The organism is Mycobacterium scrofulaceum, from assembly GCF_001667885.1.
In the GTDB taxonomy this organism is placed as follows: domain Bacteria; phylum Actinomycetota; class Actinomycetes; order Mycobacteriales; family Mycobacteriaceae; genus Mycobacterium; species Mycobacterium scrofulaceum_C.
Genome location: NZ_LZJW01000109.1, coordinates 1 through 50323, shown reverse-complemented (window position 1 = coordinate 50323; position 50323 = coordinate 1). Strand labels below are relative to the sequence as shown.

48 protein-coding genes, 1 tRNA gene and 1 pseudogene are annotated in these 50323 nt (G+C 65.5%); 23 read left to right on the top strand and 27 right to left on the bottom strand.

All coding sequences use genetic code 11. The annotated features are described in order from the left end of the window. Nucleotides 1–1299: glucose-6-phosphate isomerase (gene pgi / locus A5681_RS17130; protein ID WP_067277372.1), on the top strand; the 1299-nt coding region annotated here is incomplete at its 5' end. Here the strand turns inward: pgi and A5681_RS17125 are convergent. Further along, nucleotides 1300–1875, bottom strand: a complete 576-nt coding sequence (locus A5681_RS17125) for a TetR/AcrR family transcriptional regulator (RefSeq protein WP_067277367.1) — start codon at nt 1873–1875, stop codon at nt 1300–1302. A 92-nt stretch (nt 1876–1967) separates the two neighbouring features. Between A5681_RS17125 and A5681_RS17120 the strand changes: the two genes are divergently transcribed. After that, nucleotides 1968–3287 (top strand): oxygenase MpaB family protein, encoded by a 1320-nt coding sequence (locus tag A5681_RS17120; protein WP_067277363.1) that lies wholly within the window; start codon nt 1968–1970, stop codon nt 3285–3287. Between the two features lies 1 nt (nt 3288). On the opposite strand, the gene A5681_RS17115 is transcribed toward A5681_RS17120, so the two are convergent. From A5681_RS17115 to cobF, 4 genes and pseudogenes are all read right to left on the bottom strand, one after another. After that, nucleotides 3289–4038, bottom strand: a complete 750-nt coding sequence (locus A5681_RS17115) for an SDR family oxidoreductase (protein WP_067277355.1) — start codon at nt 4036–4038, stop codon at nt 3289–3291. A gap of 41 nt (nt 4039–4079) precedes the next feature. After that, nucleotides 4080–4547, bottom strand: a complete 468-nt coding sequence (locus tag A5681_RS27800) for a zinc finger domain-containing protein (RefSeq protein WP_231996343.1) — start codon at nt 4545–4547, stop codon at nt 4080–4082. 153 nt (nt 4548–4700) lie between these two features. Continuing rightward, nucleotides 4701–4943, bottom strand: a pseudogene (locus tag A5681_RS27795) (DNA-formamidopyrimidine glycosylase family protein); the annotation flags it as partial. Between the two features lie 5 nt (nt 4944–4948). Beyond that, nucleotides 4949–5692 (bottom strand): precorrin-6A synthase (deacetylating), encoded by a 744-nt coding sequence (gene cobF, locus A5681_RS17105; RefSeq protein WP_067277343.1) that lies wholly within the window; start codon nt 5690–5692, stop codon nt 4949–4951. 119 nt (nt 5693–5811) lie between these two features. Here cobF and A5681_RS17100 point away from each other — a divergent pair, with 119 nt between their 5' ends. The 4 genes from A5681_RS17100 (at nt 5812) to A5681_RS17085 (ending at nt 10105) form a co-directional block, all read left to right on the top strand. After that, the gene (locus A5681_RS17100) at nt 5812–6720 is read left to right on the top strand and encodes an AurF N-oxygenase family protein (protein WP_067277340.1); all 909 of its coding nucleotides are present in this window, start codon (nt 5812–5814) and stop codon (nt 6718–6720) included. A gap of 209 nt (nt 6721–6929) precedes the next feature. Further along, nucleotides 6930–7949, top strand: a complete 1020-nt coding sequence (locus A5681_RS17095; RefSeq protein ID WP_231996342.1) for a DUF4873 domain-containing protein — start codon at nt 6930–6932, stop codon at nt 7947–7949. Nucleotides 7950–8384: 435 nt separating this feature from the next. After that, nucleotides 8385–9149 (top strand): STAS domain-containing protein, encoded by a 765-nt coding sequence (locus tag A5681_RS17090; RefSeq protein WP_067277386.1) that lies wholly within the window; start codon nt 8385–8387, stop codon nt 9147–9149. 89 nt (nt 9150–9238) lie between these two features. Continuing rightward, complete coding sequence (locus A5681_RS17085) at nt 9239–10105, top strand: LLM class flavin-dependent oxidoreductase (RefSeq protein WP_067277337.1); 867 nt, start codon at nt 9239–9241, stop codon at nt 10103–10105. A 178-nt stretch (nt 10106–10283) separates the two neighbouring features. Here the strand turns inward: A5681_RS17085 and A5681_RS17080 are convergent, their stop codons facing one another. After that, complete coding sequence (locus tag A5681_RS17080) at nt 10284–11081, bottom strand: enoyl-CoA hydratase/isomerase family protein (RefSeq protein WP_197498625.1); 798 nt, start codon at nt 11079–11081, stop codon at nt 10284–10286. Between the two features lie 85 nt (nt 11082–11166). Between A5681_RS17080 and A5681_RS17075 the strand changes: the two genes are divergently transcribed. Beyond that, nucleotides 11167–12084, top strand: coding sequence for an SAM-dependent methyltransferase (locus A5681_RS17075; protein WP_067277331.1), 918 nt, complete (start codon nt 11167–11169; stop codon nt 12082–12084). Here A5681_RS17075 and A5681_RS17070 read toward each other — a convergent pair. Together A5681_RS17070 and A5681_RS17065 are read right to left on the bottom strand one after the other, a co-directional pair. Further along, a complete protein-coding gene (locus A5681_RS17070; RefSeq protein WP_067277326.1) occupies nt 12081–14030 on the bottom strand; it encodes a fumarylacetoacetate hydrolase family protein in 1950 nt (649 codons plus the stop codon). The two genes, A5681_RS17075 and A5681_RS17070, sit on opposite strands and share 4 nt — an antisense overlap. After that, nucleotides 14027–16285, bottom strand: coding sequence for an ATP-dependent DNA ligase (locus tag A5681_RS17065; RefSeq protein WP_067277323.1), 2259 nt, complete (start codon nt 16283–16285; stop codon nt 14027–14029). Before A5681_RS17065 ends, A5681_RS17070 begins: the two co-directional genes overlap by 4 nt. 126 nt (nt 16286–16411) lie before the next feature. Between A5681_RS17065 and A5681_RS17060 the strand changes: the two genes are divergently transcribed. The 5 genes from A5681_RS17060 (at nt 16412) to A5681_RS17040 (ending at nt 22213) form a co-directional block, all read left to right on the top strand. Further along, nucleotides 16412–17929, top strand: a complete 1518-nt coding sequence (locus A5681_RS17060) for a mannitol dehydrogenase family protein (protein WP_067277319.1) — start codon at nt 16412–16414, stop codon at nt 17927–17929. Further along, nucleotides 17926–18783 (top strand): HAD family hydrolase, encoded by an 858-nt coding sequence (locus A5681_RS17055; protein ID WP_067277316.1) that lies wholly within the window; start codon nt 17926–17928, stop codon nt 18781–18783. Before A5681_RS17060 ends, A5681_RS17055 begins: the two co-directional genes overlap by 4 nt. 110 nt (nt 18784–18893) lie before the next feature. Next, the gene (locus A5681_RS17050; protein WP_067277313.1) at nt 18894–20306 is read left to right on the top strand and encodes a mannitol dehydrogenase family protein; all 1413 of its coding nucleotides are present in this window, start codon (nt 18894–18896) and stop codon (nt 20304–20306) included. Then, nucleotides 20303–21214, top strand: a complete 912-nt coding sequence (locus A5681_RS17045; protein ID WP_067277310.1) for a carbohydrate kinase family protein — start codon at nt 20303–20305, stop codon at nt 21212–21214. The genes A5681_RS17050 and A5681_RS17045 overlap by 4 nt, the downstream gene beginning before the upstream one ends. A gap of 90 nt (nt 21215–21304) precedes the next feature. After that, nucleotides 21305–22213, top strand: coding sequence for a Ku protein (locus tag A5681_RS17040; protein WP_067277383.1), 909 nt, complete (start codon nt 21305–21307; stop codon nt 22211–22213). An 18-nt stretch (nt 22214–22231) separates the two neighbouring features. On the opposite strand, the gene pstA is transcribed toward A5681_RS17040, so the two are convergent. The 4 genes from pstA to pstS (A5681_RS17020) all read right to left on the bottom strand — a co-directional run bounded on the left by pstA (nt 22232) and on the right by pstS (A5681_RS17020) (nt 26543). Further along, on the bottom strand, nt 22232–23134 hold the full coding sequence (gene pstA, locus A5681_RS17035) for a phosphate ABC transporter permease PstA (RefSeq protein ID WP_067277308.1): 903 nt from the start codon (nt 23132–23134) through the stop codon (nt 22232–22234). Further along, nucleotides 23131–24129, bottom strand: coding sequence for a phosphate ABC transporter permease subunit PstC (pstC, locus tag A5681_RS17030; RefSeq protein ID WP_067277306.1), 999 nt, complete (start codon nt 24127–24129; stop codon nt 23131–23133). Before pstC ends, pstA begins: the two co-directional genes overlap by 4 nt. A gap of 6 nt (nt 24130–24135) precedes the next feature. Continuing rightward, on the bottom strand, nt 24136–25251 hold the full coding sequence (gene pstS, locus A5681_RS17025; protein ID WP_067277304.1) for a phosphate ABC transporter substrate-binding protein PstS: 1116 nt from the start codon (nt 25249–25251) through the stop codon (nt 24136–24138). Nucleotides 25252–25436: 185 nt separating this feature from the next. Further along, a complete protein-coding gene (gene pstS, locus A5681_RS17020; RefSeq protein ID WP_067277303.1) occupies nt 25437–26543 on the bottom strand; it encodes a phosphate ABC transporter substrate-binding protein PstS in 1107 nt (368 codons plus the stop codon). Nucleotides 26544–26856: 313 nt separating this feature from the next. Here pstS (A5681_RS17020) and A5681_RS17015 point away from each other — a divergent pair, with 313 nt between their 5' ends. From A5681_RS17015 to A5681_RS16980, 10 genes are all read left to right on the top strand, one after another. Beyond that, complete coding sequence (locus tag A5681_RS17015) at nt 26857–27648, top strand: SDR family oxidoreductase (RefSeq protein ID WP_067277302.1); 792 nt, start codon at nt 26857–26859, stop codon at nt 27646–27648. A 21-nt stretch (nt 27649–27669) separates the two neighbouring features. Next, on the top strand, nt 27670–28746 hold the full coding sequence (locus A5681_RS17010) for a diacylglycerol kinase (protein ID WP_067277301.1): 1077 nt from the start codon (nt 27670–27672) through the stop codon (nt 28744–28746). Nucleotides 28747–28913: 167 nt separating this feature from the next. Beyond that, the gene (locus tag A5681_RS17005; protein ID WP_067277300.1) at nt 28914–30140 is read left to right on the top strand and encodes an Nramp family divalent metal transporter; all 1227 of its coding nucleotides are present in this window, start codon (nt 28914–28916) and stop codon (nt 30138–30140) included. Continuing rightward, entirely contained in the window at nt 30141–31196 is a 1056-nt protein-coding gene (locus A5681_RS17000; RefSeq protein WP_067277298.1) for a poly-gamma-glutamate hydrolase family protein, read from the top strand. A gap of 23 nt (nt 31197–31219) precedes the next feature. After that, on the top strand, nt 31220–32044 hold the full coding sequence (locus A5681_RS16995) for an LLM class F420-dependent oxidoreductase (protein ID WP_082968406.1): 825 nt from the start codon (nt 31220–31222) through the stop codon (nt 32042–32044). A 40-nt stretch (nt 32045–32084) separates the two neighbouring features. Continuing rightward, nucleotides 32085–32157, top strand: a tRNA-Arg gene (locus A5681_RS16990). A 280-nt stretch (nt 32158–32437) separates the two neighbouring features. Beyond that, complete coding sequence (locus tag A5681_RS27190) at nt 32438–33406, top strand: hypothetical protein (protein ID WP_231996341.1); 969 nt, start codon at nt 32438–32440, stop codon at nt 33404–33406. A 308-nt stretch (nt 33407–33714) separates the two neighbouring features. Continuing rightward, complete coding sequence (locus tag A5681_RS27185; protein WP_156738019.1) at nt 33715–35910, top strand: hypothetical protein; 2196 nt, start codon at nt 33715–33717, stop codon at nt 35908–35910. A gap of 215 nt (nt 35911–36125) precedes the next feature. Further along, on the top strand, nt 36126–36758 hold the full coding sequence (locus A5681_RS26650) for a DUF732 domain-containing protein (protein ID WP_082968405.1): 633 nt from the start codon (nt 36126–36128) through the stop codon (nt 36756–36758). A gap of 87 nt (nt 36759–36845) precedes the next feature. Beyond that, nucleotides 36846–37109 carry a hypothetical protein gene (locus A5681_RS16980; protein WP_067277293.1) on the top strand — a complete coding sequence of 88 codons (264 nt, stop codon included), beginning with the start codon at nt 36846–36848 and terminating at the stop codon, nt 37107–37109. A gap of 166 nt (nt 37110–37275) precedes the next feature. Here A5681_RS16980 and A5681_RS27180 read toward each other — a convergent pair whose 3' ends face one another. From A5681_RS27180 to A5681_RS16915, 15 genes are all read right to left on the bottom strand, one after another. After that, nucleotides 37276–37572 (bottom strand): hypothetical protein, encoded by a 297-nt coding sequence (locus tag A5681_RS27180; RefSeq protein ID WP_156738018.1) that lies wholly within the window; start codon nt 37570–37572, stop codon nt 37276–37278. After that, on the bottom strand, nt 37569–37934 hold the full coding sequence (locus A5681_RS16975) for a hypothetical protein (RefSeq protein WP_156738017.1): 366 nt from the start codon (nt 37932–37934) through the stop codon (nt 37569–37571). The genes A5681_RS27180 and A5681_RS16975 overlap by 4 nt, the downstream gene beginning before the upstream one ends. 45 nt (nt 37935–37979) lie before the next feature. Further along, nucleotides 37980–38348 carry a hypothetical protein gene (locus A5681_RS16970; protein WP_156738016.1) on the bottom strand — a complete coding sequence of 123 codons (369 nt, stop codon included), beginning with the start codon at nt 38346–38348 and terminating at the stop codon, nt 37980–37982. A gap of 331 nt (nt 38349–38679) precedes the next feature. Continuing rightward, a complete protein-coding gene (locus A5681_RS27475) occupies nt 38680–40152 on the bottom strand; it encodes a PIN domain-containing protein (protein ID WP_197498624.1) in 1473 nt (490 codons plus the stop codon). A gap of 1024 nt (nt 40153–41176) precedes the next feature. Beyond that, nucleotides 41177–41488: a hypothetical protein gene (locus A5681_RS16955; RefSeq protein WP_067277279.1), complete on the bottom strand. Its 312-nt coding sequence runs from the start codon at nt 41486–41488 to the stop codon at nt 41177–41179. Continuing rightward, entirely contained in the window at nt 41485–41859 is a 375-nt protein-coding gene (locus tag A5681_RS16950; RefSeq protein ID WP_067277277.1) for a hypothetical protein, read from the bottom strand. Before A5681_RS16950 ends, A5681_RS16955 begins: the two co-directional genes overlap by 4 nt. 1114 nt (nt 41860–42973) lie before the next feature. Beyond that, the gene (locus tag A5681_RS16945) at nt 42974–43213 is read right to left on the bottom strand and encodes a hypothetical protein (protein ID WP_067277264.1); all 240 of its coding nucleotides are present in this window, start codon (nt 43211–43213) and stop codon (nt 42974–42976) included. A gap of 225 nt (nt 43214–43438) precedes the next feature. Then, on the bottom strand, nt 43439–43957 hold the full coding sequence (locus A5681_RS26640) for a hypothetical protein (protein WP_156738015.1): 519 nt from the start codon (nt 43955–43957) through the stop codon (nt 43439–43441). Continuing rightward, a complete protein-coding gene (locus tag A5681_RS26635; RefSeq protein WP_082968403.1) occupies nt 43954–44379 on the bottom strand; it encodes a DUF2742 domain-containing protein in 426 nt (141 codons plus the stop codon). Before A5681_RS26635 ends, A5681_RS26640 begins: the two co-directional genes overlap by 4 nt. A gap of 94 nt (nt 44380–44473) precedes the next feature. Then, nucleotides 44474–44665: a helix-turn-helix domain-containing protein gene (locus A5681_RS26630; protein WP_082968402.1), complete on the bottom strand. Its 192-nt coding sequence runs from the start codon at nt 44663–44665 to the stop codon at nt 44474–44476. Between the two features lie 219 nt (nt 44666–44884). Continuing rightward, entirely contained in the window at nt 44885–45997 is a 1113-nt protein-coding gene (locus tag A5681_RS16935) for a tyrosine-type recombinase/integrase (protein ID WP_067277252.1), read from the bottom strand. Nucleotides 45998–46373: 376 nt separating this feature from the next. Beyond that, nucleotides 46374–47246, bottom strand: coding sequence for an NAD(P)-dependent oxidoreductase (locus A5681_RS16930; RefSeq protein WP_067277249.1), 873 nt, complete (start codon nt 47244–47246; stop codon nt 46374–46376). A 46-nt stretch (nt 47247–47292) separates the two neighbouring features. Next, nucleotides 47293–48468 carry a thiolase family protein gene (locus A5681_RS16925; protein WP_067277245.1) on the bottom strand — a complete coding sequence of 392 codons (1176 nt, stop codon included), beginning with the start codon at nt 48466–48468 and terminating at the stop codon, nt 47293–47295. Beyond that, entirely contained in the window at nt 48468–48893 is a 426-nt protein-coding gene (locus A5681_RS16920) for a Zn-ribbon domain-containing OB-fold protein (protein WP_067277242.1), read from the bottom strand. The genes A5681_RS16925 and A5681_RS16920 overlap by 1 nt, the downstream gene beginning before the upstream one ends. Before the next feature lie 19 nt (nt 48894–48912). Beyond that, nucleotides 48913–49710 carry an SDR family NAD(P)-dependent oxidoreductase gene (locus A5681_RS16915; RefSeq protein WP_067277377.1) on the bottom strand — a complete coding sequence of 266 codons (798 nt, stop codon included), beginning with the start codon at nt 49708–49710 and terminating at the stop codon, nt 48913–48915. A gap of 223 nt (nt 49711–49933) precedes the next feature. Here A5681_RS16915 and A5681_RS16910 point away from each other — a divergent pair. Next, nucleotides 49934–50323: TetR/AcrR family transcriptional regulator (locus tag A5681_RS16910; protein WP_156738014.1), on the top strand; the 390-nt coding region annotated here is incomplete at its 3' end.

Genomic DNA, 50323 nt, shown 5'->3' with positions numbered 1-50323 from the left:
GTGCACGCCGTACTGGACCGGATGGGCGACTTCACCGACCGGTTACGCAGCGGTGAATGGACCGGGGCCACCGGACAAAGGATCAGCACCGTGGTCAACATCGGCATCGGCGGGTCGGATCTGGGTCCGGTGATGGTGTATCAGGCGCTGCGCCACTACGCCGACGCGGGGATTTCGGCCCGCTTCGTCTCCAACGTCGACCCGGCCGACCTCGTCGCCACCCTGTCCGACTTAGACCCCGCCACAACGCTTTTCGTCGTCGCATCGAAAACCTTCTCCACGCTGGAGACCCTCACCAACGCGACCGCCGCGCGTCGCTGGCTGACCGACGCGCTCGGCGACGCCGCGGTGTCCAAGCATTTCGTGGCGGTCTCCACCAACAAGCGCCTGGTCGACGACTTCGGGATCAACACCGACAACATGTTCGGCTTCTGGGACTGGGTCGGCGGACGGTACTCGGTCGATTCGGCGATCGGTCTGTCGGTGATGGCGGCCATCGGCAAGGAGGCATTCGCCGACTTCCTGTCCGGATTCCACATCGTGGACCGGCATTTCAAGACCGCGCCGCTGGAATCGAACGCGCCGGCGCTGCTGGGGCTGATCGGGCTGTGGTACTCGAACTTCATGGGCGCGCAGTCACGCGTCGTGCTCCCGTATTCCAACGACCTGGCGCGCTTCCCGGCGTATCTGCAGCAGCTGACGATGGAGTCCAACGGCAAGTCGGTACGGGCCGACGGCACGCCGGTCACCACCGACACCGGCGAAATCTTCTGGGGCGAACCGGGAACGAACGGCCAGCACGCCTTCTACCAATTGCTGCATCAGGGCACCCGGCTGGTGCCGGCCGACTTCATCGGCTTCAGCCAGCCCACCGACGACCTGCCGACCGCCGACGGCACCGGCAGCATGCACGACTTGCTGATGAGTAACTTCTTCGCCCAGACCCAGGTGCTGGCCTTCGGCAAGACCGCCGAGGAGATTGCGGCCGAGGGCACCCCGGCGGACGTCGTGCCGCACAAGGTAATGCCCGGCAACCGGCCGTCGACCTCGATCCTGGCCGACCGGCTCACGCCGTCGGTGCTGGGGCAGCTGATCGCGCTTTACGAGCATCAGGTCTTCACCGAGGGCGTCATCTGGGGCATCGACTCGTTCGACCAGTGGGGGGTGGAGCTGGGCAAGACGCAGGCCAAGGCGCTGCTTCCGGTGATCACGTCGGACAGCTCGCCGGCGCCGCAGTCCGACAGCTCGACCGATGCGCTGGTGCGCCGCTACCGGACCGAGCGCGGCCGCACCAGCTGATCAGCCCGTGCGGCTCATGACGTCGGAGCCCAGCCGCCGCACGAAGGTGCGCAAGCGTTCCACGGTCGCGGTCTGTGGCTCGCTGAGGTGCAGCTGCAGCAGTTCGCGTCCGGCGGCGTGCAGGATCCGCGCGGTGTATTCGGGGTCATGCACGTGGGGGTTGATGCGCAGCAATTCGGTGACGAAGAACTCCAACACGACGGCCTGCGACTGAGCCAGCCGCGCGTACAGCTCCGGTGGCGCACCCTGCGGCGGGAACAGGAACAGTCGCCACGATGCCGGGTGGGCGTCGACCGCGGCCAGCACGCCGTCGAACGCGACGATGAGCGACTGGTCGTCGGCGACGGCATCCAATCCCGAGACCGCCTCGGCGAACTGGGCGCCGGCTCGGGCCGCCTCACGGTCGATCAGAGCCACGAAGAGTCCCGCCGGGTCGCCGAACAGCTGATAGATCAATGACCGATTGATGCCCGCCGCCCCGGCGATGCGGTTCGGTGTGGCCGCGTGGAACCCCTCGGCGTCGACGATCGCGTGCGTGACGTCGAGGATCTGCTCGCGCCGGCCTTCGGCGGTCATGCGCCGCCTCGGGTTGCCCGCTCTCATGCTTGACAGCATAACTAACAACTTGTGAGTATTGCTCACGAACTGTTAGTTATTGGGAGGCAGCGATGGTCACGTACTACCCCGAGCTCGCCGAGCGAGTCCGCCGCCAGCGCGAGTTGCTGCCCAACCTGTACGGAGACTTCGACTTCGACCGGCAGCCGGATCGCCTGGCCACGGAGCCGGACGTGGACTCGGCCCTGCCCGCCTGGATCGCCGACCGCGCACCGATCCTCGAAGACCACCGCGTGGTCGAGCTGATGAGCACCGCCACCCTGCTGGGTGACGTCGTCGCCGATCCCTATGCGGCACTGATGGATTCGCACAGCGTCGCCCAGTTGATCGACATGCTCAAGACGGCTTGCCGAGAGGGAATCGAGGCGGTGCGCGACGCACCCCACGAGCTGGTTTCGTTCATCGCCGCGATGGAGGCCACGCCGGAGTGGATCGACTTCGATCTGGTCCGCGAGGGCGCCCGCCAAGAGCGGATCCCCGCGGCGCTGCTGGCGCCCTTCATCACGCGAGGGGCCTTCATCGCGACCTTCACCAACACCTACGCCGCGCTGCCGATGGCGCTGACCGGCGCGCTCTCGGGGAAGCGGGCCGCCCGCCGGGTAAACGAGACCGCCAGTTTCTTCGCGGTCACCACCCTGCCCGGTGCGCTGGACCGTTTCGGGCCGGGTTTCGAGGCGGCCGCCATGGTCCGGCTGATGCACTCGATGGTCCGCTACAACGCGCTGAAGAAATCCGACAAGTGGGATGCCGCCGTGTACGGCATGCCCGTGCCCCAGGTGGACCAGATGCCGGCCGGAATGATCGGCCAGTACCTGCTGGCCCGCAAGGCGCGCCAGCAGGGCCGGACGAAGTTCACCGCCGAGGAGCGCGCCGTCGTCGAATTCGCCAGGTATCGCTGCTTTTTGCTCGGCCTGCCGGAAGAACTGCTGCCCGCGGAACCGGCCGACATCATCCACGTGATGCACGCGCGCTCGGCGCTGCTGCGCGACGGATTCGACAGCATCTGCCAAGAACTCGTCCGCGGCACGATGGCGGCCTACCTGCGGCCCGACACCACCCTGTTCGACCGTTGCGCCGAAGCGGTCGAAAAGAGTTTCAGCAAGCTCACTTTCGTTCGGACCTTCTGCAATGGCAATCGCGAGATTGCCGAGGCCATGGGCGTCTCGATGGGGCCGACGGACCTCGTGCGCGTCGCCCTCACCGCACCCTTCATCATCGGACGTTTCACCGCGGTGAGCCACGCCAGCCGCATGCCCGTGCTTCGGGACATCACCGACGCCTACGTGATCGGGCTGCTCAAGCTACGGCTGGCAACCTACGGCAAGCCCGAATTCACCAGCGACGCGGCGCATTACACGCCGGTGCCGCACTGATTCACGCGAACCACTTGGTGAGCGGGGGCGGCAGCACCCGCATCACCTGCACCAGCGGCGCCCACGGCCACCACGGCACCGCCGCGCGGCCGGGCTCGCGTTCCATGGCGGCGACGAGCGCGTTGACGCCAGTCTCGTTGTCCACCATCAACATCGTGCTGTTGGACTTGGCCGTCATCTCCGACTCGATGTAACCGGGCTCGATGACCGAAACCTTGATCGGCCCCTTGGCGTATTCGGCGCGCAGCGATTCACCCAGCGAGCTCAACCCGGCCTTGCTCGCGGCGTAGGCGGCCTTGACGCCCGGCACGCCCTTGTTGCCGAGCACCGAGGAGATGAGCACCAGATGGCCCGACCCGGCGTGGTTGAACATCTCCAGCGCTGTCTCGATCTGCACCAGCGCGGCCACCAGGTTGGTCTCGAGGGTCGCCTTGTTGGCCCACAGCTTGCCCGAGCCGAGCTTCGCGCCCTTGCCGATGCCGGCGTTGACGATGACCCGATCGATGCCGCCCAGCTCGTCACTGAGTTCGCCGAAGACCTTCGGCACCTGCTCGTGGTCGTTGACGTCCAGCGCCGCGACGGCGATCTTGATGCCCGGATACTTTTGGGCCAGTTCGGCTTTCAGCTCGTCGAGCCGGTCGGTGCGCCGGGCGCACAACGCCAGGTCGCGGCCCTTGGCGGCGAACGCCCGCGCCATGCCGGCGCCCAGGCCGGAACTGGCGCCCGTGATGAGGATCTTCTGCCGAGTCATCCGGGCAGCATATCGACAGGTGTCAAGTCGCGGCCCCTCGCCTACTTGAGCAGCCGCGACATCCGCCGGTCGGCCAGCACCTTGCCGCCGGTCTGGCACGTCGGACAGTATTGAAAAGACTTGTCCGCGAAGGAGACTTCGCGCACGGTGTCCCCGCACACCGGACAGGGCAGGCCGGTGCGGGCGTGCACCCGCAGGCCGGAGCGCTTCTCGCCCTTGAGCGTGGCCGCCCCCTGACCCACCGACCGGCTCACCGCGTCGCGCAGGACCGACACCATCGCGTCGTGCAGGGTGGTGAGCTGCTCATCGGTCAGCTTGCCCGCGGTCGCGAACGGGGACATCTTGGCAACGTGCAGGATTTCGTCGCTGTAGGCGTTGCCGATGCCGGCGATCACCTTCTGGTCGGTGATGACCGTCTTGATCCGGCCGGTGTTGCCGGCCAACAGACCGGCGAGGTCCTCGACGGTGAGCTCCAGCGCGTCGGGACCCAAAGCAGCGATCCCGGGCACGCTTTGCGGGTCACCGACGAGCCAGACGGCCAGCCGCTTCTGGGTGCCGGCCTCGGTGAGGTCGAAGCCGGGCGCCTCCCCGGGCGTGCCCAGGTGCACGCGCAAGGCGATCGGGCCCTTGCCGGGGCGCAGCGGCGCCGCGGACAGCTTGTCCGACCACCGCAGCCATCCCGCGCGCGACAGATGGGTGATCAAGTACAGCTCTCCGGCCTGCAACCCAAGGTATTTGCCCCAGCGGTGCGCCCCGGTCACGGGCTGGCCGTGCAACGCGCTGAGCGGCGGGTCGAACGTTTTCAGGACGGAGAGGGCGCCGACGTCGACGCGGCCGATGGTCAAGCCGACGGCGTGGCGGCGCAGGTGGTCGGCCAGGGCTTCGACCTCGGGCAGTTCGGGCACGCTCTTCAGTCTGCCGGTCGCAGTAAATAGGTGTCCATGATCCAGCCGTGCCGCGCACGGGCCTGCGCCCGAAGTTCCGCGATGCCGCCGGCGACCTCGCCGACCGTGCCCGCCACCAGCAACTCGTCGGCGGTGCCCAGGTAGGCGCCCCACCAGATGCGGGTCTCAGGCGGGCACGTCCGGAAGGAGCATTCGGCGTCGAGCATGACGACCGCTGATCCGTCCAGGCCGTGCGCGCGCAGCTGTCGGCCGGTCGTGATCAGCACCGGTTCCCCGACCTCGTTGAGCGGGATGCGGTGCCGGGCGGTCAGCGCCTGCACCGCCGTGATGCCCGGGATGACGTCGAACGTGAACTCGAGCTCGGCCTCGATGGCTGCCAGGATGCGCAGGGTGCTGTCGTAGAGCGACGGGTCGCCCCAGGCCAGAAAAGCGCCGACGCCATCAGGTCCGAGCTCGGCGGCGATCGCCGCCGACCAGACCCGCGCCCGCGCGGCATGCCAGTCCGAGACCGCGCCGCGGTAGTCCGAGCCGGCCGACCGTTCGGGGTCGGGCAACTCGACGAAGCGGTAGCCGGGCTCACGAATGAACCGGTCGCAGATCTCTCGGCGCAGCGCCACCAGGTCGCTTTTCGCCTCGCCTTTGTCCATCGCGAAGAACACCTGGGTGTCGTTGAGCGCCTCGATAGCCTGAACCGTCACGTAGTCGGGGTCGCCGGCCCCGATGCCGATGACGTGGATATGCCGGCCCAAGAATGCCTCCTCGTCGCTTGCAACAGATTGCCGAATCGAAACCTGAAGGGCCTAGTCGGGACCAAAAGTACCCAGTACCATGGGTACCGTCTGAAGCACCCAATGAAGGGACGCCAGCGATGACCACCACTGCGGTCAAGTCGAGCGGGCCGAGTCGTGAGGAGTTCTCCGACCGCCTGCTGAAGGGCTCGGTCAAAAAGTCCTACGAACCGGTCGTCGACATCGACTGGGACGCCCCGCTGGATCCTGACAAGTTCTACTTGCCGCCGCGCCTGGTCTCGCTGTACGGCACGCCCATGTGGGACGAGATGACCCGAGAGCAACAGATCGAGCTGTCGCGCCAGGAACTGGTCAACACGCTGTCGGCCGGAATCTGGTTCGAGAACATGCTCAACCAATCGTTGCTGCGGACCATCCTGCACGAGGACCCCACGAGCAAGTCGACCCACTACAAGCTGACCGAGCTGGGCGACGAGACCCGTCACATGGTCATGTTCGGCAAGGCCATCGAGCGCATCGGCGCAAAGCCGGTGCGGCCGAGGCTGTTTCACCGCATGATCATCAACGCGCTCCCACTGGCGTTCCAGCGGGGCTCGATGTTGTGGGTAGCCGCGTTGATCGGCGAAGAGATCTTCGATTCCCTGCAGCGGCAGATGATGGACGACCCGGAGCTGCAGCCGATCATCCAGCGCCTCATGCGGATTCACGTCACCGAGGAGGCCCGCCACATCCAATTCGCCCGTGACGGGGCCCGTAAACGCGTGGCCGAAATGCCCCGGATCAACCGCTGGTTCATGGCCAACATCAACGGGCTGGGCGGCTACTTCTTCAACTACCTGTTCAGCAATCCGATCCCGTACGCGCGCACGGGGCTGGACCCGAAGCGGGCCCGACACATCGCGCGCACCAGCCCGCACCGCCGCGAGATGCAGGTGGCCGGTTTCGCCCCGCTGGCGGCGTTCCTGACCGAGGTCGGCCTGCTCGGCCCGATCGCCCGCCGCGGCTGGAAGCGCAGCAGGTTTCTGTGACGCGGCCGGGCGCTCCCGCCAACTCCCGCCATCCCGTAGTCGTTCTCGGCGCGCGCGCCGGCGCTTCCGCCGCGGTGGCGGCGGCCGGCATCACCGACTTCGTCGTCCTCGACGGGCCCGCCGCGCAGGTCCGGTCGGCCTTCGAACACGACAGCGACACCTGGCGCTTGACGACGGCCGGCGGCGAGGCCGTGCGGGCGCGGGCCGTCATCGCCACCGAACCGCCGTTCGTCCCCTGGCTGCCGGACATCGCGGGTCGTGGCGACTTCCTGGGCCCGTCGTTTCCCGCGGCCGCCTGGCCGCCCCGGTTCGATCCGTCCGGCAAGCACCTCGCGGTCATCGGCACTGACGCCGGCGCAGCACACCACATCGGCCGGCTGACCGGGGTCGCGGCTTCGGTCACCGTCTTCGCGCATTCGCCGCGGCGCGTAGTCACCGAGGTGCCGCTGTGGTCAACGCGCGCCAAACGCTGGCTGCGCCACCGCTTCCGCCCGGACGCCGCCGACCGCCCCTCGATCAAGCTGGCGGGTTCGCCGATAGCGGCGGTGACGTCGTCGGGCATCCGCACCCGCGACGGCGTGGACCACCGCGTCGACGCCATCGTCTACGGCACCGGATTCTCGGTCCCCGACGAGCTGGCCGATGAAACGCTTGTGGGCGCCGACGGGCTGACCATCCGGCAGGCGTGGCACGACGGCATGGAGCCCTTCTACGGAGTGGCGGTCCGCGGCTTTCCGAATTACTTCTTCATCACCGGGCCCGACACCGGAGCGCAGGCGCGCTACATCGCCGAGTGCCTGCGCCTGATGGAGCGCACGGCCAGCAGCCGCATCGAAGTGCGCGCCAGCAGCCTGCGGGTGTTCAACGAGCGCGCGCAGCTGACACCCGATCAGGCCCCGCCGGTGGCCTCCGCGTTCGACCTGTCGGCCAGCGCTCCGGAACGCGACGACACCTATGACGGCGCCGCGACGCTGGAGATCGCCGGCGCCCACCATCCGGTCCGGGTCCGGCTCACCGGACACCTCGACCCGATCGACGGCCGTTACCACTGGCAGGGGACGGTGTTCGCTTCGCCGTCGCAACCGCTGCCCGACGACGCGCTCGGGCGTGCGCGGACCGCGACGCTGACCGTGGGCCGGCGCAGCGCCGACGCCCGCATCGTCGAACGAACGCCGTGGGGCACGCACTCGGTCGCCGGAGTGGGCGCCCCGCCGTACGCGTCCAGCTGACCCGCCCCCTTTCCCTGCTCGACCCGCGTTTTTCCGGTGTTTGGTGCGACGCCGAAGGTGGTAGTCCGGGAGGATGCGCGTGCTGCGCAGCGGAAACGAACAATGTGTTCGGCGCGGTAGAGGCGGGGGCCTCGAACGGGTGGGGACGGGCACGCGCCTCACTCACACCGCGCTGCCTGCCGCGCGCGCTCTCGACATGACGCCCGTGGGCTGCGCTTTCCTATGGCGTCCAGGTCGCTCGACCCGAATTAGACTTTTGCCGCTGAGGGCGGATACTCAAGCAGTTGGCCCGGGTGTGATTCGAGGAGCAGCGATGGAACCGGACGACACGACCCAGCCGGAAAGCAGGATCGCGACGTCTCATCCGTCGGCGAACCGGCCGGGCGACCGGGCGCCTCGACACCGGAGGCCCCCGCAGGGAAAGGGGTTGCTGTGGTGAGCTCGGTAGCTGAGTCCCCCAGCTCGCTGGCGATCGCGACGCGGACGGACGAGTCCGCGACCGTCCTGACCGTGGACGGTGTGCTCGACGGGACCAACTCCGCGACGCTCCGCGACCACATCCTGCAGGCCACCCTGGACGAGCCGGCCGCCGTCATCGTCAACATCTCCGCGCTCAAGGTGCTCGCCGAATTGGCGTGGTCCACGTTCATCGGCGCGCACTGGCAGGTCCGCGGCAATCCGAATGTCCCGATCGTGTTGGTCTGCGCACACCGCGGAACGCGCGAGGCGTTATCCCGCAGCGGCGTCGCCTACTTCATGCCGGTGTACTCGACCGAAAAGGCGGCGCTCAAGGCGCTCAGCCAGCAGAGCCGGCGCGCCGTGCGCCGGGCCGACGCTCAACTGCCCGCCGACCTGACCAGCTTGCGCGAGTCGCGCCGTCTGGTCCGCGAGTGGCTCACCGCGTGGTCGCAGTCGACGTTGATCCCCGTCGCCCTGGTGGTGGTCAACGTGTTCGTCGAGAACGTCCTCGAGCACACCCCGAGCGTTCCCGTCATGCGCCTCGAGAGCCACGGTGCGACGGCGACCATCGCGGTGTCCGACAGCAGCCACGCCCCCGCCGTGCGGCTGCCGTCGCCAACGACCGGCATCGACGTGTCCGGGCTGGCGATCGTCGAGGCGCTGTCACGTGCGTGGGGCAGCACGCCCACCGCAACGGGCAAGACGGTCTGGGCGGTCATCGGCCCCGAAAACCAGCTCTGACGCCTTATTGTGCTGGGAACCCGGCCACGGGTAGAACTAGAACACGTTCTAATCTCGTGTGACGACCGGTTTCCAGGAAGGCAGATGACGTGCGGTTCACCTACGCGGAGGCGATGACCGACCACAGGTACTACATCCCGCTGGCCCAGGCGGCCGAGGCGGCCGGGTACCACGCGATGACGATCGCCGACAGCATTGCCTACCCCTTCGAGTCAGACTCCAAGTACCCGTACACCCCCGACGGCGATCGCGAGTTTCTGGACGGCAAAGAGTTCATCGAAACCTTCGTGCTCACAGCCGCTTTGGGCGCGGTGACGACGAAGCTGCACTTCAACTTCTTCGTGCTCAAGCTGCCCATCCGGCCGCCGGCGTTGGTGGCCAAGCAGATCGGTTCGCTGGCCGCGCTGACCAACAACCGGGTGGGCTTCGGCGTCGGCACCAGCCCGTGGCCGGAGGACTACGAACTGCTGGGCGTCCCGTTCGCCAAGCGCGGCAAGCGCATGGACGAATGCATCGAAATCATCCAGGGGCTCACCACCGGCGACTATTTCGAGTTCCACGGCGAGTTCTATGACATCCCGAAGACGAAGATGACCCCGGCTCCCACCCAGCCGATCCCGATCCTGATCGGCGGGCATGCCGACGCGGCGCTGCGCCGTGCCGCCCGCCTGGACGGCTGGATGCACGGCGGCGGCGACCCGGAGGAACTCGACGGGCTCATCGCCAAGCTCAAGCGGTATCGCGAAGAGGCGGGCAAGACGGGACCGTTCCAGATTCACGTCATCTCGGCCGACGCCTACACCGTCGACGGGATCAAACGCCTCGAGGACAAGGGCGTCACCGACGCCATCGTCGGCTTCCGCATCCCCTACATCAAGGGCAACGACACCGAGCCGTTGGAGAACAAGATCCGCAACCTCGAGATGTTCGCGGAGAACGTCATCGCGAAGGTCTAGCGGCGGTCGCAAGCGCGGCGAAGCCGGGCGCCGCGGGCCGCCGCCATCGACTAGCGGCGGTCGCAAGCGCGGCGAAGCCGGGCGCCGCGGGGCCGCCATCGACTAGCGGCGGTCGCAAGCGCGGCGAAGCCGGGCGCCGCGGGCCGCCGCCATCAACCAGCGGCGGTCGCACCCCACCTCACAGCGGATCCCACCGCGGTGCGCGCTTCTCCATGTGGGCGGTGGCCGCCTCGACCGGGTTGTTGGTGAAGCCGCTGATGATCTGTGTCCGGTTCTCGATCTCGATGGCGTGCCGCAGGCTCGGCGCGTCCAGCGCCGCGTTGAGACCGATCTTGGTTTGCCACACGCCGTAGGCGTTGTTCTCGGTGATCGAGCGGGCCACCCGCAGCGCGGCGGGCATCAGGTCGTCGGCCGACACCACCTCGTGCACCAGGTGAATGCGGTAGGCCTCGACCGCGTCGATGATCCGGCCGGAAAGCATCAGTTCGCGCGCCACGCCGGCGCCGACGATTTTCGGCAGCAGGTAGCTGGTGCCCATGTCCATCGACGAGAAGCCGGCCTTGATGAACGCGGACCCGAACCGCGCCTGTTCGGAGGCGACCCTGACGTCGGAGACCAGCGTGAAGGCCAGCCCTCCCCCGACCGCCACGCCGTTGACCGCGGCGATCACCGGGATGGGCAACTCGTAGATCCGGGTGAACAGATCGGCCAGGCGAACCTGGGAGTCGTAGTTGACCTTGAAGGGCGGGGTGGTCGGTTTCGGCTTGGTCCACGGTTCGCCGGTGCCGCTCAGGTCCGCCCCGGCGCAGAAGCCGCGTCCGGCGCCGGTCAGGATCGCGGCCCTGAACTCGCCGCCGCCGAGCAGGTCAAGGGTGTGGTGCACGCCGTCGATCAGCGATCCGTCGATGGCGTTGAGGCGCTCGGGGCGGTTCAGCGTGACAAGGGCGATGTCGTCTTCGAGGGTTCCGAATTCCACTGCGGGCATAGGAGGAACCGTAGGGGACGACAGTGTTCACCGGCGGGGCATACCGTGGTTTGGCCGCCACATCGAAGGAGAGAGCATGGCACGAACCGAAGGTGACAGCTGGGACCTGGCCAACAGCGTGGGAGCGACGGCCACCATGGTCGCCGCCGCCCGCGCCGCCGCGAGCAAGCGCCCGCAGCCGGTCATCACGGACGACTTCGCCGAACCGCTGGTGCGCGCCGTGGGGTTGGACGTGTTCACCAAGCTCGCCAGCGGCGAACTGGATCCCGGCGACCTCGAGCGCAGCATCGGCTTTCACCGGATGGTCGACACCTTCGCCGCCCGCGCCCGATATTTCGACGACTACTTCGCCGCGGCCGGTCAGGCCGGCCTGCTCCAGGTGGTGATCCTGGCCTCGGGGCTGGATTCCCGTGCCTACCGGCTGCGCTGGCCGATCGGGACCACGGTGTATGAGATCGATCAGCCCGAGGTGATCGCGTTCAAGGCGGCGACGATGGCGGAGATCGGGGCGGCGCCCACCGCCAAGCTTCGCGACGTCGGAATCGATCTGCGCGAGGATTGGCCGGCGGCGCTGCAGGAGCGGGGCTTCGATCCGGCCCGTCCCACGGCGTGGCTCGCCGAGGGTGTGCTCATCGGATGGCTGCCCCCGGAGGCAGAGGTTCGGCTGCTGGACTCGATCATCCCGCTATCCGCCGAGGGCAGCCGGTTCGCCGCCGACTTCGGGACGGTGACGGGCAGTTCGCCGCAGGACCAGGAGCAGGCCAGGCTGATGACCGAGGGCTGGCGGCGGTGGGGACTCGAGATGGATCTCACCGGCTTGACCTATCCCGGCGAGCACACCGACGTCGGGGCCCTGCTGCACGAGAACGGTTGGGAAACCAGCGTATCCCGGCTCACCGACCTGTTCGCCGCGGCCGGGCTGCCGGAGTTGGGGACGGCGGCGCAACAGGTTCCGGCCACCACGATCAAATTCGTTCGCGCGGTGCGGGTTTAGCCACGAGATCTTTTGGCCGGCCACTCGGCCTGCATCACCAGGAGGGCCATGACCTCCAGCCGCGGGGTCTGGGGGTCCAGTTCGCGGTAACGTTGATAGACGTTGACGACGACCCGCTCCGCATCCAGCCAGCTCGCGTACTCACCGAGATCGATGGTGTCGGCCGCCTCCGACCAGGACATCCCCTTGCGGTAGGCGGCCTCGGCTTGTTCGGATACGTGCGCGAGATATCCACGCACCGAACGGATTCCGTCGGGGCCGCTGACGGGGCCGTGTCCGGGCACGACCGTCGGCGCGTCGAGCGCGATCATCGTGTCGCACGCGGCGATCCAGTTGGCGATGGGACCGGCCCACACGATCGGGGTGCAGCCGATGAACAGCAGGTCGCCACCGAACAGCACCCCCGCGTCGGGCACGTGCACCACCGAGTCCGCGGCGGTGTGCGCGGGACCCAGATTCAACAGATCGACACGCCGCCCGCCCACCTCGATGGTCAGCTCGCGGTCGAACGTCTGGTCGGCGTTGCGTACCGTGATGCCGCTGAAGTCGAAGTGCCCGAAGCGGTCTCGCGTGTAGGGGGTCGCGATCGGGCCGAGGTTCGCGGTCTGCGCCATCGCCAGCATCTCGGGCGCCATGCCGTGCGCGATCTCCTCGGCGGTGCCCCGTGCGGCGATGATCCGCACCGAGGCGTCGAGCAGTTGGTTGCCGTGGGTGTGGTCTCCGTTGGAGTGGGTGATCAGCGCATCGGTGATGGGCGCCGACGAGGTGACTTCGCCCATCGCCGCGAGCATTTCGCGGGTGAGCGCCAGGTCGAAGAGGGTGTCCACGAGCAGCGACGCGCCGTCCCCGGTGACCAGGCCGGCGTTGCTCCACCCGTAGCCCCCGTCCGGCAGCGTCCACGCCCACACCCGATCGGCGACCTCGTGCAGGCCGCGGGTGTAGGGCACCTTCGCGGGTGCCCGGTTCACCCGCGGCGCCGGGGGCGCGGCGTCCGGATTGGGCCGAGCGGCCAAGGGGTGGGGTGCGGGGCTGGCGCGCACGGTTTGCCGGGTCTCCCCGAGTCCCTGGACCTGGAGGGTGACGACGTCGCCGTCGTGTAGCCAGCCGGGGAAGGAGTCCAGCGCCGCCGGGTCGAGATGCTCGACGAGCGTGCACGTGGGAACAGTGCCGGAACCGATGACATCACCGGGTGCGAGGGTCACGCCGCGCGAGACGTAGGAGATGACTTCGCCGAAGCTCCAATCCATTTCGGCGGTCGACCCCGAACCGATGACAGCGTCGTTGACCAGCGCGGTCACCTGCAGATCGAGCCGGCCGGCGCGCCGGTAGGGCGCGAGTTCGTCGGGCGTCACCAGGTACGGGCCCAGCGTGACGCCGCTGTCCTTGCCCTTGCCCTGGCCGATCCCGAGCTGGCTTTCCATCTGCTGCAGGTCGCGCGCCGACCAGTCGTTGAAAATGGTGTAACCGATGATGGCCCGTTCGGCTTCGTCGACGGTCAGGTCGCGCCCACCGGTCCCGATGATGGCGGCGATCTCCAATTCGAAGTCCTGCCAAGCACTTCCGGGTGCCGCCGGTGCGTCGTCGTAAGGGCCTAAAACCGTTGCCGGGCAGGCGAAATAGAACGCCGGTATGCGATACCAGGTGTCGGCGAGCATGCGCCCTGCGCCCAGCGCGGCCTGGCAGTTGCGCATGTGATCCAGAAAGCACAGCGAGTCGCGGATGGATGGTGGTCGCGGGATCGGCGCCAAGAGCCGCACCGCACGCAGCGGCACGGTCGCCGCGGGGGCACGCAGTGCCTCTTCACCGGCGGCGTTCAAACCGTCGGCGCCCCGGGAGATCAGGTCGAGCAGGGTCACGCCGGCGGGCATGGCGTGGATGGTGTCACTGTCATCGGAGAGCAACCCGGTGCGTTCGCCATCGGCGTCAAGGTAGGTCAGCCATTTCATTCGCGCACCACCTCACTCGGTTCCTTGTCCGGTCGCAGCCCACGCCAACTCGATTGCCGCAACCGGTCATCCGGCGTCCACTCGCTGTAGCGCACCTCCCCCACCAGCACCGGCTCGACGAACGTCACGCCCCTGGCCTCGCTGCGCGGCAGCGGTGGGGCGAAGGGGGACCGGTCGGTGTGCAGGGGCGCCAGGGTCTTCTTGAGGCTCGCCAGGTCGCGTTCGGTGAACCCGGTACCGACCCGCCCCGCGAAGTGCAGGCCGCCCTCGGTCGGGATGCCCATCAGCAGAGAGCCGATGCCGCTGCTGCGTCCGCCCTCGCCGGCCTTCCAGCCGCCGATGACGACTTCCTGGGTGTTCCAATGTTTGTCCTTGATCCAGGAGGCCGAGCGTCGACCGGGCTGATAGGTGGAGTCGCGCTTCTTGGCGACGACCCCCTCCCAGCCCTGCTTGCCGGAGTGCTCCAGCGCCTGTTTCCCGTCGCCGGGCAGCAACTCCGGCACGATCAGCTCGTTGCCATCGGCCAGCGTTTCCAGCAACTTTCGGCGGTCTTGGTAGCGCGCCCGCAACAGCGAGCGACCGTCGAGGTAGAGCAGGTCGAACGCCCAGAACTGGACGCGGCTGCCGCGGCCCCGATTCTGCATGGCGTGGAAGCTGGGCACCCCGGAGGCGTCCAGCACGACAGCCTCCCCGTCGAGCACTACGTGATGCTCAGCCAGATCTGCTGCCAGCGAACGCAACTGGGGGTACTCGTTGGTCACCTCCCGGCCGCGGCGGGAGCGCACCCGCAGGTTGCCGTGGTCGATTTCGACGAGCAGTCGATAGCCGTCCCATTTGCCTTCGAACGCCCACTGGCTCGCCTTGTACGCCCCGATCGAACCGTGGGTGGCCAGCATGGGCGCGATGCCGTCGAAGTCGAAGGTCTTCTGATCCTTCATTCGGTGGGCCAGCCATTGGTCACCGTTGGTTTGGATCAGCGCGTAACGACCGGAGACCTTGTTGCCGTGCAGGTTGACGATCACCTCGTCGTCGCGAAACTTCTCCGCCTCGTAGGTTCCGGCGTCCCAGATGATCACCTTTCCGGCGCCGTATTCCCCTTTGGGGATGTTGCCCTCGAAGGTGGCGTATTCCAGCGGATGGTCCTCGGTGTGCACCGCGAGGTGGTTCACCGACGTGGTCTCGGGTAGGTTTTTGGGGACCGCCCATGACACCAGCACGCCGTCTTTCTCCAGCCGGAAGTCGTAGTGCAGCCGGCGTGCGTGATGCTCCTGAATGACGAACGAATTGCCCTGGCCAGTAACAGGTTTGGCGTGTGGAACCGGCTCCGGGGTCTTCGACGCGTCCCGCATGCTGCGGTACTTGCTCAGCCTGTCGGGTACAGGTGCGTCGTTGTCCAACGCCTCGAGCAGGTCACCGTCGCGCGCCACCCGGGCCAGCACCTCGTCATAGCGCAACTGCCTAAGCGACGCCGGGGCGCCGAGTTCCTCCCAGGTGCGCGGGGCCGCGACGGTCGGGTGCTCGCGTCCGCGCAACGAATACGGGGCGATCGTGGTCTTGGCGCCGTTGTTCTGGCTCCAGTCGAGGAACACCTTTCCGGCCCGCAGGCTTCTCGTCATGGTGGAGGTGACGAGCTTGGGCATGGACTTTTCCAGTTGCTGGGCAACGCGTTTCGCCAACACCGTCGCACCCTTGCTGCTCACCGGCTCCGCCAGCGGCGCGTACAGGTGCAGGCCCTTGCTGCCGCTGGTGAGCGGAAAAAGGGTCAGCCCGATCCCGTCGATGAGGTCGCGGACGGCGTGGGCCACCTCGGCCAGCTGCGCCATGGTCACGCCGTCACCGGGGTCGAGGTCGAACACCAGTCTGGTCGCCGGGCCGGGCTTGAGCTCCTCGGCCTTGCTTCGGGTCCACTCGGCGACGAACCGCCACTGGGGCACGTGCACTTCCAGCGCGGCCTGTTGCGCGATCCAGGCCAGCCCGTCGGGGCTGTCGATGATGGGGTACGTCGTGGTGCCCGAACGGTGTGTGACGCTGGCGCGGGGCAACCATTCCGGAGCGGAGGATGCCAGCTGCTTTTCGAAAAACGACGACTCCTCAACGCCATTCGGCCAGCGCTTGCGGGTGGCCGGGCGTCCCGCGATATGCGGAATCATCACCTGGGCAATCCGGGTGTAATAGTCGAAGACGTCCCGCTTGGTGGTCCCAGTGGCGGGATACAGCACCTTGTCGGCATTGGTGAGTTTCACCCGCGGCGCCATGTTGTCAACCTACGCGCCTGAGAAGTGACATTCGTTACCCACCACGGATTATGTCTCAAACGTAAATTTCTGTGACGTCGGTAACGAAGGCGTTGATCCACAGGCATCAGCGGGCACGCGGTACCGATGCGCATAGTGTCCAGACGTCCAGAAGGCGGCGTCCCCCTCAGCAATGCCACGCTTCGACTGCACTCCCAGCGAATCGCGGTGCCCACGTACGAGCGCTCGGCCCTGCGGCGCGGTGTCGTTCACATCGGTGCGGGCAATTTCCACCGCGCACATCAGGCCGTCTACTTCGACGACCTTGCCCGCTCGGGCATTTCGGATCGGTGGGGTGTCACCGGGGTCAGCCTGCACTCGCCGGGGGCCAAGGACTTGCTGTCCGCGCAGGACGGGCTTTACACCGTGGTACAGCGCGGGCATGACGGCCAGACCGCCCGCGTGGTGGGCTCGATCGGCTCCGTCCACTTCGCACCGAATGACGGCGCGGCGGTCCGCGCCGCCCTGGCGGACCCTCAAACCCGAATCGTCAGCCTGACGATCACCGACAACGGATACTTCCTGGATCCGGTCACCGACCAGTTCGACGCCAACCATCCCGACGTGCGAGCCGACCTGGTCGCCTCCGATGGCTACGCCACCGCGTGGGGTTATCTGGCCGAGGCTCTCGACCGGCGCCGCCGCGCAGGGTTCGCACCGTTCACCGTGCTCTGCTGCGACAACATTCCGGGTGACACCCGGCCGGCGAGGACCGCGCTGATTTCGTTCGCCGCGTGCAAGGACCCGGGGCTCGCCCGCTGGATCGAAAGGCACGTCGCGTTCCCGTCGACCATGGTCGACCGCATCACGCCGCAGACCTCGAATTCGGAACGGGAGTTCGTCGAGCAGACATTCGGTGTGGCCGACAAGTGTCCGGTCGTGACCGAACCGTATCGCCAATGGGTGATCGAGGATTCGTTCAGCAACGGGCGGCCGCCGCTCGAGGAGGTCGGCGCGGAATTCGTCGCCGATGTCAGCGAACACAAACTGATCAAGACGCGTCTGCTCAACGGAACCCACATCGCGCTCGCGTGCCTGGCGACACTGGCCGGTTACCAGCGCACCGACGAGGCGATGCGGGACGGCGTCATCTTCGACTACGTCGAGGCCCTGCTGCGGCGGGAAATCCAGCCGTTGCTGCCCGCCGTCCCGGGGATGAACACCCCGCAGTACCGGGCCACCTTGCTCGATCGGCTCAGCAATCCCAGCATGAGCGACCAATTGTCGCGGCTAGCCCGCCGAGGGACCACCAAAATCACCTCCTTTGTGCTGCCGTCCCTGCAGGAGGCGATCGCGCAGGGCAGACCGCACACGCTGCTGACGTTGGCCGTTGCCGGATGGGCCCGGTATATGCGCGGCCACGACCTCCAGGGCCGCCGACTCCGCCTCGAAGACTCGCAGGCGATACCGGTGGCTAAGTTGGCCAACATGTCCGGCCACAACCCCGATCCCCTGCTGCGGCATGCGATGTTCGCCGAGCTGCGGGCGGTTCCCGGTTTCGCCCGGCGCCTCGGCGACATGATCGCCGATATCGACACCCGCGGCGTGGTACCCACAATGCGTGACGCGCTGCGCAACGACGAGCGAGAGTTGGTGACACGATGAACGCGGGCCTGAGCTTTATGCGCACGTTCGACCCTGCGCCGATCACGACGTTGCTGTGCGACGCCGATGACAACCTGTTCGCTTCGGAGCGGCCGGCGTTCGAAGCCTCGACCGAGGTGATGAATCGCTTCCTCGCCAGGTTCGGCGTGAGCGCCCCACTGGACTCCGAGGAGTTGCGTAAGCGGGCCGTCGGGAAGAACTTTCGCGCCATGGCGCTGGACCTGGCGGCCCAGTGCCGTCTGCCGCTCGATCAGACGTTGGCGCAGAGCCTTCCGGCAGCGGTGGTCGCATCAGCCGACGACGTGGCGAAGGGCAACGCGTTGTCCGCCGATGAACTCGAGCGGTGGGTGCGCGAAGAGCGGGAACGGGTCACCGCGCATCTCGCCGTCACGCTGACCCCCGACCCGCGGGTGCTCGAACCGCTGCGCGACCTCGCGCCGCACTACGCGCTCGCGGCGGTCAGCTCCAGCGCCACCAAGCGCCTGCGCGCCTGTTTCGCCGCCACCGGCATCGATTCGCTGATACCCGAGGCGGTGACGTTCAGCGCCGAGGATTCGCTTCCGGTGCCGACGAGCAAGCCCGACCCGGCGGTGTATCTGCATTCCGGGCAGGTGATGGGTGTCGCGGCAGAACAAGGGTTGGCCATCGAAGACTCCGTCGCCGGGGTCAGTTCCGCGGTCGCGGCCGGCTACGCCACCGTGGGTAACCTGATGTTCGTGCCGCCCGACGAAAGGGATTGCCGCCGAGCGGATTTGATCGATGCGGGGGCCGTCGCGATCACCGATTCGTGGCGTGCGCTCGCCGATGTCCTGCTGTTGTCGGCCGTGCCGACCGGGGGTTCCCCGGTCACGTAGGACATCGGTTGGCCCAAGCCGCTGGGCTTCGGCCCGCGGCCGTCATACCGTCGAGAGGTGCTGCGAGCCCGATCAATTTCGGGGCCCGTGGCCCGGTGAGGAGTTGGCCAATGGTGGCTAGCACGATCAACCTGAACAATGCGTCGCTTTCCGCACTGCCGATCGAGGCCCCGAACTATGACCGCGGCAGCGTGACTGTCGGTATCGCGCATATCGGCGCCGGGCACTTCCACCGCGCGCATCAGGCTGCGTATATCAACCTCCTGCTGCAGCAGGGGCTGGCCCGCGAGTGGGGCATCTGCGGCATAGGCGTGATGCCCGCCGATTGGACCATGCGCGACGTCCTCAACGGTCAGGACGGGCTGTACACGCTGATCTTGGAGAACCCCAACGGCAGCCGGGACGCGCAGGTGATCGGGTCGATCGTGGACTACCGCTACGTCCCGGACGATCCGGAATCAGCGCTGGAGGTGCTCACCGCCGCCTCCACCCGGATCATTTCGCTGACCATCACCGAAGGTGGGTACCGCGACCCCGATGGGCCGGCGTTCGCATTGATCACCGAGGCGCTCGCCCGGCGGCGCGATCGCGGAATCCCCGCGCCGACAATCGTTTCCTGCGACAACATCGAGAACAACGGCGAGGTCGCCAAGCGCACCGTGCTCGCCGGCGCCGAACGCAGGGATCCCGCGTTGGCCGAATGGGTGGCGCAGAACGCCCGCTTCCCCAGTTCGATGGTCGACCGCATCACCCCGGCAACGACTTTGGAGATGGCCGCTGAGGTGCGGCGCGACTTCGGCGTCGACGACCGGTGGCCGGTGGTGGCCGAACCCTTCACCGCCTGGGTGATCGAAGACGACTTCGCCGATGGCAGGCCCCCGCTGGAGCAGGCCGGGGTCCTGATGGTCGACGACGTGCGACCGTACGAGCTGATGAAGTTGCGGATGCTCAACGCTGGGCATCAGTGCCTGGCCTACTTCGCGCACCTCTGCGGCTTCCAGTTCGTCCACGAGGCGGCCCGCGACCCCCTCTTCGCCGCATTCCTGCTCTCGTACTTCGAAACCGAGGCCATTCCCACCCTGCCGCCGGTGCCGGGAATCGACCTGCACGAGTTCGGCCGCACGCTGGTCGAGCGGTTCGCCAACCCGGCCGTGCGCGACACCGTCGCGCGCATCTGCGCTTACTCGTCGGACCGCATCCCGAAATGGCTGTTCCCCGTCATCTGCGACAACCTGGCCAGCGACGGGCCGGTTCGGCTGGCGGCCGCGGCGGTGGCCAGCTGGGCGCGCTACGCCGAGGGCACCGACGAATGGGGTAAGCCGTACGAGGTGGTGGACCAGCTCGCGGATTCGCTCATCCCGATCGCCCGCTCGCAACACCAGAATCCCACCGCGTTCGTCGAGGTGACCGCGGTGTTCTGCGACCTGACCCACCAGCCACGGTTTGTCGACGCGTATTGCTGGGCGCTGGATTCGTTGCACCACAAGGGAGCTCGGGCGACGCTGGAGGCCCTGGTGCGATGACCCGCGGGTTGGTGATCGGCGAATCGCTGATCGACATCGTCAACGGCGACGAGCATGTCGGGGGCAGTCCGCTCAACGTCGCCGTCGGGCTCGGCCGGCTGGGCCGCGAGATCGACTTCTTGACCCACATCGCCGATGACCCACATGGCCGGCGTATCGCCGACTACGTGAAAGGTGCTGGTGCACAGCTTGTTCCGGGCAGCGTTGCGGCCATCCGGACACCGACCGCGGTGGCGACTCTCGCCGCGGACGGATCCGCCGTCTACACGTTCGACCTGGACTGGCGGCTTTCCGGCACACCCGAGGTTCCGCCGCCGCTATTGGTGCACACCGGATCCATCGCCGCCGTACGCGAGCCGGGCTGCCTGGCGGTCGTGGCGTTGGTCGACGCCTATCGCCCCTCAGCCACCGTCACCTTCGACCCCAATGTGCGACCGTCGCTGATCACCGACCGGGATTCGGCCCGCGCGCGGATCGAGCACCTGGCCGAGCGCAGTGACGTCGTCAAGGTCAGCGACGAGGATCTGCGCTGGATCGATCCCGAGCAAGAGCCCGAACAGACGGCCCGGGCGTGGCTGGCGTCTGGACCGGCGATCGTCGTGGTGACGATGGGAGCGCGCGGCGCGGTCGCGCTGTGCTCGGCCGGTGAGGCGCGCGTGGCCGCCAGGCCGGTCCGCGTGGTGGACACCGTGGGAGCCGGCGACGCCTTCATGGTCGGCCTGCTCGACGCGCTGTGGGCAATGGACTTGTTGGGTGCCGACCGGCGGGCCGCCCTGCGGCGCATCTCGATCGACGCCCTGACCGGAGCACTTGAGGCGGCCGCGCTGTCGTCGGCGGCGACCGTGGGCCGCGCCGGTGCGCAGCTGCCCGACCGGGCCGACCTGCGGGCCCAGGCAAACCGGCGATAGCTTCCCGGCCGGCTTCGATGCGGTCACGAGCTGGGACGCAACGGCCCCGCGTGCTGTTAGCCGGCGAACAGTATGGGCATACTGACTTACATGCGCTCCATCTGGAAGGGCTCGATCGCGTTCGGGCTGGTCAACGTCCCGGTCAAGGTGTACAGCGCCACCCAGGACCACGACATCAAGTTCCATCAGGTGCACGCCAAGGACAACGGCCGCATCCGATACCAACGCGTGTGCGAGGTGGACGGCGAGGTCGTCGAATATCGTGACATCGCCCGCGCGTTCGAATCCGACGACGGCCAGATGGTCATCATCACCGACGACGACATCGCCACGCTGCCCGAAGAGCGCAGCCGTGAGATCGAGGTGCTGGAGTTCGTTCCGGCCGACGAGGTCGACCCGATGCTCTTCGACCGAAGCTACTTCCTGGAGCCGGATTCCAAGTCGTCGAAATCGTATGTGCTGCTGGCGAAGACGCTCGCCGAGACCGATCGGATGGCGATCGTGCACTTCACCCTGCGCAACAAGACGCGGCTGGCGGCGTTGCGCGTCAAGGACTTCGGCAAGCGCGACGTGATGATGGTGCACACCCTGTTGTGGCCCGACGAGATCCGCGACCCGGACTTTCCCGTCCTCGACAAGGAGGTCGAGATCAAGCCCGCGGAACTGAAAATGGCCGGCCAGGTGGTGGAGTCGATGGCCGAAGACTTCAACCCGGACCGCTATCACGACACCTATCAGGAGCAGCTGCAGGAGCTCATCGACGCGAAACTCGAAGGTGGCGAAGCGTTTACCACCGAGGAGCAGCCGAAGGAGCTCGACGAGACCGAGGACGTCTCCGACCTCCTGGCCAAGCTGGAAGCCAGCGTGAAGGCGCGTTCGGGCAACGGCAAGGCACCGGCCAAGAAGGCGCCGGCCAAGAAGACGGCCGCCAAGAAGACCACGGCGAAGAAGACCACGGCGAAGAAGGCGCCCGCCAAAAAGGCCGCATCCAAGTCCTGACCCGGACCGGGCGTGCGCTCAGCGCCGGCGCGTCGCCAGGAACCGGGTCGCCGCCGCGATCACGTTGATCACCGCGACCATGATGATCAGGCTCAGCGCCGCACCCCAGATGCGCAGGAACCCGGCATGCTCGGGGTTGGTGAGCTCGGTGTAGATCAGCAGCGGCAGCGAGGCCATGTTGCCGTGGAAGATGTCGACGTTGATCGAGCGGCTGTAACCCACCAGCACCAGCACCGGGGCGGTTTCCCCGATGACCCGGGCGACGGACAACAAGACGCCGGAGACGATGCCGGGCATGGCGATCGGGAACACGATCCGCATGATGGTCTTCCACTTCGGAACGCCGAGCGCGTAGCTGGCCTCCCGCAGGTCGTCGGGCACCAGCCTGAGCATCTCCTCGGCGGACCGCACCACCACCGGCAGCATCAGCAAGACCAGCGCCAGCGACACGGCGAACGAGCTCTGCTGGAATCCCAGCGTCGCGATCCAGAGGCTGAAGACGAACAGCGCCGCCACGATCGAGGGCACCCCGGCAAGCACGTCGACCATGAAGGTGGTCAGCCGCACCAGCCGGCCGGAACCGTATTCCACCAGGAAGACCGCGGTCATCAGCCCCAGCGGCACGGACAGCAGTGCGGCCACCCCGGCCTGCACCATGGTTCCGTACAGCGCGTGGTAGATCCCGCCGGCGAACTGCTCCGGCAGGATGCCGTGCAGCGAGTGGGTCCACCAACCCGTTCGGGTGACCGCATACCAGCCCCGGGCTATCACCACCGACAGCACCCAGACCAGCGGCACCAGCGCGATGAGGAAGGAGGCCACGAAGAAAATCGTCGCCGCGTCGTTGGTGAGCCGCCGCCGGATGCTGACGGGCCGGAACGCCTGGGCTTTGACCGGCCGGTCGAACACGCTGGCCGTCATCCGTTCACCTTCCCCCCGGCGACGGCGCGAGCCAGTGCGTTGACGACGAACGTCAAGACGAACAGCGCGAACCCGGCGGCGATGTAGGCCCCGGTGGGCAGCGGTTCACTGAATTCGGCTGCGGCCGAGGCGATTTTCGAGGCGAATGTGTAGCCGCCGTCGAACAGCGACCAATTTCCGGGGCGTGCGGCGGAACGCAGAATGATCAGCACCGCCACCGTCTCGCCGAGCGCCCGGCCCAGCCCCAGCATCGACGCCGCGATCACACCGCTGCGGCCGAACGGCAGCACGGTCATCCGCACCACCTCCCACTTGGTGGCCCCCAGTGCCTGCGCGGCCTCCATCTGGATGTGCGGGGTCTGCCGGAACACCTCCCGCGAGACCGACGTGATGATCGGCAGGATCATCGCCGAAAGCACGATGCCCGCGGTGAAGATGGTGCCGCCACCGGCCAGCGACACGTTGCCCTGCTTGAACAGGAAGAACCAGCCCAGGTGGCGATTGAGGAATGCCGCGACGGGCTCGATCTTGGGCGCCAGCACGAAGATGCCCCATAACCCGAAGATGATCGAGGGAACCGCGGCGAGCAGGTCGACGATCGCGCCGAACGGGCGAGCCAGCCGCTTGGGCGCATATTGGGTGAGAAACACCGCGATACCCACCGCGATCGGCACCGCGAGCACCAGCGCGGTGAGCGAACTGAGCACCGTGACCATCAACAGGTCACGGATGCCGAAGGCGAGCTTGCTTGGGTCGGTGGTGCTGAACTGGGCGCTGGTGAAGAAGTTCGCGTGGTTGGCCCGCAGCGACGGAACGGCACGAAGCAGTAGGAACACCGCGATCAGCAGGATCGCGGCCACGATCGTCGAACCGGCAGCGGCGGCCGCCAACCTGAACAGCCGGTCACCCCGTCGGCCTGACGGTGTGCCCAACGCCGTGAGCGCAGGTTTTTCCGCGGTCGACGGGCTGGCTACCGCTCCTCGGGTCACGACCACCTCAAATCACGTGATGGCGTTGATCGAAGCCGACAGTCTCGACTTGAACGAATCCGGGATGGGAATGTACCCGTTGTCGGCAAGGCCACTCTGCCCCGCACCGATCGTACTTTGCAGGAACGCCTTCACCGCCGTGCCGACCTGGGGGTCGGGATACTTCGAGCAAACGATCTCGTATGTCGCCAGCACGATCGGGTAGGACCCGGGCTGGGTCGGCTTGTAGAAGGAGAGTGTGTCCAGCACCAGGTCGTTGCCCTGCCCGCTGATCTTGGCGCCGGAAATGGTCTTGCCGACCGAGTCGGCGCTGATCGCCACCGCGTCCGGGCCGGCCGACGTGACGACCTTGGCCATGTCCAGTTTCTGCGCCTGGGCGAACGACCATTCGTTGTAGGTGATCGACCCCTCGGTGGCCTTGATGGCCGCCGACGTGCCGTCGTTGCCCTTGGCGCCCTCGCCGACGCCACCCTTGAACGTCTTGCCCGCGCCCTTGCCCCACGCGCCGTTCGAGGCGGCGTCAAGGTACTTCTGGAAGTTGTCGGTGGTGCCGGATTCGTCGTTGCGGAACACCACATGGATCGGCTCGGCGGGCAACGTGACACCGGAGTTCAGCGCCGCGATCGCCGGGTCGTTCCACGTCGTGATGGCGCCGTTGAAGATTTTCGCCGCCGTGGGACCGTCGAGGCTCAGCGAACTCAGACCCTTGACGTTGTAGGTGATGGCGATCGGCCCGAACACCACCGGCAGGTTCCACGCCGGGGAGCCGCAGCGCTGCTGCGCCGCGGCGTATTCCTTCGCCGCGAGCGGCGAGTCCGAGCCGCCGAAATCCGTTTGGTTGCCGTTGAATTCGCTGATTCCCGCGCCCGACCCATTGGCCGTGTAGTTCAACGTCTGACCCGGGCAGGCCTGTTCGAAGGCGTTGACGAAGCGGGTCATGGCGTTGGCCTGCGCGGTCGACCCGCTGGCCTTCAGCGTCTTCTTGCCGCCGCAGCTGACCTTGCCCGACGCCGAGCCGCTCGTCCCGCTGCTCCCGCCGTTGGCATTGTTGTCGCTTCCGCACCCCGACAACGCCAGCGCAGCAGCGGTCAGGACGCTCAGCGCGGCACCGAATCGGTTGAGTTTCAAGTCACTTCCTAACGGTAGGGATGAAACATGATGGGCGACGTTCTCCTAGCCGCTACCCGGCGATGAGCCGTCTCTCGCAGCAAGGAAGCTAACAGCAAGAAGGTTAACGTTGGGCAAATTGCTGTCGGCCGATTGTCGCTGGCCAACGCGGCCTGCGGGCGGCCCGCACGCCGGGGCGGCCGGGCTCACGAAATGGCGTCGATCGCCGCCGACAACCGGGGCTTGAACGACTCGGGAACCGGGATGTAGCCGTTGTCCGCCAGGCCGTTCTGCCCCGCGCCCACGGTGCTTTGCAGGAACGCCTTCACCGCGGCGGCGACCTGGGGATCCGGATACTTCGAACACACGATCTCGTACGTCGCGAGCACGATCGGATAGGAACCGGGCTGGGCCGGTCTGTAGAAGGAGAAGGTGTCGACGACCAGGTCGTTGCCCTCTTCGGTGAAGTCGGCTCCGGCGATTGCCTTGCCCACCGAATCGGCGCTGATCGCCACCGGGTCGGGGCCGGCCGAGGTGATGATCCGGGCCATGTTGAGCTTCTGCGCCTGGGCGAACGACCATTCGTTATAGCTGATCGACCCCTCGGTGGCCTTGACCGCCGCCGAGGTGCCGTCGTTGCCCCTGGCCCCCTCGCCGACGCCGCCGTTGAACGTCTTCCCGATGCCCCTGTCCCAGACGCCGTTGGCCGCGGAATCCAGGTATTTCTGAAAATTGTCCGTGGTGCCGGACTGGTCGTTGCGGAAGATCACCCGAATCGGCTCGGCGGGAAAAGGGACGCCCGGGTTCAGCGCCGCAATGGCCGGATCGTTCCAGGCGGTGACGTCACCCTTGAATATCTTGGCGGCCGTGGGACCATCCAGATTCAGCGACGTCACGCCCTTGACGTTGTAGCTGATCGCGATCGGCCCGAACACCACCGGCAAATTCCATGCGGGCGAACCGCAACGCTGGCGCGCCGCGAAGTATTCGATGGGAGCCAGCGGTGAGTCGGACCCCGCGAAATCGGTTTGGTTACCCGTGAATTCACCGATTCCCGCGCCCGAGCCGTTGGGCGTATAGTTCAGCGTCCAGCCCGGGCAGGCCTGCTCGAACGCCTTGATGAAGCGGGTCATCGCGTTGGCCTGGGCGGTCGACCCGCTCGCCTTGAGCGACTTGGCCCCGCCACAGCTCACCTTGGCGACCGACGTGCCCGGCGCGGGATGTTCGCCCGCCGTGTTGTCGTTACTCCCGCAGCCGGACAGCGCCAGGACGGTCGCGGCGCTGAGCGCAGCGCCAAATCGGTTCAGCCGCAATATGATCCCCGGCGGGAAAGCTCAGACATGATCGCCACCATTCATTAGCCGTGCGCACCGACCAAACGGTCAGCGCACTAAGGCTAACGCCGGGTGAATGTTCTCGCAGTGGACGCGGGATGCGCTGAGGCCGTCCCGCCACGGCGGTCAAACACACGTTTTCGGCCGGCCCGTTCCCCCGCACGCAAATGGGCACGGGGCATTGCGCCGCCCGGCCCATATGCAAAAGTAGAACCTGTTCCAGAAATGCCGCATCTGACACGGCGCGGCTTGCTACCGTGTCGGCTGACAACTTGGGCGAAGAGAGGCCGCAATGATCCTTGACAGATTTCGTCTCGATGACAAAGTCGCCGTCATCACCGGTGCCGGCCGCGGCCTCGGGGCGGCCATCGCGTTGGCTTTCGCCGAGGCGGGCGCCGACGTCCTGATCGCCTCGCGCACGGAATCGCAACTAGAAGGCGTCGCCGAACAGGTCCGCGCCGCGGGTCGGCGGGCGCACATCGTCGCCGCCGATCTCGCCCACCCGGAGGCGACCGCGGAGCTGGCCGGCCAGGCGGTCGAGGCCTTCGGGAAACTAGACATCGTCGTCAACAACGTCGGCGGAACCATGCCGAACACGCTGCTGACCACCTCGACCAAGGACCTCAGGGACGCGTTCACGTTCAACGTCGCCACCGCCCATGCGCTGACCGTCGCGGCGGTGCCCCTGATGCTCGAGCACTCCGGTGGGGGCAGCATCATCAACATCACCTCCACCATGGGCCGGCTGGCCGGCCGGGGATTCGCCGCCTACGGCACCGCGAAGGCCGCGCTGTCCCACTACACCCGGCTGACCGCACTGGACCTGTGCCCGCGCATCCGCGTGAACGCGATCGCGCCGGGATCGATCCTCACCTCCGCGCTGGACATCGTCGCGTCCAACGACGAGTTGCGCGCACCGATGGAGAAGGCCACGCCCATGCGCCGGCTTGGCGACCCCGTCGACATCGCCGCGGCCGCAGTGTATTTGGCGTCCCCGGCCGGCAGCTTCCTGACCGGTAAGACGCTCGAGGTCGACGGTGGCCTCACCTACCCCAATCTCGACATCCCCGTCCCGGATCTGTGACCCCCACGCTAAGGAGCCGTCATGGCAATCCCCGTCGTCCAATTGGGCACCGGCAACGTCGGCGTCCACGCATTGCGAGCGCTCATCACCAACCCGGAGTTCGAACTCAGAGGCGTCTGGGTGTCATCGGAGGCAAAGGCCGGCAAGGACGCGGCAGAGCTCGCCGGCCTTCCCGAATCGACCGGGGTGCTGGCCAGCACTGACCTGGACGCCGTGCTGGCCACCGGACCGCAGTGCGCGGTCTACAACGCGCTCGCCGACAACCGGTTGCCCGAGGCGCTGGAGGACTACCGGCGCGTGCTGGCGGCCGGAATCAACATCGTCGGAAGCGGCCCGGTCTTCTTGCAATACCCCTGGGAGGTCATCCCCGACGAGCTCATCAAGCCCATCGAAGACGCTGCGCGGGAAGGCAGTTCGAGCGTATATGTGAACGGGATCGATCCCGGCTTCGCCAACGACCTGCTGCCGATGGCGCTGGCCGGCACCTGTCAGAATATCCAGCAGATTCGCTGCATGGAGATCGTCGACTACGCGACCTATGACAGCGCCGCCGTCATGTTCGACGTGATGGGTTTCGGGAAGCCGCTCGACGAGATCCCGATGCTGCTGCAGCCCGGCGTGCTCAGCCTGGCGTGGGGATCGGTGGTGCGCCAGCTGGCGGCGGGCCTGGGCATCTCGCTCGACTCGGTCGCGCAGGAGTATGTGCGCGTCCCGGCGCCCGAGGACTTCGACATCGCGTCGGGGCATATCCCGAAGGGCAGCGCCGCAGCGCTGCGCTTCGAGGTGTTCGGCATGGTCAACGGCGACCCCGTCGTCGTCCTCGAGCACGTCACCCGTCTGCGCGAGGACCTGTGCCCCGAGTGGCCACAGCCGGCTCAGCACGGCGGGTCCTACCGCATCGAGATCACCGGCGAGCCGTCCTACGCCATGGACGTCTGCCTGAGCAGCCGCAAGGGCGACCACAACCACGCCGGGCTGGTCGCCACCGCGATGCGGGTGGTCAACGCGATCCCCGCGGTGGTGGCCGCGGAGCCGGGAATCGTGACGACGCTCGATCTGCCGCTGATCACCGGCAAGGGGCTCTACCTGCCCGAGTAGCCGGCCGCACCCGCGGGTATAGAACCGGTCGGGTCGCTGGGCCCAGGCGGCAGGCCGTCGCCGCCCGCCCGGGGAGACGTGGCCGAATCGTGGGTGTCCTACGGTCCGCGACGAGTATTCGGCTAACCTCACTTTCTTATTCGGCCGTATGAATCGAGGGCGACACGTTGACGGAGAGCAGCCAGGCCACGCTGAAGAGCAGCTGGTATCTGCTCGGGCCTGCCTTCGTCGCGGCGATCGCCTATGTCGATCCGGGCAACGTCGCCGCCAACGTCAGTTCCGGCGCACAGTTCGGGTACCTGCTGCTGTGGGTGATCGTCGTGGCCAACGCGCTGGCCGGCCTGGTGCAATATCTGTCGGCCAAGCTCGGCCTGGTGACCGGACGCTCGTTGCCCGCGGCCATCGGCAAGCGGATGAGCCGCCCGGTCCGGCTGGTCTACTGGGCTCAGGCCGAACTAGTGGCGATCGCGACGGACATGGCCGAAATCGTCGGCGGCGCAATAGCCTTGCGAATCCTGTTCGGCTTGCCGCTGCTGCTCGGCGGGGTCATCACCGGGGCGGTGTCCCTGCTGCTGTTGGCCATCCAGGACCGGCGCGGCCAGATCATCTTCGAGCGCGTCATCACCGGACTGCTGCTGGTCATCGCCGTCGGGTTCGCGGCCAGCTTCTTCGTGAAAACGCCGCCGCCCGACGCCGTGCTCGGCGGGCTGGTGCCGCGATTCCGGGGCACCGAGAGCGTGCTGCTTGCCGCCGCCATCCTGGGTGCCACGGTGATGCCGCACGCGGTGTACATGCATTCCGGGCTGGTGCTCGACCGCCATGGGCATCCCGCCCAGGGCTCGCATCGACGCCTGCTGCTGCGGGTGACCCGGTTGGACGTCGTGCTGGCAATGGCCGTGGCGGGGACGGTGAACGCCGCGATGCTGCTGGTCGCCGCGATCAACCTGCAGCACCGCGACATCAGCGCGTCCATCGAGGGCGCGTACTCCGCGATCCACCACACCCTGGGCCCCGCCATCGCGGTGCTCTTCGCCGTCGGGTTGCTGGCGTCCGGGCTGGCCTCGTCGTCGGTGGGCGCCTACGCCGGCGCCATGATCATGCAGGGCCTGCTGCACCGCAGGATTCCGATGCTGGTGCGCCGCTTGATCACCGTGTGCCCCGCGCTGGTGATCCTCGCGTTCGGGTTCGACCCCACGCGCGCCCTGGTGCTCTCCCAGGTCGTGCTGTCGTTCGGGATACCGTTTGCGGTCCTTCCCCTGGTAAAGCTGACCAGTGACCGTCAGCTGATGGGCGACGACACCAATCATCGCGTCACGACGGTTATTGGCTGGGGCGTCGGCGTAATGATTAGTCTGCTTAACGTGGTGCTCATCTGGCTGACGGTGACCGGCTAAATGCCGGGCCGCCGGCACGCCTACTTCGCATATGGCTCGAACCTGTGCGTCAGGCAGATGGCGCTGCGTTGTCCCGACGCCGCCGATCCGCGCCCGGCCGTCCTGTCCGATCACGACTGGCTGATCAACCAGCGCGGCGTCGCCACTGTCGAACCATTCGCCGGCAATCAGGTGCATGGCGTGATCTGGCAGATCTCCGACGGCGACCTGGCGACCCTCGATAGCGCCGAGGGCGTGCCGGTGCGCTACCGGCGGGACCGGCTGACCGTGCACACCGACGACGGGGCGTCGCCGGCCTGGGTCTACATCGACCACCGGGTGACACCGGGTCCGCCCCGGCCGGGTTACCTGCCCAAAATCATCGACGGCGCCGTGCAGCACGGGTTGCCGCAACGCTGGATCGACTTCTTGCGGCGCTGGGATCCCTCGGGCTGGCCGCGCCGTGCGCCGACGTCGGGCCCTGCGCCGCAATCGCTTTCAGCGTTGCTGAGCGAGCCAGGGATCAGCGAGGTCAGTCGATTACGGTCGCGCTTCGGCTTTCTCGCCATCCACGGTGGAGGGCTGGAGGAGATGACCGACGTGATCGCCGAACGGGCCGCGGACGCCGCCGGAGCGTCGGTGTACGTGCTGCGCCACCCCGACCGCTACCCGCACCACCTGCCGTCGGCGTCGTTCGACCCGGCCGAGTCACCACGGCTCGCCGAATTCCTCGATCATGTCGATGTGGCGGTGTCGCTGCACGGCTACGGCCGCATCGGGCGGAGCACCCAGCTGCTGGCCGGCGGCCGCAACCGCGCCTTGGCCGCGCACCTGGCCCGGCACATTCAGTTGACCGGCTATCAGGTGATCACCGACCTCGAGGACATCCCGCCGGAGTTGCGGGGGCTGCATCCGGGCAATCCGGTCAACCGGGTGCGCGACGGCGGTACTCAGCTGGAGCTGTCCCCGCGCGTCCGCGGCATCAGCCCGCGCAGCCCGCTGCCCGGCGGCGACGGCCTGTCACCGGTCACCAGCGCCCTGGTGCACGGCCTGGCGGAAGCGGCTCGAACCTGGTAATTGTCCTCATCTGTTGAACGGAGTTGTTGGTGGCCAAGGATTTTCGTTTCGGAATTAGCATGCGCTTCGTCAGGTCGCGCGAGGCATTCGTCGAGAAGGTGAAGCGCGCCGAAGATGTCGGATTCGACATTCTTTGTGTGCCAGACCATTTGGGTGCGGCCTCGCCGATCGCCGCGCTGACCGCGGCCGCCATGGTCACCACGAGACTCAAGCTCAGCATGTATGTCCTCAATGCGGCGTTCTACAAGCCGGCCCTGCTCAGCCGGGACCTCGGCGACTTGGACAAACTGAGCGACGGTCGTCTCGAGATCGGCCTTGGAACCGGCTATGTGCGCGAGGAATTCGAGGCGGCCGAGCTGCCGTATCCCAGCGCGGGCGCCCGGGTCGACTACCTCAAGCACATGACGGTCTATCTCGAGGAGCAGCACCCGAAGACGCCGATCCTCATCGCCGGCAACGGCGACCGGGTGCTGACGATTGCCGCCCAGCACGCCCACATCATCGGGCTGACCGGCTCGCGGGTCAAAGAGGCCGACGACCCGCTGACCGAGCGCATCGAGTTCGTCCGCAAGGCCGCCGGCGACCGATTCGACTCGCTGGAGTTGAACCTGGCGATCACCGCCCTGCCGGCCGAAGGCGAGACCATGCCCGACCTGAGGATGACCCGGCAATACGCCCCGGAGCTCTCGGACGAGGAGTTGCTCGAGCAGACCTCGGTGCTCAGCGGGACGCCCCGCGAGATGGCCGACAGGCTGAACTTCTACCGCGAGAAGTACGGCGTCACGTCCGTCACCGTGCAGGACAACCACATCAAGAACTTCGCGAAGGTCATCGCGGAGCTGCGCTGAGCCCGTCGGTGCGCAAGCGGCCGGTAAGCTCAGGCGGTCCGCCCTCGTAGCTCAGGGGATAGAGCACGGCTCTCCTAAAGCCGGTGTCGCAGGTTCGAATCCTGCCGGGGGCACAGGCATGTATCGGCTGGTCAGAGGGCGTTTTTGAGGGTTTCAGGTCGGCGGTTCGTGCGATCCGTGTGCGATCTCTCTAAGTATGTGCCAGCGTTCACCAGCGCATCGTGGGCGGCATCGGGACTGGTTCACCCCAGGCAGCCGACGGGCGAGTCGACGCCGAACAGGGTCCGCAGCTTGGTGATCTGCTCTGGCCTCAGCGGCGACGCGGCAGCGTCGGGGCGCGCCCGTTGGAAAGTTTGAATTCTCGCAGTGGACAGCCAGTAGCATCCTCTGTTGATGTCGGAGACCTCTGATCAGAACATACCGCCGGGCGGTCCTGACAGGCCCCCATCAGCGCTCGATGCCCCGGCCCAGGACATCCTCCCTCCCCGGCCGGGAGCTGATCGACTGACGCGGTTCAAGGTCATGCCGCAGCTAGTCTTTGCGCCGGTTTCATTCGAGCTATGCCGAGCGGCGCTGCACCTGCGCATGCTTCCACCGAGGACGGATTCAGTAGTCGTATTTGTACACGGTCTGAACGGCGATGGTTACTTAACATGGGGAGAATTCCCGAAGCGCATGTTCGAAAGCACCTACGGGGTAACACCGGATGTAGCGGTCTTCGACTATTTCAGTGGAAGGCGTCGTTACTTAAGAGTTCGTCCGTCTGTGCCACAGGTGGCCGAGGAACTGGCGCGCTGCATCGTTGAACTCCAAGGAATCTATGACCAGGTTTTCTTAATAGCTCATAGCCTTGGAGGGTTGATAGCAAAAGACGCCGTTCGCATTTATTTGCAGCAATACTCACAGGAACCGGACTCGGTCAAAAGATTAGCCGGCCTACTGCACTTCGCTTCCCCGCTTAAAGGGTCAAAATGGGCAGTGCGTTTTGCGTGGCCAGCAGTAATTGAGATCCGCTATCTTTGGCGGGGAGCTAAGTACCAGTCCGATATCCATGAATTCTTCGACAGTAATGTAGATACTACCGATTTGGACCGTCGTGGCAATCGCGCTTACATGCTGCCAATTTATGCTGCCTATGGGGAACACGACTGCGTGGTCGGCCGTAAAAGTGCGACTTATGGTGTCTTTCACAAACAGCGGCATCCATTTAGCACAGGGCATTCAAAAATTGTGAAGCCAACAACGGCATCATACGAGCAAGTTACATGGGTTGAGAACAAGCTAATTGATATCTCATATAATCGAACAAAAGTCCGGGAACAACTGGACCGAGATAGACGCGCTTCGAATAGGGGCTCATGACCACTATGATCGAGCGCAGCATTGAATGGGGCCGGGCATATGGGTATCCGTAGCCGTCGCCGTGACAAAGACGGCCACAGAATTGTGTCGATAGGTAATCTATGAACTTGGCATGGCTGGTAGCTGCATTGATCCCGACAGAGATCGGGCCAGCCTTCGAGGGCGACCCGCGGGTCGCACCTCGCCCCGAGGCAGACCTCGCGGGTCTGCTTTCGGGGTTCAGGCCCGCCTGGGCGCGCCCGCAAATCTTCCCATCCGATGCAGATTCTCGTGCTGAGCCCGACTCGGCCCTTCGACACGTTGATCGAATGATCTACGGAACCGACGGGAACGCCGGTGTCGAAGGACTAACAGAATATTTGCTCGATGAGGCGCTGACAGATGACCTTGCCAAAATTGGCAGCTTGGCCGTCGTGATCAGCCCTTACATCGCTGGTGGCGATCGATACGGGCTTTGTGAACAAGTTCTGGAGTCGGCGCTAGCGAGGCTGCAAGAACAAGACTCTCCAAGCCGCCTGATACGTGCGGCATTGTTGGCCCAACGAGCGCTCCGGCGCCGAGACCGGGGGCATCAGTTTCTTAGCGATGTCGCCACATGCCTTGATGAGTTGACCGGAGTCGATTCCTCCGAATGCGACTTTGTGCTGAGTGAAATTTCCGATGCCACTTCATCTGTGGTGGTCGATCGAATTGTGATGGCGCTGCGCCAATCCGTGTGGAGTCTCGTGCCAGGCGGCATAGGCGCTGACCAGATACTTCATAGCGACAAGACAGGGAATGACCATTCACGCGTCTACGGCTGGTCAGAGGCCTACCTGAATATCGCCTGCGGCGCAGCGGACGAGTACGGTCGCTGGCTAAACGACCTGTACTCCTCTCAACTGCAACGCAATATCGTGACTACATGGAGCCGTAGCGATCCCGATCTATATTTCCAGACACTAGCGTTAGAGCGCCTAAGCCATAAGGCGGCGTACTCGTATCGCAAGCAGCTTGCCATGATGCGACTGGTTAATTCACTGCCAAGCCTGCGCCGTCCCGACGCGGCCGCCTGCGTGCGACTCCTTCGACACTCCGAATCCGAGAAGGAACTTTCGCTCCTACTCAATCGGATGCTCAGTGGGGGTCCCCTAGATGCGATTGCGATTGACTGCCGTCAGATAATCTCAAATCGGTTGCCTGACAGCAGTATCCGAGATGTCGAATTACTTGTTCTGTCCGCGGGCGCGGACCTGCTACCCCGAGCAGAGGCAGAGGTTGCGCTCTCTGGAGTCCTGCAATTGATCAACGATGGCGGTCCTGCGCTAGCGCCCGGTTCATCGCAAATCGCCTCTTCGCGCTACGGAGAAGCATGGGTTGCGGCCGCCGCGCTCGGCGGCACCGCAGGCGCCTCCTCGCTCGTTGCTGAGCGCCTGCTCGAACAAGCCCGCCTCAGGGGACTCCAGGATGAGCTCTGGGACAGGATGTTTGCGGACATCGTTAGACGGATTGTATGGGCCGATGTCTCCGACGGAGTACGCGCCGATTGGCGAAGCTTGGTCGCTGAAAATAGCACCCTCATCGGGTCTTTCACCGTGGACGCTGTGCAACGTGCACTTGAGATACCTGCTGATCCACCACCGGAGACTGGCGATTCACTCAATTGGGCCGCGGATAGGCTTAATTACCGTCTGCGCCAACAGACGAATCCGCCCATCGAAGAGGCAGTCAGAATCTTCGAGATAGCAGCGAAGGAGATGCGAACTATTGCTGCTGAAGCCGAGCGGCATCGTTATCGACGGGGAGTGGTCGTCGCCTCGCAAGTTGCATCTACCGCGTTGTCATTTATTCCGGATGCAGACGCTGCTATGTGGGCGTTCGTTCTTGATTTTCTGACAAATGCGGAAATACCCCGCTCCGACCGCTCGCTGGGATTCGATGCGATGCCAGCATCCCGTGTTTCTGTACCTTCCGGCGTCGTTGGCGAATACAGGGAACGGATGAAGGCAGCAATTGAACAGCCCGAAGTCCCGTGGGTTGCCCCCGATGTTACTTTCACCCCTTATCCATCAGCATTGCGGTTTGGATTCGCACACCGCTTCATCTCGGACGACGAGGCCTTCACTTACACAGCGCGTCTGATCTCACGGCAAGAGCCAACCGCTGTCGAGGCGGCGGCTGTGACTCTTAGCAGTTTCTCCGAACGATCAGACGCTAGTTGGATCCAGACGCTCGCCGTCCAGCTAAGCCATGACGGCAACCCCAACGTCCGTGCAGAGGTGATTCGGGCACTCTCGCGGACCGCCGACCGAGCGTCGGCCAATGCAGACATCGCCACGAGCCGACTGGCGGAGCTGCTGCGTGACGACGGGGTCGACGTTCCACTCCGAACCCTGAGCGCACTGGCGGGTATGGCGAATATTCCCGCCGAGGTACGGGCCGTAGTAAGCGAACTTCAAGGAAGCCACCCCTCAAAGCGAATTAGAGACCGAGCTGCGGAACTTGCCGCATCGCGGGAGGGATGAACCCGCCTTTCGATGCGCGGCGCCCCGCGCCCGAGGGAGCCCCGACGCCGTCGAGGGCAACGGCTCGTCGTCATCTCGGTGCGCATTAAGGAAGCGCTGGGCCTGCGCCACCGGACGGTTACGGGGGACGGACGAACCGCCTGATTTGAGGCCACGATGGATGAACGGGCTCTGCGCGTCAGGTTTTCTCTGTGTGCGCTGTGTACCGTCGCAGCATGAGCAGCGATGACACCGCCGCCTCCGAGCACGGCGTGGACGCCGAAACCGCCGCCGTGCCGCAGCCCATTATCGAGGCGCCAGAGTTGGCCTGGTCTGCCGATGATGATGACGACATCGATGAGGCACCGACCAACCGGCGCGGTCGGCTGACATGGGCCGGTCTCACGGTGCTGGTTGTTGCCGTCACCGCCGCGCTGCTCCTGCTGGTATCAACGCTTTTTGAGCGGCACCATTCGAATACAACTAAGCGGCAACCGACCCCTTCTCCGTTGCCAACGTCTTCGAGTGTGGCAACTACACCAGCACCACCGACTATGAGTGTGAGGGCAGCGCCTGAGCCACCCGTTTACGTCCCGCCGCCGCCGTCCCACTGGTCAGCACCGCCAGTGTTCACAAGCGCGGATAACCAGTTTCTCGCAGAGTTGCGGAGCATGGGCATCGACCTCCCGACTGCTAACGCAGCCAAATACGCAATTGATAACGCGCACAACGCATGCAACTACCTCGCAGCGCACCCACGGCCAGAAACAGTCACTTACGTGCAGCGCCTCACGATGTGGAGGGACCAGGAATCTGCGAGCAAGTTCGTTACCAGCGCGCAACTTGTCTACTGCCCGCAACTCCTCTAGCGCGTCTCCGCAGTTCAGAGAAATAGGAGCGTGCTACTGAGCGTTGCACTCGATGTGGGGAATCTTTATGGGAAGGGGGACGCACCGGTGCTGTACTACGCGAACGGCGGGCCGGGTCCGGCCGGCAAGCTGTTTCGGGTTGACGCACCGGCCGGTGGCTCGTCGGCCGACTGGCTGGCGGCACCATCCGCGAGGTGGGAGCCGAAGCACGGCTGGCTGCCGTACAACGCTCAGCCTGAGATTCTGGCTACCGGTGAGATGTTCCTCATTGATTCCTCGGAAGTCGAGCGGGTCCAGCAGGAGATGATCGAGCAGTACGAGCAGGCGCAGCGCCGATTCGCGCACCTCTGAGTAGCTAACCGCCGCAACGACATTCAGCCCCGGCTCTCTCGGTCGGGGGCTTCGTGCTGCACGGGACAGGAAATCGCGCCGGAAGGTGATCAATTCTGATCACCTTCCACAGAGCCACCAAATCCCCTGGCCGGTACCTGCCATCCAGACCGGCCCGGTTCGGCCGTCAGCGTTGATCTGGGGCCGATTTCGGCGGCGCTGAGAACGCCGCGACTTCCTCGGCGCTCAAGTCCAGAGCCTCCGGCATTGTCAAGCCGACAGCGCGGGCCTGCTCGATGGTGCGAGACGCGGCGCGGCGCGGCCGTGCCTGCGGCGGTTGGAGCCGTTCACCACGAGTCACGTTGGGTTCCGGCTCACCGGGCCTGGACAACAGGGGAGCATGACCGGCGCGCTCATCTACAACGTGCGGACTGCTGTCACCGTCACTGAACGCGATGCTGTTGGCCTTGCCCAGAACGATCATGCGCTTCTCGCCCTTCTTGGGACCAAAGTGATTATTTCATCGCATGTTACGACGAAGCCGCGCTGACCACCTATCGGGAACGACTCAAACGGCGCATGCAGCCCTGAAGGCAGTTCCCACGACTGAGCGCGAACCGGCTCACCGGCCGCGAGCCGCTGATCAACCAGCGCCGTCACCCGCGCCCGGTAACTCCGCTCATGCTCGGCCCACTCGTCGCCGGTGACGTCAGACAGCACCACGTTATCCACATCGAATAACTCACGCTCAGCGCGCTTTTCGACAACATGCCGGTAAGCACCCGGCGCGTGAATTTCCATGTCTCCGTTGGCGTTCCGCGATCGACTGTTCCGCTCGACCGGCATCAGGCAACCTCCTGCTTGTCGAATCCGTCTGCGGTGCAGATACGCTCAGCCACGCTGCGCCGCCTGCCGCATCCTCTCGCGGTCCCAGCGGCTCCGCGCAGCCATCTGCGCCTTCCTGCTCGTAACCGACTGCGGCTCGGGCGCTTCGGTGGATAGTTGTGCCAGCAGCCGTGTGATAGCCGAATCCAGCAGCCGAATCTCGGCCGCTATCTTCAACTTCAGCGACACCATCTCCACCGACTTGTAGCGCCCGTTCAACTCGACGCGCCGGTCCACCGCATCGGCAAGCAACTCCCGCACCTGCTCTTCAGCCGCTGACCAAACGAGGTCTGTCCCTGCGGATTTCGACGCCGCCGCGAGTTCGTCATCAAGCGCCGCCAAAAGCCGTTGTGCCGCTTTGGTTCTCGCCGCCATGACACACAGCATATCCCAGCAGGTCAAGCATTGGGCGCTTCGCCTCCAACGGCCCGACATGCGGCCCCGGTACCGTGACCCTCGGACGGCCTGAAAGTCCGCGAGCATGGCGCACAGCCCCGGCAACGCATTAGCTGCCCCCGCAGCAAGGGTTAGCTGTCCGCGCAGGTCAGGCCCCAGAAGGTCAGCCGCCAAGCGTGCGGACCCCCGTGACATGGTTCGGCCATGTGCACCGCTCAATAGGGGTAGGGGGTGGGCCCCAAGGGGGCGCGCGAGCGGAGTTGGGAGGTTAAGTGGCGCAGCCTGAACCGAGAATGCTACGTGTCGATACCTACTCTTTGATCTCTGGCGGTTTATCGCCATCATCTATCGCTCCGCCATCGAGGTCAGGCACGTCGGGAGGGGGCACTTCTCGGGCTTCGTCCCGTTCCGACATCGCATCGGTCATGAATTTCACGGTCCAGGCGTCGACGACCTTTCTCTGAATATCGGCAACGGCCGCCGTTGCAGTGAAGTCGGAAGCGATGGCATCGACAAGCTTTCGCTGGACTTCGGCCGCGATCTGAGTCATGTTCGGGGTGTCAAGGCCCTCAGAGAACTTGCGTGCCGCCTCGGCCGCGATCTGAGTCATGTTCGGGGTGTCAAGGCCCTCAGAGAACTTGCGTGCCGCCTCGGCCGCGATCTCGGTCATCGGAAGCACTCGGTACTGGTCGAGGTTGAAAACTTCGTTCGGCCATCGGCTTTGAAACTGTTCCCACCCACCGCGCATCGGATCTTCAGGCAAGGCCTCGACCGATGCCACGCCCAGCCATACCACATCACCGTCTGCGTTGATCTCCATTCGGCCATCCACCCGTAGGTTTTTTCGAATCGAAGTCGTATCCCCTGTAATTGTGGCTAAATCAATCATGGCATCGACGGTTATGTTGATTTGCGCTGTCCATGCGCCGGCTCCGCGCCAGGCTGCGTCAACGAGTTCGAGGTCGTCCGTATTGATCACAAGTTCCCGAATTGATGCTTTAAACGTTGCGAGCGGCAAAGCGGCAGCGGCAGGCTGCAAACGCATCTTTATGACTTCGTCTCTCAGCACATTTTCGAGTGCAGTTTTATTGACGCGATTAAGTAGAGCATCGCGTTCATCGTCAGGCAACGGGTCGTAGCGTGCATCCAGGTGCTGCTTGAGTCGACCCAGTCTGCAAACGTACTTGATGCGGCCAGACGCCTGTTCAGCTTCTACCTCGTCGATCAAGTCAGGATGCAGTGGATAAGGGCACTCTTCGGAATCGATGCCTGGCGCACCGAAATCGCTCTCGTTCTCGCTAACTATCCAGACCTCGCAATCGCTATCCTCGGTCGCGATACTTCGAACTGTGTGCCAAATCAAAGCGTCACGGAAACTGTCTTTCGTTTTATTCGAATAGGGCGCGCGCCCATCAATCGCACGCTGAGCCAGATCCATTGGGTCTATCCCTGACGGTAGCGGAACGATCTCAGCGCCTATTTCTTCCAGTCGATTTCGCAAGGCTTTCGGATAACCTTCGATGCTGGCATCGATAACTTCCAACATTCCCTGCTGAACTTTGGTGAGACCAAAGTCACCAAGCCATAGCTTTTTGACGTTATTCCGAATCACGCGCCACCGCTCGGGAACATGCTTTAAGGCTTCGCGCTCCACCACCGCAGGGACTACAAATCGCAAGTCCCATTCATCCGCCTTTTCGACCAGATAAATCCATGTGTCTGAGTCGAACAGAGGTTGGTTACGGATGATATTCGTATCGACGACGATGACGGTTGCGCCCATTGCTAGCTGCTTTCGGTTTCCGAAGGGCATGGATGGAACGGTCTTTGACTACTCAAGCTAGCCGACCAACGCACCCCCAAGACTCTGAACCGCTGCATCTCCACGGCCCTCGTCTCAGCTCTGGTACGCGTACTTGGCGGTTGCGATGCGCCTTCCTCGTGACTAGTCCCGCTCGACGTCAGGAGCTGTCAGCGGCGGGGCCGGGGCGCAGCGCTGCGACGCGATTTGCCGGTTCGGCGCTGTGGCGGGTGACGCTCAGTCCGCCGGTTCGAATTCCTATGCGGCACCTACCGCTCCCTTTAGCTCCACGGCATACTCCGAGCCTGGCGGAGCGGCGGTGCTGGAATCCCCAGCGGAGCCAGCCGCCCGGTGCGCCAGGCCGTCAGAATGTCGAGGTCACCCACACAGTCCTGCGCCGTGACCGGCGCGCCGACCCGTATAGACGACACCGGGGCAGCGGGGGTCGCCTTTGACTGCCGTCCCTTGGTTCCGTGACTGTCAACCTGGCCCATGTGGAGATCCTCCTACCGTAGCGATGGAAGCTGAGGGCCGGGCCGGGAGCCAGGAACCGAGCCCAGCAACAAGCTCGCGCCCTCGACGCTCGACGCATAGCCCCGTCGCCAGCGGCTTACGCCAAGGCGCGCCACCGGAACGGGTTGCAGCAGCACTGCGCCCAACGGACAGACCAGCCCAGACCGGAAGGCCGAGGAAAGGAAGCCTTCGTTCGGAAAGCGGTCCGAGCCGATCAATCATTGTTGCCATCACCACTCAGCCCCGTGCGGCAACAGCTTCTTCCGCAACCGCCCGCTCCGCAGCAGCAGCCAGGGCAGTCCGGCGGGCGCCCTTTCAGCAGACCGCGCAACAGCGCGCTCGTGTACCTGCTGCTGCGCCCGCTGACCCAACATCCACCGCAACCTTGCCGCAGCCATCGCCACCGCCTCATCAATCGAGCGGGCGGTCAGCCAGCCCGGCGGGACGGGAACATGTAGCGTCAGCCACTCCGTGCACAACTGCGCAGTCATGGCTAGGCGCTGTCCGGCCGGTACGGTTCACCATTCGTGTACTGCTTACCGGTGATCGCGGGGCTGAACGGCGAGTAGATCGGCGGCGCCGGAGTGTCATTGGCAATGGCCTTGGTCAGGGCGTGATGGTTCTGCACCAAGACGGCGTACTGCTTGGCCTTCAGCGTGGCCTCGGCCTGCGCTTCATCGAGTCCGGGAATACGCTGCGCTAGAGCCGCATTCAGCCAGTCGGCCGGAACGCCTCGCGAGGCCAGGTAGTCGGGGAGTTCCTCACTGAGCGTCGGGATTTGCGCATCAGGCGCGGAACGGATCAATCCTGGACGGCCGTATGCAATTTGGACTTGTCGGTCACGCTGTCCAGGACGCGCTCCTTGCGGTGCCAGAACGACTGCGCAGCAAGTCGGGCCTCGACATCGTTGCCGACCTTCTGGCCCCTGACCAGATCGTCCACGCGGCTTTGCGCGGCGTCGGCGTCGGCCTTGACGGCGTCGAGGGCTGGTTGCAGGGCCAACGCCGCATCGCTCACCTGAAAGGCTCCGGCATTGTCTTTCAACACATCCGGCGAGATATTCGGTGAGTGCGCTGCGCGATAGGGGCTGTAGTAGTTGTCCACGACCGCCTGTTGCGTCCGGTAGCCGTGTTCGACCGGCGTGGTGCCCCCAGGGTCGATGAAGCCGACCGGCACGGGCGGCGGGTAAGCGGTACGCGCTGGGGCGGTGCCCGGTAGAGGGCTGAATGGGGAGCTAACGGGTGCCATGGCCTCTCCTTGACTGAATCGAAATAGGCTGCTAGGGCCAAGCTTAGACGAGCGGACCCGCATTCGTCTGACACCGAGCCGTTGTGGCTCAATGTGTTTCAGGATGCAGAGGCCATCGCGCACGACAAGTGCACATTGCCAGGCTGCCCGCACATGACGGGAAGGCCACATTCCCGGCAGCGGGGCGCACGGCTTACCCGCTGGCGGAATCGGGTCGGCGCAGTGCGAAGCAGATAGTCGGCGCGAGCATGGTGCTTGGGGCAAAGGGCGGCGTAATCTGACGGATCGACCGACCACCAGCAGCGGCGCTGCGTGTCGAAGCGCAGGTTAGATTGCGGCGCTGAGGGTTTGAGCGCGGCCTGTATGCGGACGGTGGCCCCGCAGCGGGCACACGGCCGACCGGCTAGGCGCTTGCGCGCTGCCCGGTGGACACTCTTGTAAGTTGGCCCCGACATATGCACACTGTGGCATGTGAAGCGACAGCGCGGCAATGGCCAGCGGCACCTCGACACAGGACCAGGTGATCCAATCTGATCACATACCTTGCAAATTCGCCTGATCAGCGACATATCGACTTCACTCCCGGCGGCAATATTCGTGATAACTCATTGTGCTAGTACTCCGCGTGTCATTGTGGCCCAATACTTTTTACGGCAGCGTGCGCCGCGTGGTCGTCCTGCTGAGTGCGGACGGGTTGAAGCAGTCGACGCATAATCCGGCCACATAGGCGGCGTACTGTTCGGGAGTCGAAGCGGTCACTGCTGCGGCCCTGTCGCTCGTCCGGCCGAAGGCGTGCTTCCGTTGCGAATTGCGTCTTCGTAGTTCTCGCGGGCAGTCCCATAACGGATGTTGGCAATCCGCAAGTGCGCCTTGCGGTCGTTCCAATGCAGCGCCAGCTTGCCGCCCCGCCGGGCGGACCCTTCCCGCGAGCAGGCCAGACATAGCGAATCCCAGCCCCCAGCTCCACGCTCGCGGATCTTTTGCGGCCCTGAGGATGGTAGTACCGGAGCGGCACGGTCGAGCCGTCCTGGACGATGCGCCCTCACGACACATTCCTTGACGACATGAACCGCTCACGCGCCGCGTTCAATTCGGCTTGCAGGGCAGGTGACTCGCCAGGGTGACTGTAAAGCACCTTTGACAGTGCGCGAAACACCGGCTCGATCAGGTCGGGCCGGTCACGCTCCACCCTCGCGAATAGCGCATCAGCCCACCCGCTTTCGTCGCCCGGCCAATAGGCCTGCCGTTCCGCCTTCTCGCGGCCCAGCTCCTCGGCCGTCACCAAGCGAACGCCGAACAGCTCACAGTCCGGCGCGGAATGTAGGTGCGGTGATTCTTCGGCATAGCCTTGAGCAGAGCGACCACCTCGCGGTCGTACTTGAATTCGATTGCCCACCAGCCATCGTCAAGTTGGCCAAAATGGACTTCAGGCTTCATTTGCGATCGCGATGTCTCCTTTGCGGGTTGGTGGTGTGTTGGTGGTTCGAGAGCCTGGAAGAGAGCGCGGTCATGGTTCCTGCTCGCACCACTCGCGAAGGTCGGCCGCGTAGTCAGCATCAAGGTCCGGTCCATCGCTTTTCCGCTGCCCGTTGCTTAGTGACGTACCCCTGTTGCGTTGTCCAGGCCTGTCCTGTCCTGTCCTGTCCCCCTCGCTTTCTGTTTCGGTTTGTGACTCGCTTAGCGGTTCGTTAACCAATTCGGTTTTCTGCTTACGGGGACGGCCCCCCTTTTTGCCGTTCTTCGCATTGACCAGCGACTGGTGCGCGACCTGTTCACGCGTCCTCTGATAGCCGAGGTGATGAACGATCTGGTAGTGCTGGCCGTGGTCTTCCCACCACCCGACAGACACGAGTTCTTCTGCCGCCTCTGGCCTTTTGGCCCAGCGCCTCATGTCGTCCTTGGCGAGTTGACCTTCAGTGCCTTTGCGGTTCGACCACGTCAGCCCTTCGTGGTGCAATCGGTATGCGGCGTCGGTGAGTGTCCAACACTCGTCAGCGAATTCGTCGCCGGTCTTTGTCCACGTCATGCTGCGCTCACCCGCCTCGCCCACGAGTTCGCGTCGAGGAAGTCTGCTCGGTCGCGGTTCATCCTCGCAATTGCCGACCAGTCTTCGGACGCAGAGATAGCCTGTGCCGCAGCGGCTAGCTGTTCCTGCGCCGTTTCCAATCTGAGCGCCCAGTGCTGAGCCGCATCGAGAGCAGCGGCCAGCTTCGCCGGGTGGTCATCGCGCAGCGCACACCATGCCGGTGTTCCTACCATCGGGAACGACTGCACGCCAGACTGTTCCAGCATGCGGTCGCGCCACAATTGGACTTCGAACCATGCAACCTGTCTGTTAGAATGGCGGTAGTCGTTGGCTTGCGACTGGTGTTGTGCGGAGGCCGGGGTTTGACCGCCCCGGCTCTCGCCGTTTCTAAGGCCTGGTGGCCCGTCCTCGATGACTGGCATTGTGCTGGTGGTCCTTTCGTTGTCTCATGTGCGCCCCGCCCTCTCTTCGGATTGCAGTAGGTATGTGTGCGCGTCCGGCTGCTGTCACTTGGGTCTAGTCACTGTGGGTGGGTACGAACAGCGCCTCTAGCTCGTCAGTGCGGATGTACACCTGACGTCCACCGGCCACCCGATAGCCCTTCAAGCGGCCTTCGCGAATCCATTGGCGCACAGTCGAATACGGGATGCCATATCTTCCGCGAACGTCCTGCAGTGGGATTGATACGGGCTTGGTGGTGGTGCTCATTGCCGTCCTTCTTTTTGCTCCATGATGTTGGCTAGTGCTGGAAGCTGTCGCCTTAGCACGCCTCACCGAAGCTACGCCCGACTTATGTTGCGCTCCAACGGGATTCGGCACTTGTCCACAACGCGTTTCTACGATCCATCCGCACCCGGCCTGGCCTGCGCATACGGGAAAAGGCTCCCTGGCCAGGGAGCCTTTTGTGATTTCTGTCACATGCTCGGGTTAGGGCGTGTCAGCGGCCAATTCGCTTAGCGCGGCAGCAATCTCAGCATCCCGGCCGGATACCACGCTCTGATAGATCAGCGAGGCCCGCACGGTGCTGTGCCCCAGCCGCGCCATGCTCTCCGCGAGGGTGCCCACACGGGCTATCTGGGTGCCCGCGAAGTGCCGCAGATCGTGTATGCGCAAATCATCGCGCCCAATGTCCTTGAGCGGCTTGGCAATTGCCTCCCGAAATACCTTGTCGTTGAGGTGACAGCCTCCGCGCTGTGGTGGGAACACCAGCCCATCCTTGCCCTTCTCGGCGAACACGTCCAGGTGGTGCTTGAGGTCGGCGCGGATGTGCGGCGGGATCACGATTGCACGCGGCTTGCCCGACTTCGGTGTGTCGATACGGCACTCGCCCCGGTGGGTGGCTCCCCGGCCGACGTACAGCACGCCGCTGTCCACGTCGATGTCTCGGCGGCGTAGCTCGATCAGCTCGCCCCATCGCACGCCGCACCAAGCGCTCACCAGGACGGCGGATTTCAGCCGCTCCGGTACAGCATCGGCCAGCTTGGCGACCTCGGGCACCGACAGGATGACCGGCTCCCGCTTGCGCTGCGGGTTCATCACGCGCTCGATCTGGCACGGGTTGGCCGGTAACAGGCCGTCCTTGACGGCCGTCGCCATGACGGCATGCAACAAGCCGTACGCGTGGGAGTTCCGGCGGGTGTGCTCGGTGCCCAGCCCCGCATACCAGGACCGCACCCGGTCAGCAGTCAGGTGGTCGACGGGCAGCGCGCCCAGCTTCGGCTTGATGTGTTGCGTCAGCAGCGACTCATACATAAGGCGAGTGCGAGCCTTCACCGGGCGATCCTTGACCCACTGCGCCGCGTACTCCCCAACTGTGATTACGCGGGCCGTGCGGGCCGCTGCGCGCCGGGCCGGTGAGGTCCAGTTGTCCAACTCGATCAGCTTGCGTTCGTCGGCCAGCCAGCCCTCGGCGCGGGGCTTGGTGCTGAACGTCGTCGGCGCGTTGTGCCGTACAAGCTCGTGGACATAGGACGCCTGGAAGCGGCCGGACGGCAGCTTGCGGATGTGCCCCCAGCCCCGGCTGCCCTTGGTGCATGCCATGGTGGTTTTCCCCTCGTGCGATCTCCGTGCTATCTCCCACGCTACATGCCATCGGTTGCCAGCGGTTTCAGCGAACGGCCAACCGCAGTGAAGTGCCTGCTAGACGCCCCTTTTCGCTGGCGTGGGCGCATGGCCGGATTTGGGTGGCCGACTAATTCGAATCCTGCCGGGGGCACTCAAGGCCTGTATGACTTCGGCTGATGCTGGACATTTCACCTTCGGGTGATGCCTGACAGTGTTTCGGTTGATGCTTGACAGTTGCTTCGGCTGATCCTTGACACTCCCTGAATGAGGGAGTTGAGCGTGGCCGAGCAGAGGTATCGGGCCGTGATGGATCGGTGGATAGGTCGCGTCGACGAGCCTCGCCAAGTCTTGATCACTGAGACTCGGTCGCAGCGGCGTGAGGCACGCCCAGTCCTTCGGCGAGATCTCGCAGAGCGATCTGCGCCAGCGGCAGGTCCACGCCCACCTCGCCGCCGAGGCCCAGCGCCAGGCTGAGATCCTTTTCCCCCAATTCGCGGGTGTGCAGGAACGGCTGGTACAGGAAGTGATCCGGGGCCAGCGGCCTGCTCATGTCGTCGCGGAACATCATTGCGCCGGTGCCACCGCTATGTGCGTCGGTGTGGCGCACGACCCGGCTGAACGCTTGCACATCAAGACCCGCCAACTCGGCGAGCTTCATCGCTTCGCAGGCGGCCGCAAAAGACGTGAAAGTCAGCATGTTGCGCGCCAGCTTCATCCGGGTCCCCGAGCCCGGTGCCCCCGCGTGAACCACCATCGACGCCCACTGCTTGAAGGCCGGCTTGACGCGCTCGTAGACGCCCCGTTCAGCACCCACCATGACAGCCAGGTCACCCGTCTTCACCGCTTCCACGCCGCCGCTGACCGGTGCATCGATGACGTGAATGCCGGTCGGCTCCAGTTCCGCCGCGAGCTCGACTGCGGTTCTGTGATCTATCGTCGAGTGGATCGCGATGACGGTGCCGCGCTTGACGAGCGGGGCGAGCCGTGCCACCACGTCGCGCACTTGCTCGTCGTTCAGCACCATGACACTGATGATGTCGGCGGCCGCCACATCATCCACCGTGTCGGCGACCTGCACTCCGGCGTCGGCGAATGACGTTGTCGCATCGGGCCTTACGTCGAAAACGATTAACCCGCCCGGCCAGCCGACCAACCGCTTGGCCATGGGTGCACCAAGATTGCCCAGCCCGATGAAGCCCAACTTCGGCGCCTGATCTTCGGCCATCAACTACCTCCTCGGAGTCGCATGATCATTGTGCACGACGGCATTCTCAGGCCCGCCGCAGCAGCATCGCGGTGGTCCCGCTGTTGGCCGCCCCGACGCCGACCGCGGCCAGCTTCGCACCGTCGACCTGTCGCGCAGCCGCCTCGCCACGGATCTGCAGGCACGCTTCATGCAGATGCCCGAAGCCGTGCAGACGTCCGCCGGATAGCTGCCCTCCGGCAGTGTTGATGGGTAATTGTCCGCCCAGCGAGATGCGCCCCGGGTCGGCGACATACCGCCCGGAATCTCCGACTGGGCAAAAGCCGAAGTCCTCTAGCCAGCAGAGCACGAAGACACTGAACCCGTCATACAACGAGGCCACGTCGACGTCGGCGGTGGTGAAGTCGGTGCGATCCCAGATCGTGGACCAGCGCGAACTGATGCGGGTGATGTCTTCACCTCCCTCCCAGGTGAAACGGTCGTGGTGGGCGCAGTCGAGAGCCTCGACGGCCACCCCCGGGTGGTCCAGCCCCGCGACGTGCTCGGCACGCGAAACGACGAATGCGGTCGCGCCGTCGCAGGCGATGTCGCAGTCGAACATGCACAACGGGTCGGAAACCATGCGCGCGCTCAGATAGGCGTCTAGGTCGAGTGGGTCGCGATAGATCGCCGTGGGGTTGCGGGCGGCGTGGGCCCGTTGCGCGATAGCTATCGACGCGAGTTGCTCCCGAGTCAGGCCGTACCGCAGCATTCGCGCACGAATCTGCAGCGCCGCCAGGTTGGCCGCCGTCGCACCAAAAGGCATCTGCCAGCCCAGCATCCCGGCGGGGCGGCCGCCGCCAGACCCGTACCCCTTGCGCCGGCCGGCGCCCTGGGCGGTGCCCTCCCAAATGCTGCGCCAGCACAGGACGTGATCGGCAAGCCCGCCTGTGACGGCGAGCATTGCGTCCACCACGGCGCCCAGCTGCCCCGGAGATTCCACTCCCCCGGCGACCCAGTTCGGGTTGATCCCCAGCGCGTCATGGATGTCGCGAAGGGACGCCCCGGAGAACCCGACGCCGGGTTGCGAGGACCCGGGATAGGTTGTGAGTCCATCGATGTCAGCCAACGACAGGCCGGCGTCGGCAACCGCGGCAAGACACGCCTCGGCGGTGAGCTCCAGGGGGTCCCGCCCCAGCCGGCGGCCGATTGCCGACTGGCCGATGCCGCTGATGATGGCCCGATCGGTCACCGCATCATTCATCAGCGCTCCGGCTCGAACAATGGGATGAACACCTCGTCGTCACCGTCGATGCATCGATCGAACGTGACCCGAACGGGCATATTCGGGGTGACTTCGTCGGGATGGACGTTCACCAGGTTGGTCAGCAGGCGCGCCCGCGCGTCCTCGACCGGGTTGACGAATGCGATCACGTACGGCGGCGCGAACCCCGGGAACCACTGATGGCGGTTCACCGTCCAGGATTCGACGAACCCGCGGCCGCTGAGGTCGACATACTCGGTCGCCGCGTGATCAATAGGGCACAGCAGCGCGGGCGGGTGACACAACCGCCCGCAGTCGGTGCAGCGCTGCATGCGCAGCACTCCGTCGGCGCCGGCGGTCCAGAAGGGCCGACTTAGAACCGTCAGCGCCGGAACCGGCCGGGGAGTGTCTGGTATGTCAGTCATGGGGTATGGGAATCGACTGCTAGCCAAACACTCCCGGCGATTGCGAGTAGTCCACCGTCGACAGTTCGGTCATGCCCCCATCGACGTGAAGCACCGTGCCGGTCACGAACGCCGCGTCGTCCCCCGCGAGGAACGCCACGGCGGGCGCGATCTCCACGGGGCTGGCGCCGCGCTTCATTGGCGAGGCCGCGGCGGTGCGCGTGTAGTTGTCCCATTCGGTTCCGATCAGTTTCTCCTGAGCCTCCGTGAGGGCGAACGGGCACACCGCGTTGACGCGGATGCGGTGGCGAGCCCACTCGTTCGCGGCCACCTTGGTCAGTGCCGCCACCGCGCCCTTGGCCGCCGAGTACGGAGCGGTGTAGGCGATGCCGGCGAGGGCGGAGCCCGACACGAAGTTGATCACCGACGCCCGCCCCGACTCGCGCAGGAACGGGAAGCAGAGCTGCATGAACCGGAACGTAGCCTTGGGCCCCGTGGCCTCAGAAAGCTCCCAATCCTTGTCGGTGACCAATTCCAGTGCCTTCGGCATCGCGAAGAACTGCGCCGCGTTGACCAAGACGTCGATGCGGCCGCCCCCGGTTTCCGCCGCCTCCTGAACGGCGGCTTCAATCGCATCGCGGTGGGCGACGTTGGCCCTGATGAAGGAGGCCCGCCCGGAATTGCCCCGAATGCGCTCGACGCGCTCAAGGCCCTTCTCCCCGTTGAGATCGACGATTGAAACGTGAGCGCCCAGGCTGGCCAACTCCTCGGCGATGGCCCCGCCCAACCCCTGAGCCCCGCCGGTAACCAGCGCGTATCTGTCCTCGAGACGAGACAAGACCACTCCTTGCTGCGATGTAACAATGGAACATTAAGCGTTCAATTATCCAATGATTGCAGATCGCCGCGGCGGTGCCTAGTACACCCGCCTCGCCCCCCGCCGTTCGAAAGACCCGGGGGTGCGGCCGTCATCGCAGGGCCGGGGCGGCTCCCGGGCGCAAAGCCGCACGTCGCGTAGCATGAAGACCTGAGAACACCGCCCTCGGCCTCGTAGGAGTGAGATGTTGACTGATCCGGTCACCAGCGAATCGGCGGCCGGCGCCGACGTCGACCGCCGTGACCAGATTCTCGACGCGGCGAACGAATGCTTCGCTCAGTTGGGCATCCAGCGCACCAGTGTGCAGGACGTGGCGCGCATGGCGAAGGTCTCGCGAGGCACCATCTATCGGTACTTCGTCGATCGCGATGTCCTGATCGAAGCCGCCATCGAGCATGGCGCACAAGGCTTCTACCGTGAGGTCGCCGCGGCGATGGCCAAGAAATCAACGCTGGCCGAACAACTCGGCGCGATGGCCGAGACCCATGCGAAGATCCTGCTGGACCACCGGACTCGCAACCGGCTGATGGCCGACGATGCGGAGTTGATGCGGCACATGGTTGCCGACGGTGAC

Excerpts from the sequence above, each read along its gene's own strand:
- A5681_RS16930 (WP_067277249.1), bottom strand. The coding sequence starts at position 47,246 with ATGGCCGAAGATCAGGCGCCGAAGTTGGGCTTCATCGGGCTGGGCAAT.
- A5681_RS17100 (WP_067277340.1), top strand. The coding sequence starts at position 5,812 with ATGACCACCACTGCGGTCAAGTCGAGCGGGCCGAGTCGTGAGGAGTTC.
- A5681_RS17075 (WP_067277331.1), top strand. The coding sequence starts at position 11,167 with ATGGCACGAACCGAAGGTGACAGCTGGGACCTGGCCAACAGCGTGGGA.
- A5681_RS17060 (WP_067277319.1), top strand. The coding sequence starts at position 16,412 with ATGCGCATAGTGTCCAGACGTCCAGAAGGCGGCGTCCCCCTCAGCAAT.
- A5681_RS17050 (WP_067277313.1), top strand. The coding sequence starts at position 18,894 with ATGGTGGCTAGCACGATCAACCTGAACAATGCGTCGCTTTCCGCACTG.
- A5681_RS16975 (WP_156738017.1), bottom strand. The coding sequence starts at position 37,934 with ATGCCGGTCGAGCGGAACAGTCGATCGCGGAACGCCAACGGAGACATG.
- A5681_RS16935 (WP_067277252.1), bottom strand. The coding sequence starts at position 45,997 with ATGGCATGCACCAAGGGCAGCCGGGGCTGGGGGCACATCCGCAAGCTG.
- A5681_RS26640 (WP_156738015.1), bottom strand. The coding sequence starts at position 43,957 with ATGACGTGGACAAAGACCGGCGACGAATTCGCTGACGAGTGTTGGACA.
- A5681_RS17115 (WP_067277355.1), bottom strand. The coding sequence starts at position 4,038 with ATGACTCGGCAGAAGATCCTCATCACGGGCGCCAGTTCCGGCCTGGGC.
- A5681_RS26630 (WP_082968402.1), bottom strand. The coding sequence starts at position 44,665 with ATGAGCACCACCACCAAGCCCGTATCAATCCCACTGCAGGACGTTCGC.
- A5681_RS27190 (WP_231996341.1), top strand. The coding sequence starts at position 32,438 with ATGTCGGAGACCTCTGATCAGAACATACCGCCGGGCGGTCCTGACAGG.
- A5681_RS16920 (WP_067277242.1), bottom strand. The coding sequence starts at position 48,893 with ATGACTGACATACCAGACACTCCCCGGCCGGTTCCGGCGCTGACGGTT.
- A5681_RS17055 (WP_067277316.1), top strand. The coding sequence starts at position 17,926 with ATGAACGCGGGCCTGAGCTTTATGCGCACGTTCGACCCTGCGCCGATC.
- A5681_RS17040 (WP_067277383.1), top strand. The coding sequence starts at position 21,305 with ATGCGCTCCATCTGGAAGGGCTCGATCGCGTTCGGGCTGGTCAACGTC.
- A5681_RS27185 (WP_156738019.1), top strand. The coding sequence starts at position 33,715 with ATGATCTACGGAACCGACGGGAACGCCGGTGTCGAAGGACTAACAGAA.
- A5681_RS26650 (WP_082968405.1), top strand. The coding sequence starts at position 36,126 with ATGAGCAGCGATGACACCGCCGCCTCCGAGCACGGCGTGGACGCCGAA.
- A5681_RS17045 (WP_067277310.1), top strand. The coding sequence starts at position 20,303 with ATGACCCGCGGGTTGGTGATCGGCGAATCGCTGATCGACATCGTCAAC.
- pstA (WP_067277308.1), bottom strand. The coding sequence starts at position 23,134 with ATGACGGCCAGCGTGTTCGACCGGCCGGTCAAAGCCCAGGCGTTCCGG.
- A5681_RS17125 (WP_067277367.1), bottom strand. The coding sequence starts at position 1,875 with ATGACCGCCGAAGGCCGGCGCGAGCAGATCCTCGACGTCACGCACGCG.
- A5681_RS26635 (WP_082968403.1), bottom strand. The coding sequence starts at position 44,379 with ATGCCAGTCATCGAGGACGGGCCACCAGGCCTTAGAAACGGCGAGAGC.
- A5681_RS17065 (WP_067277323.1), bottom strand. The coding sequence starts at position 16,285 with ATGGCGCCGCGGGTGAAACTCACCAATGCCGACAAGGTGCTGTATCCC.
- A5681_RS27180 (WP_156738018.1), bottom strand. The coding sequence starts at position 37,572 with ATGATCGTTCTGGGCAAGGCCAACAGCATCGCGTTCAGTGACGGTGAC.
- A5681_RS17120 (WP_067277363.1), top strand. The coding sequence starts at position 1,968 with ATGGTCACGTACTACCCCGAGCTCGCCGAGCGAGTCCGCCGCCAGCGC.
- A5681_RS16970 (WP_156738016.1), bottom strand. The coding sequence starts at position 38,348 with ATGGCGGCGAGAACCAAAGCGGCACAACGGCTTTTGGCGGCGCTTGAT.
- A5681_RS27475 (WP_197498624.1), bottom strand. The coding sequence starts at position 40,152 with ATGGGCGCAACCGTCATCGTCGTCGATACGAATATCATCCGTAACCAA.
- A5681_RS17070 (WP_067277326.1), bottom strand. The coding sequence starts at position 14,030 with ATGAAATGGCTGACCTACCTTGACGCCGATGGCGAACGCACCGGGTTG.
- A5681_RS16925 (WP_067277245.1), bottom strand. The coding sequence starts at position 48,468 with ATGAATGATGCGGTGACCGATCGGGCCATCATCAGCGGCATCGGCCAG.
- A5681_RS17015 (WP_067277302.1), top strand. The coding sequence starts at position 26,857 with ATGATCCTTGACAGATTTCGTCTCGATGACAAAGTCGCCGTCATCACC.
- A5681_RS17010 (WP_067277301.1), top strand. The coding sequence starts at position 27,670 with ATGGCAATCCCCGTCGTCCAATTGGGCACCGGCAACGTCGGCGTCCAC.
- A5681_RS17000 (WP_067277298.1), top strand. The coding sequence starts at position 30,141 with ATGCCGGGCCGCCGGCACGCCTACTTCGCATATGGCTCGAACCTGTGC.